Annotated in this window: 48 protein-coding genes, 1 tRNA gene and 3 pseudogenes (2 of these 52 running past the window's edge); 12 read left to right on the top strand and 40 right to left on the bottom strand. The window is 38.2% G+C overall.

Annotated elements, in window-relative coordinates; translation table 11 throughout:
• Positions 1-104, top strand: partial view of a DUF2987 domain-containing protein gene (locus L2672_RS07675; RefSeq protein ID WP_248995242.1) — the end only. It extends 538 nt beyond the left edge of the window; 104 of the gene's 642 nt are visible here — the last part of the coding sequence; the start codon falls outside the window, past its left edge; it ends in the stop codon at positions 102-104.
• A 78-nt stretch (positions 105-182) separates the two neighbouring features.
• Here the strand turns inward: L2672_RS07675 and ttcA are convergent, their stop codons facing one another.
• From ttcA to ccoN, 11 genes are all read right to left on the bottom strand, one after another.
• Entirely contained in the window at positions 183-1,127 is a 945-nt protein-coding gene (gene ttcA / locus L2672_RS07670; RefSeq protein WP_248995241.1) for a tRNA 2-thiocytidine(32) synthetase TtcA, read from the bottom strand.
• A 90-nt stretch (positions 1,128-1,217) separates the two neighbouring features.
• On the bottom strand, positions 1,218-2,147 hold the full coding sequence (gene uspE / locus L2672_RS07665; RefSeq protein ID WP_248995240.1) for a universal stress protein UspE: 930 nt from the start codon (positions 2,145-2,147) through the stop codon (positions 1,218-1,220).
• Between the two features lie 110 nt (positions 2,148-2,257).
• Complete coding sequence (etrA, locus tag L2672_RS07660; RefSeq protein WP_248995239.1) at positions 2,258-3,007, bottom strand: electron transport transcriptional regulator EtrA; 750 nt, start codon at positions 3,005-3,007, stop codon at positions 2,258-2,260.
• A gap of 58 nt (positions 3,008-3,065) precedes the next feature.
• Positions 3,066-3,752: a sulfite exporter TauE/SafE family protein gene (locus L2672_RS07655; RefSeq protein WP_248995238.1), complete on the bottom strand. Its 687-nt coding sequence runs from the start codon at positions 3,750-3,752 to the stop codon at positions 3,066-3,068.
• Complete coding sequence (gene ccoS / locus L2672_RS07650) at positions 3,749-3,991, bottom strand: cbb3-type cytochrome oxidase assembly protein CcoS (protein ID WP_248995237.1); 243 nt, start codon at positions 3,989-3,991, stop codon at positions 3,749-3,751. The genes L2672_RS07655 and ccoS overlap by 4 nt, the downstream gene beginning before the upstream one ends.
• Positions 3,988-6,393 (bottom strand): heavy metal translocating P-type ATPase, encoded by a 2,406-nt coding sequence (locus L2672_RS07645; protein ID WP_248995358.1) that lies wholly within the window; start codon positions 6,391-6,393, stop codon positions 3,988-3,990. Before L2672_RS07645 ends, ccoS begins: the two co-directional genes overlap by 4 nt.
• A 9-nt stretch (positions 6,394-6,402) precedes the next feature.
• Entirely contained in the window at positions 6,403-6,882 is a 480-nt protein-coding gene (locus tag L2672_RS07640) for a FixH family protein (protein WP_248995236.1), read from the bottom strand.
• A 118-nt stretch (positions 6,883-7,000) separates the two neighbouring features.
• Positions 7,001-7,957 carry a cytochrome-c oxidase, cbb3-type subunit III gene (gene ccoP / locus L2672_RS07635; protein ID WP_248995357.1) on the bottom strand — a complete coding sequence of 319 codons (957 nt, stop codon included), beginning with the start codon at positions 7,955-7,957 and terminating at the stop codon, positions 7,001-7,003.
• 5 nt (positions 7,958-7,962) lie between these two features.
• Positions 7,963-8,139 carry a cbb3-type cytochrome oxidase subunit 3 gene (locus L2672_RS07630; RefSeq protein WP_248995235.1) on the bottom strand — a complete coding sequence of 59 codons (177 nt, stop codon included), beginning with the start codon at positions 8,137-8,139 and terminating at the stop codon, positions 7,963-7,965.
• A gap of 9 nt (positions 8,140-8,148) precedes the next feature.
• Positions 8,149-8,763 (bottom strand): cytochrome-c oxidase, cbb3-type subunit II, encoded by a 615-nt coding sequence (ccoO, locus tag L2672_RS07625; protein ID WP_248995234.1) that lies wholly within the window; start codon positions 8,761-8,763, stop codon positions 8,149-8,151.
• A gap of 12 nt (positions 8,764-8,775) precedes the next feature.
• On the bottom strand, positions 8,776-10,209 hold the full coding sequence (gene ccoN / locus L2672_RS07620; protein WP_248995233.1) for a cytochrome-c oxidase, cbb3-type subunit I: 1,434 nt from the start codon (positions 10,207-10,209) through the stop codon (positions 8,776-8,778).
• 269 nt (positions 10,210-10,478) lie between these two features.
• On the opposite strand from ccoN, the gene L2672_RS07615 reads away from it, so the two are divergent.
• The gene (locus L2672_RS07615; RefSeq protein WP_248995232.1) at positions 10,479-10,928 is read left to right on the top strand and encodes a hypothetical protein; all 450 of its coding nucleotides are present in this window, start codon (positions 10,479-10,481) and stop codon (positions 10,926-10,928) included.
• Positions 10,929-10,959: 31 nt separating this feature from the next.
• Here L2672_RS07615 and L2672_RS07610 read toward each other — a convergent pair whose 3' ends face one another.
• Positions 10,960-12,528, bottom strand: a complete 1,569-nt coding sequence (locus tag L2672_RS07610; protein WP_248995231.1) for a DUF3369 domain-containing protein — start codon at positions 12,526-12,528, stop codon at positions 10,960-10,962.
• Positions 12,529-12,701: 173 nt separating this feature from the next.
• On the opposite strand from L2672_RS07610, the gene L2672_RS07605 reads away from it, so the two are divergent.
• On the top strand, positions 12,702-12,908 hold the full coding sequence (locus tag L2672_RS07605) for a hypothetical protein (protein ID WP_248995230.1): 207 nt from the start codon (positions 12,702-12,704) through the stop codon (positions 12,906-12,908).
• Between the two features lie 1,168 nt (positions 12,909-14,076).
• Here L2672_RS07605 and L2672_RS07600 read toward each other — a convergent pair.
• The gene (locus L2672_RS07600) at positions 14,077-14,376 is read right to left on the bottom strand and encodes a hypothetical protein (RefSeq protein WP_248995229.1); all 300 of its coding nucleotides are present in this window, start codon (positions 14,374-14,376) and stop codon (positions 14,077-14,079) included.
• Positions 14,377-14,740: 364 nt separating this feature from the next.
• Between L2672_RS07600 and L2672_RS07595 the strand changes: the two genes are divergently transcribed.
• A complete protein-coding gene (locus L2672_RS07595; RefSeq protein ID WP_248995228.1) occupies positions 14,741-14,998 on the top strand; it encodes a hypothetical protein in 258 nt (85 codons plus the stop codon).
• A gap of 256 nt (positions 14,999-15,254) precedes the next feature.
• Here the strand turns inward: L2672_RS07595 and L2672_RS07590 are convergent.
• The 8 genes and pseudogenes from L2672_RS07590 to L2672_RS07560 form a co-directional block, all read right to left on the bottom strand.
• Positions 15,255-15,666, bottom strand: a pseudogene (locus L2672_RS07590) (DDE-type integrase/transposase/recombinase).
• A 454-nt stretch (positions 15,667-16,120) separates the two neighbouring features.
• On the bottom strand, positions 16,121-16,633 hold the full coding sequence (locus tag L2672_RS07585) for a hypothetical protein (RefSeq protein ID WP_248995227.1): 513 nt from the start codon (positions 16,631-16,633) through the stop codon (positions 16,121-16,123).
• Between the two features lie 109 nt (positions 16,634-16,742).
• A pseudogene (locus tag L2672_RS17385) lies at positions 16,743-17,006 on the bottom strand (DDE-type integrase/transposase/recombinase); the annotation flags it as partial.
• 87 nt (positions 17,007-17,093) lie between these two features.
• A complete protein-coding gene (locus L2672_RS07580) occupies positions 17,094-17,477 on the bottom strand; it encodes a hypothetical protein (RefSeq protein WP_248995226.1) in 384 nt (127 codons plus the stop codon).
• The gene (locus tag L2672_RS07575) at positions 17,477-17,665 is read right to left on the bottom strand and encodes a hypothetical protein (protein WP_248995225.1); all 189 of its coding nucleotides are present in this window, start codon (positions 17,663-17,665) and stop codon (positions 17,477-17,479) included. The genes L2672_RS07580 and L2672_RS07575 overlap by 1 nt, the downstream gene beginning before the upstream one ends.
• Before the next feature lie 683 nt (positions 17,666-18,348).
• Positions 18,349-18,927, bottom strand: a pseudogene (locus L2672_RS07570) (IS6 family transposase).
• Between the two features lie 64 nt (positions 18,928-18,991).
• On the bottom strand, positions 18,992-19,612 hold the full coding sequence (locus L2672_RS07565) for a hypothetical protein (RefSeq protein ID WP_248995223.1): 621 nt from the start codon (positions 19,610-19,612) through the stop codon (positions 18,992-18,994).
• 163 nt (positions 19,613-19,775) lie between these two features.
• Positions 19,776-20,087 carry a hypothetical protein gene (locus L2672_RS07560; protein ID WP_248995222.1) on the bottom strand — a complete coding sequence of 104 codons (312 nt, stop codon included), beginning with the start codon at positions 20,085-20,087 and terminating at the stop codon, positions 19,776-19,778.
• Positions 20,088-20,257: 170 nt separating this feature from the next.
• On the opposite strand from L2672_RS07560, the gene yfbR reads away from it, so the two are divergent.
• Both yfbR and L2672_RS07550 read left to right on the top strand, forming a co-directional pair.
• Positions 20,258-20,857, top strand: coding sequence for a 5'-deoxynucleotidase (gene yfbR, locus L2672_RS07555; RefSeq protein ID WP_248995221.1), 600 nt, complete (start codon positions 20,258-20,260; stop codon positions 20,855-20,857).
• Between the two features lie 173 nt (positions 20,858-21,030).
• Entirely contained in the window at positions 21,031-22,449 is a 1,419-nt protein-coding gene (locus L2672_RS07550; protein WP_248995220.1) for a TonB-dependent receptor, read from the top strand.
• A 71-nt stretch (positions 22,450-22,520) separates the two neighbouring features.
• On the opposite strand, the gene L2672_RS07545 is transcribed toward L2672_RS07550, so the two are convergent.
• The 6 genes from L2672_RS07545 to malQ form a co-directional block, all read right to left on the bottom strand.
• Complete coding sequence (locus L2672_RS07545; protein ID WP_248995219.1) at positions 22,521-24,194, bottom strand: glycogen synthase; 1,674 nt, start codon at positions 24,192-24,194, stop codon at positions 22,521-22,523.
• Between the two features lie 12 nt (positions 24,195-24,206).
• Positions 24,207-25,472 carry a glucose-1-phosphate adenylyltransferase gene (gene glgC / locus L2672_RS07540; RefSeq protein ID WP_248995218.1) on the bottom strand — a complete coding sequence of 422 codons (1,266 nt, stop codon included), beginning with the start codon at positions 25,470-25,472 and terminating at the stop codon, positions 24,207-24,209.
• Between the two features lie 91 nt (positions 25,473-25,563).
• On the bottom strand, positions 25,564-28,074 hold the full coding sequence (locus L2672_RS07535; RefSeq protein ID WP_248995217.1) for a glycogen/starch/alpha-glucan phosphorylase: 2,511 nt from the start codon (positions 28,072-28,074) through the stop codon (positions 25,564-25,566).
• Positions 28,067-30,238 carry a glycogen debranching protein GlgX gene (gene glgX, locus L2672_RS07530; RefSeq protein WP_420833138.1) on the bottom strand — a complete coding sequence of 724 codons (2,172 nt, stop codon included), beginning with the start codon at positions 30,236-30,238 and terminating at the stop codon, positions 28,067-28,069. Before glgX ends, L2672_RS07535 begins: the two co-directional genes overlap by 8 nt.
• A 96-nt stretch (positions 30,239-30,334) precedes the next feature.
• Positions 30,335-32,602 carry a 1,4-alpha-glucan branching protein GlgB gene (gene glgB / locus L2672_RS07525; RefSeq protein WP_248995216.1) on the bottom strand — a complete coding sequence of 756 codons (2,268 nt, stop codon included), beginning with the start codon at positions 32,600-32,602 and terminating at the stop codon, positions 30,335-30,337.
• A 64-nt stretch (positions 32,603-32,666) separates the two neighbouring features.
• Positions 32,667-34,877, bottom strand: coding sequence for a 4-alpha-glucanotransferase (gene malQ, locus L2672_RS07520; protein ID WP_248995215.1), 2,211 nt, complete (start codon positions 34,875-34,877; stop codon positions 32,667-32,669).
• 415 nt (positions 34,878-35,292) lie between these two features.
• On the opposite strand from malQ, the gene L2672_RS07515 reads away from it, so the two are divergent.
• Positions 35,293-36,168, top strand: a complete 876-nt coding sequence (locus L2672_RS07515; protein WP_248995214.1) for a polysaccharide lyase family 7 protein — start codon at positions 35,293-35,295, stop codon at positions 36,166-36,168.
• 99 nt (positions 36,169-36,267) lie between these two features.
• On the opposite strand, the gene L2672_RS07510 is transcribed toward L2672_RS07515, so the two are convergent.
• Positions 36,268-38,283 carry an NADPH-dependent 2,4-dienoyl-CoA reductase gene (locus L2672_RS07510; RefSeq protein ID WP_248995213.1) on the bottom strand — a complete coding sequence of 672 codons (2,016 nt, stop codon included), beginning with the start codon at positions 38,281-38,283 and terminating at the stop codon, positions 36,268-36,270.
• A 163-nt stretch (positions 38,284-38,446) separates the two neighbouring features.
• Here L2672_RS07510 and sppA point away from each other — a divergent pair, with 163 nt between their 5' ends.
• The 3 genes from sppA (at position 38,447) to L2672_RS07495 (ending at position 42,584) form a co-directional block, all read left to right on the top strand.
• The gene (sppA, locus tag L2672_RS07505) at positions 38,447-40,291 is read left to right on the top strand and encodes a signal peptide peptidase SppA (protein WP_248995212.1); all 1,845 of its coding nucleotides are present in this window, start codon (positions 38,447-38,449) and stop codon (positions 40,289-40,291) included.
• Between the two features lie 111 nt (positions 40,292-40,402).
• The gene (gene ansA / locus L2672_RS07500) at positions 40,403-41,416 is read left to right on the top strand and encodes an asparaginase (RefSeq protein WP_248995211.1); all 1,014 of its coding nucleotides are present in this window, start codon (positions 40,403-40,405) and stop codon (positions 41,414-41,416) included.
• 331 nt (positions 41,417-41,747) lie between these two features.
• A complete protein-coding gene (locus L2672_RS07495; protein ID WP_248995210.1) occupies positions 41,748-42,584 on the top strand; it encodes a CPBP family intramembrane glutamic endopeptidase in 837 nt (278 codons plus the stop codon).
• Positions 42,585-43,181: 597 nt separating this feature from the next.
• Here the strand turns inward: L2672_RS07495 and L2672_RS07485 are convergent.
• The 6 genes from L2672_RS07485 to L2672_RS07460 all read right to left on the bottom strand — a co-directional run bounded on the left by L2672_RS07485 (position 43,182) and on the right by L2672_RS07460 (position 48,733).
• On the bottom strand, positions 43,182-44,024 hold the full coding sequence (locus tag L2672_RS07485) for a prohibitin family protein (RefSeq protein ID WP_420833142.1): 843 nt from the start codon (positions 44,022-44,024) through the stop codon (positions 43,182-43,184).
• Between the two features lie 227 nt (positions 44,025-44,251).
• Complete coding sequence (locus L2672_RS07480; protein WP_248995208.1) at positions 44,252-44,533, bottom strand: YeaC family protein; 282 nt, start codon at positions 44,531-44,533, stop codon at positions 44,252-44,254.
• Positions 44,530-44,847: a zinc ribbon domain-containing protein gene (locus L2672_RS07475; RefSeq protein WP_248995207.1), complete on the bottom strand. Its 318-nt coding sequence runs from the start codon at positions 44,845-44,847 to the stop codon at positions 44,530-44,532. Before L2672_RS07475 ends, L2672_RS07480 begins: the two co-directional genes overlap by 4 nt.
• Positions 44,848-44,878: 31 nt before the next feature.
• Positions 44,879-46,003 carry a M14 family metallopeptidase gene (locus tag L2672_RS07470; protein ID WP_248995206.1) on the bottom strand — a complete coding sequence of 375 codons (1,125 nt, stop codon included), beginning with the start codon at positions 46,001-46,003 and terminating at the stop codon, positions 44,879-44,881.
• Between the two features lie 153 nt (positions 46,004-46,156).
• Positions 46,157-46,819: a response regulator transcription factor gene (locus L2672_RS07465; RefSeq protein ID WP_248995205.1), complete on the bottom strand. Its 663-nt coding sequence runs from the start codon at positions 46,817-46,819 to the stop codon at positions 46,157-46,159.
• Positions 46,820-46,960: 141 nt separating this feature from the next.
• Positions 46,961-48,733 (bottom strand): DUF885 domain-containing protein, encoded by a 1,773-nt coding sequence (locus L2672_RS07460; RefSeq protein ID WP_248995204.1) that lies wholly within the window; start codon positions 48,731-48,733, stop codon positions 46,961-46,963.
• Positions 48,734-49,005: 272 nt separating this feature from the next.
• Between L2672_RS07460 and L2672_RS07455 the strand changes: the two genes are divergently transcribed.
• A complete protein-coding gene (locus tag L2672_RS07455) occupies positions 49,006-49,236 on the top strand; it encodes a hypothetical protein (protein WP_248995203.1) in 231 nt (76 codons plus the stop codon).
• Between the two features lie 72 nt (positions 49,237-49,308).
• Here L2672_RS07455 and L2672_RS07450 read toward each other — a convergent pair whose 3' ends face one another.
• From L2672_RS07450 to L2672_RS07430, 5 genes are all read right to left on the bottom strand, one after another.
• A complete protein-coding gene (locus tag L2672_RS07450; protein ID WP_248995202.1) occupies positions 49,309-50,643 on the bottom strand; it encodes a DEAD/DEAH box helicase in 1,335 nt (444 codons plus the stop codon).
• 81 nt (positions 50,644-50,724) lie between these two features.
• Positions 50,725-50,812, bottom strand: a tRNA-Ser gene (locus tag L2672_RS07445).
• A 130-nt stretch (positions 50,813-50,942) separates the two neighbouring features.
• Positions 50,943-51,572, bottom strand: coding sequence for a YchE family NAAT transporter (locus L2672_RS07440; RefSeq protein WP_248995201.1), 630 nt, complete (start codon positions 51,570-51,572; stop codon positions 50,943-50,945).
• A gap of 617 nt (positions 51,573-52,189) precedes the next feature.
• Positions 52,190-54,235: a dipeptidyl-peptidase 5 gene (locus L2672_RS07435; protein ID WP_248995200.1), complete on the bottom strand. Its 2,046-nt coding sequence runs from the start codon at positions 54,233-54,235 to the stop codon at positions 52,190-52,192.
• 169 nt (positions 54,236-54,404) lie between these two features.
• Positions 54,405-55,952, bottom strand: coding sequence for a fumarate hydratase (locus L2672_RS07430; protein ID WP_248995199.1), 1,548 nt, complete (start codon positions 55,950-55,952; stop codon positions 54,405-54,407).
• A 154-nt stretch (positions 55,953-56,106) separates the two neighbouring features.
• Here L2672_RS07430 and pabB point away from each other — a divergent pair, with 154 nt between their 5' ends.
• Entirely contained in the window at positions 56,107-57,543 is a 1,437-nt protein-coding gene (gene pabB / locus L2672_RS07425; protein WP_248995198.1) for an aminodeoxychorismate synthase component I, read from the top strand.
• Positions 57,544-57,606: 63 nt separating this feature from the next.
• On the opposite strand, the gene L2672_RS07420 is transcribed toward pabB, so the two are convergent.
• Positions 57,607-57,671, bottom strand: partial view of a bifunctional 4-hydroxy-2-oxoglutarate aldolase/2-dehydro-3-deoxy-phosphogluconate aldolase gene (locus tag L2672_RS07420; RefSeq protein WP_248995197.1) — the 3' portion only. 577 nt of this gene lie beyond the right edge of the window; 65 of the gene's 642 nt are visible here — the last part of the coding sequence; its start codon lies off the right edge, out of view — the gene reads right to left on this strand; the stop codon is at positions 57,607-57,609.

Raw genomic sequence — 57,671 nt, 5'->3', positions numbered from 1 at the left:
AAACCATTGAAAACAATTTCACTTTATCGGAACAAAAAATTGAGCAATTAACTGAATTATCATTTTCTATTCAGCCTCAAATAGTGAGCCCATGGGTAGAGTAGTGTAATACTCAAAAATAAAAAAGCCTTAATATACTGAATGTAAATTAAGGCTTTTTTATATAAGTGCTTTTAAGCTTGTTATGGCTTAAACGTGGCGACAACATCTATTCGTTTGGCGGCATCAAGGTCAATATGGCCATTATTACTGATGTCTAAAAAATCAAATGCGGGCAAGTTTGATTCTGCTACATCACCTTTTAACGGTGCGTCCGGGTTGCGCTGCAAATTAACAAAATCAAAATGCTCTCTATCAACACCTTGTGAAGGAGCGGTATTTTGCATTGCAGTAAAAATAGTTTCTAATCTACCCGGGTGGATTTTATCCCACATTTTAAGCATCTCTTTTAACTCTGCTCGTTTAAGGTTTTCTTGCGATCCACATAAATTACACGGAATAATAGGAAACTGTTTAAGCTGCGCATATTCTTCAATGTCTTTTTCACGACTATACGCCAATGGACGAATGACCATATTAGCGCCGTCATCAGATAAAAGTTTGGGCGGCATAGCTTTCATTTTGCCGCCATAAAACATATTCAAAAATAATGTTTCAATAATATCGTCACGATGATGGCCTAAAGCAATTTTAGTTGCACCTATACGTTGCGCAAAACCGTACAGGGTTCCACGACGTAAGCGTGAACATAATGAACAGGTGGTTTTACCTTCAGGAATTTTATCTTTAACGATAGAGTAGGTGTCTTTTTCGAGGATATGATAGGCAATGCCTAAGGTATCAAGGTATGCCGGTAAAATATGTTCTGGAAAGCCTGGTTGCTTTTGATCAAGATTCACCGCAACGATATCGAACTTAATAGGGGCTCGTTGTTGTAAGTTAATTAAGATATCAAGCATTGCATAGCTGTCTTTGCCGCCAGATAAGCAACACATGACCAAGTCGCCATCTTCAATCATATTGTAATCTGCAATAGCACTGCCCACTTCACGGCGTAAACGCTTTTGAAGTTTATTCATGCGAGTGATATTTTTTTTAACTTGGTCTTGCTGTGTTTGTTCTGACATAAAAATGCGCCCAGTAACCTTACGTTTCAGGGCGCGTATTATTCCAGCATTCGGTGACAGGGTAAAGCCTAAGACGGTAAATAAACGGGCTTATTCTGCTAAGGGTGATTTAAACCCATCAGGTTTTAATGCAAGAAGGTCACAACTTAAACTATCAATGACATGTTCCGCAGTATTACCAATTAATGCTGCTGAAAACCCTGTTCTGCCTACCGTACCTAAAATGACTAATTCAGCATCGAGTGATGTCGCTAAATCAGGGATAACATCTTCAGGTAAGCCTTCTTGTACATGGCAATTGTTAAGTGGAATATCATAAGTTTCGGCCAGATATTGAACTCTTTGTTCATGCTGCATTCTTAAATTGTCATTGTAGGCATTGGCATCGAAATCAGGTAATTCAATCGCCAAATTTACCGGTGTACCTGGGTAACCATTGACTAAATGTATTTCGGCGGAAAAATTTTCTGCAAGGCCTTTAGCATGTTGAATGATTTTACCATTTAAATTCTGCTGGTTTTCGTCTTCAGCAGCAACATTAACCGCACAGAGTATTTTACCCTTAACCGGCCAATCGTGTTCTTTAACTAATAATACTGGCATAGGGGCTTTACGCATTAAATGCCAATCAGTTGGAGTGAAAATGACCGCTTTTAATTTGTCGTGGTTATGAGTGCTTTTTACGATAAGGTCGCAGTGTTCAGATATCGCATAATTTATGACAGATTCGAAGGGTCTATTATGCCAAATAACTTCAATATTGATGGTGAGACCTGAATGGTTAGTTTGCTGAATTAAATTTTTAAGCCATTCAGTGCGTTGGTCTATCACGCCTTGACGCATGGCTTCTCTTTCATGTGAAGATAAAATGGATGTCATTTCATATGAAAAATCAAAAATTGACAAGAATGCAGTAATTTCAGCATTATTTTTTGCTGCTAAATCAATGGCTCTATCGAGCGCCGCTTGGTGGTCTGTAGTCGGGTTAATGACAACCAATATTTTGTTATATTCCTTCATAAATCCTCCAAAATTTGTATTTTTAATTAATCATTTGGCTATTCATAGTATGGTATTTAATTGACGGAAAGAACTTGAAGTTGCTCAAGAGTTAGACATAAAACAGCAAATTAAGTCGCAATTCTTGCATGACCGGCCAATACACCCAAAGCGTCATGATCAACAATTGAAATATACTTTCCGTTAACCTCGATTAAGTTAGATTTTTGAAAACGTCCTAAAAGTCGACTAATAGTTTCTACCGTTAAGCCTAAATAATTACCAATGTCACCACGGGTCATGGTTAGTCTGAATTCTTTTGGAGAAAATCCGCGATCACCGAAACGGTTAGCAAGATTGAAAATAAATGCTGCTAATCTTTCTTCTGCGTTTTTCTTCGAAAGTAGCAAGATCATCTCTTGATCACTCATGATTTCATTACTCATCAAACGCATTATTTGCTGACGTAATTTAGGCATTGTGCCTGAAAGTTCATCTAGTGTTTCGTAAGGGATTTCACATACCATTGATGTTTCAAGGGCTTGAGCAAAGCTTTGATGCATTTGAGAGTGAATACCGTCAAAACCGATAACGTCACCTGCAAGATGAAATCCGGTAATTTGTTCGTCACCTTGTTCGGTAATCGTGTAACTTTTTATAGTACCTGAACGAATGGCGTATAACGCACGAAGGCTGTCGCCCGACTTAAAAATTTGGTCACCTTTTTGAACAGGCTTTTTTCGCTCAATAATATTATCGAGCTTATCTAGCTCTGTATTATCCAGTGTGAAAGGGATACACAGTGCTCCCATGCTACAGTCATGGCAATGGATTGCACATCCACCGGTATTTGGACGACGAATTTTTAAATCGTTTGGCATATTAAATCCTAAATCATAAATACACTAACATGGTAAACCAAATCGATTTATCCAGCTACTAAAGTTGATTAAAAGCAACGAAGATCGTATGTAAACCAAAGCATATCAATAACAATCCACTGAATAATTTAACGGCTTTATGCTGAACCCAATTCGCTAATGTCTTTGCCGCTAGGCCCGCTGTGACAAGAGCCGGAAGCGTTCCAGCACCAAAAGCGAGCATAATTAAACCACCTTGAATTGCACTTCCAGACGCTACTGACCAAGTGAGTGTACTGTACACTAAACCACAGGGAAGCCATCCCCATATTAACCCGGCAATGACAGCTTGGCTTGGATGTTTAATCGGTAAAACCTTTTTTGATAACGGTTGTAATATCAACCAAATCCCTTTACCCAGTTTTTCAATATAGACGATTCCGAACCATAACTGGGCTATATATAAGCCCGTTAATATCATCATAAAACCGGCAAAAAAACGTAAATATAAAATATAGTCATCAATTAAAAATAACTTGCCAAGCGCAGCACTACTGGCCCCAACAATACAACCCGCAAGGGTATAACTGGTGATCCGACCAAAGTTATAACTTAATAAAAATTTAAGTTGATTAGCTAATTGGTTTCCGGGTTGATTAGGTAAATTAGTTGAGAAAGCCCCAATTAAGCCGCCACACATACCAAAACAATGTGCGGCCCCCATTAAACCCACTAAAAAAGCACCTAATATATCAAACTGAATCACTTGATTGACTCAGTTGAGGGGGGGAATGAGTTGATGGTGTCTGCCTTTTTATGCTCTGTAGGGAGGGGAGTTTTATTGGTTGAATTAGTAGCCGGTTGAGTATCTTCATCAAATAAAATAGACACACTTTGTCTGTCTAAATCGTCGAATTGCTCTGTTTTTACCGCCCAGAAAAATATAGCCACAGCAATTAATACAAAAAGCATAGCAATGGGAATTAACACGTAAATAATGCTCATATTTTTAACCTAAGTAGTCTCAAACTGTTGCTGACGACTATGATTGAACTTAAAGACATACCAATTGCGGCAATGTAAGGTACGACATAACCTGTCACGGCAAGTGGTAGAATAATGACATTATAACCAAATGCCCAAGCTAAATTTTGTTTAATAATACGATTTGTTTGTTTTGCAACCACTATCGCATCATTAAAACGGGATAAATGATCACCCAATAAAATGAGATCTGCACTATTTTTAGCAATAGCACTGCCACTCCCCATTGCGATAGAGATATTAGCACCCGCTAAAACAGGGGCGTCGTTTATCCCATCGCCAAACATAGCGACATAATGATTCTGCTGTAAGTTATTAATTAAGTTGAGTTTTGATTGAGGAGTCATTCCGCTGTGAACATTATCAATATTAAGCTGTTGGGCTAAATAGCTCACATGAGATGAGTTATCTCCTGTTGCCATACTCACATTAATTGAGCGAGATTTTAGCGCATTAATGGCCTGCAAACTGTCTGTACGAATCTCATCAATTAATTCAAAGCTAGCCACTAATTCATCATTTAGAGACAAATATATTTGCTGATTTTTTCCCTGCGTAGGTGCGTTGTACTTGGTCTGTTCTGATTGAATAGCAAACTCTAACGAGCCTAATTTAACGGATTGACCTTCAAAAACACCCGCTACACCTTGACCAACATAGTGATGAATATCGACAATATTTATTTCTGAATTAAAAAATGGAACAAAAACTTGCGCAATCGGGTGTAAAGAACCTTGTTCTAAATTCGCCGCAAGAGTTAATGCCAACTCGGTTTTAATGTTTTGGTGTAATTGAATTTCACCTAACGACAACTTACCACAGGTTAGGGTGCCTGTTTTGTCAAAAACAACATGGTCAATTTGTGGTAGTTTTTCAAATACACCGGATTTACGAGTGATAATACCTAAACGGGTAAAAATAGCTGTTGCGCAAGTTACTGCTGTAGGTGTTGCCAACGCGAGAGCACAAGGGCAGGTGGCAACAAGCACAGACAGGGTTACCCAAAAGGCATCGTCCGGAGAAATCTGTAGCCAAACAACATAAGTGATAAGAGCAATAGTTAAAATAGTTGCTGAGAAATATCGTGCTAATCTGTCAGCAACTAAAGCAATTTGTGGTTTGTTATTTGATGCAAACTCTTGTAATCTAATGATTTCAGCGACTAATTGATCTTGACCCAATGCCGTCACACGTACTTGTAAAGGTTGCTCAATATTAATGGTACCCGCAAACACTTTTTGGCATTGTTGTTTGGCCACGGGCATTTGTTCACCCGTTAGCATTGACTCATTAATGCTGGAGATTCCGTCAATAATAACGCCGTCAGCGGCAATGATGTCACCGGGACGAACTAAAATTACATCGTCAACTTTTAACTTTTTTGCTGCAACTTCAGTGGCTTTCCCATCAAGAATTAGATGAGCTGTGACAGGCACCAATTTATGTAAGTTACTAGAGCTAACAGACGCTTTTTGTTTAGCCTGTTGTTCAAAATAGCGGCCTAACAATAAGAAGAATGTGAACATGGTGACTGATTCAAAATAAACTTCACCGGTTTCATTTACTGTGGCAATACAACTAGCAATATAAGCACCTGCAATGGCGATAGACACAGACAAGTCCATGTTTAATTTGCCAGAGAGTAAACTTCTTATGGCACTAAAATAAAATGGCTGAGCAGAATAAAACACCACTGGGGCAGCAAAAATCATACTGACCCAACGGAAGTAATCTCGTAGTTCAACATCTAAATCAGTGAAATAACCAGAATATAAGGCGAGGGCGAACATCATAACTTGCATGGTCGCAAAACCGGCCAAACCTAAACGCAGTAAAAATTTACGGCTTTCAGCTTTGCTGTGTTTTTCTTGATCGTCGACTTGATAAGGTGCAGCCTGATATCCAATATCACTTATCTGTTTAAGAATTTTACTCAGCTCAATTTCACTGCTCGCCCATGTGACCACCGCGCGCTGTGTCGTAGAGTTCACCGCGATCTGTTTTACACCGGCTAAGGCTTTTACTTTATGTTCAATTAGCCAAGCACATGCCGCACACGTTATGCCGTCAATGGACAACGAAATAGAGTCTAATTCACCTTCACGATGAACCAAATCTTGTTGTACTTCCGGTAGGTCATAGGCACTAAATTGATTCAGTTCGTTAGGTACAAGCGCTGTTTGCTTATTGCCTGGCTCACTTCTAAAACGATAATAATTTGATAAACCAGAATCAATAATGGCTTGTGATACAGCTTGACAGCCGGGACAGCACATCGGTTCAGCGTTACCTTCAATTACTGTGGTAAATTTATCTGCTGTCAGTACTGGCTCATTACAATGAAAACAAGATGTCATCGTTATTGCTCTATATTAATTAAGCCAATACTCAACATCATCTGTGATATCAATTCGCTGTTGAATTCGCCATTGGCTATCAAATCCTTCAATACGAATCTCCCATGGGCCTTTCATAGTTTCAGTGAGAGGAATTCGATAAACACCAGAACCGTCTGCAGTGACCTTCAACTCAATATCGTGTTCTTCTATGGTTCTATGATATAAATGAATATTCAATGCAGCGGTATAAGCTGGGCCGCCGTGTTGGGTAATTTCAACAGTATTATCATCAATAACAGCTAAATATTGCATACCTATTTGTTTAGCGTAATTTACTTTCTGCAAATCCATATTAATGGCTTTGCCTTCTTTGTAATAATCTTCAGCAACTAGCGAGTCAGAATTATTTAATGCGGTAAATAATAAATTAAAACTGGCGATAACAGCACAAAGCGGTAAAAGAATTAAAAACCAAGGCCAAAACTGCTTATACCAGGGTTGAATATCCGACATGTAAACTTCCTAAAATGTATTTATTTTTTATGGGGTCATTTTACAGGGTAAAAGCTTAATAATCACTTAAAAAAAAGGCCTCGCTTTAAACGAGGCCTTTAGTGTTAATTTTATGTAACTATTTGTTTGATAAGCTATAAACGTAAGCAGTGATTACGTGAACTTTTTCTTCACCTAATATGTCTTTCCACGCTGGCATAACACCAGAGCGACCATATTGAATAGATTCAATAATTGCGCCACGACTACCACCATATACCCATGCGTCATCGGTTAAATTTGGTGCGCCCATAAACTTGTTACCTGTGCCGTCCATACCGTGACAAGCAAAACAGCCTTTCATAAATGAGCCTTGGCCTTGTGCTGCCAAAGCAGCATCATGTTCACCACCAGATAATTTAACTACATACTCAGCTAAGCCTTCTAGTTCGCTGTCTTCAATAGGTAAACCACCTTTAGGCGGCATCATTCCGTTACGACCATTCATCAATGTTGTTTTGATATCAGCCAGCTCACCACCATATAACCAAGCACCGTCGGTGAGGTTAGGGAAGCCTTTTGAACCACGAGCATCAGAGCCATGACATTGAGCACAGTTTTGTAAGAATAAACGACCACCGACTTTTAATGCTTCTTCATTTTTAACTAACTCCTCTAAAGGCGTTGCTAAATAAGCATCAAAAATTGGACCGTACTGTTCTTCTGCATGTGCGACTTCGCGGTCATACTGCGATAAACGATTTTCAGCTTTTGCCGCTTCAACGGCTGCTTTTGACTCTTCAATAGAGCGTACGCTTTGGTTTGAACTTGTCCAACCAAATAGGCCTTTGTAATTACCTAGACCTGGGTACATCACTAAATAAACAATGCCAAAAACAATGGTAATGTAGAACATATAAGACCACCACTTTGGGAGTGGGTTATTAAGTTCTTCAATACCATCGAAGCTGTGCCCCATCGATTCACCTTCATCAATGCCTGTATTGTTTTTAGACATTTTGTAAAGGATGAAAGCACAACCAGCAATAACGATAATCGTTAATACTGAAATCCAAATACTCCAGAAGTTACTCATAATCATTACTTCTGTTCTCCTGAGTCTTGAGACGTAGTAGGTTTGTCATCATCTGCGAATATTAAGTTAGCTGCTTCATCAAATTTTGACTTGCTGTGCTTACTATATGCCCAGTAAAAAATACCTATAAACGTCACCATTACAATAATGGTTAAGATGCCTTGAAAAGTGCCATAATCCATCATTACCTCCTATTTGAGTGCGTGACCCAAAGATTGTAAGTAAGCGATTAATGCTTCCAATTCAGTTTTACCTTCAACCGCCTTTTGCGCACCAGCCAGTTCTTCTTCTGTATAGAGATTATGTTCTGGATGGAAGTTGCTTAAAATTTCCATTTTTTGACGGGTTAATTTGCCATCTAAGGTATTTTCCGCAAGCCATGGATAAGCAGGCATATTTGATTGAGGTACAACAGCGCGTGGGTCGATTAAATGCACTTCATGCCATTTATCACTATAGCGACCTCCAACACGAGCTAGGTCAGGACCAGTACGTTTTGAACCCCATTGGAATGGGTGATCCCATACTGATTCACCCGCTACAGAATAATGACCATAACGCTCAGTTTCTGCACGTAAAGGACGGATCATTTGGCTGTGACAGTTATAACAACCTTCACGAACATAAATATCACGCCCTTCAATTTGCAATGCATTGTAAGGCTTTAAACCTTCAACCGGCTCAGTAGTATCTTTCTGGAACAAAAGTGGGGTAATTTGCACTAAACCACCAAAACTAATGGCGATAACAGTGAAAATACCCAACAGACCGATGTTCTTTTCAATTAACTCATGACTAAATTTCATCGAATCTGCTCCTTATGCTTTTGCTTCAGCTAATGCTGGCAAGGTGTCTTTAGGTGCTTTAACAGTACGAATAACGTTGTATGCCATAATAAACATACCTGTTAAGAAGAACACACCACCGATAAAGCGAACAAAATAGAAAGGATATGAAGCTTCTAAACTTTCTACAAAGCTGTAGGTTAACGTACCGTCAGAGTTCACTGCACGCCACATAAGACCTTGCATAACACCAGAAATCCACATAGATACGATATATAGCACAGTACCAATAGTTGCTAACCAGAAATGAACGTTGACTAGGTTAGTGCTATACATACGTCCGTGACCGAATAACACAGGAATCAAATGGTATAAAGAACCAATAGACACCATAGCAACCCAACCTAATGCGCCAGAGTGAACATGGCCAACAGTCCAGTCAGTGTAATGGGATAGTGCATTTACGGTTTTAATTGCCATCATTGGGCCTTCAAAGGTAGACATACCATAGAAAGATAATGAAACAACAAGGAAACGTAATACAGGGTCTGTACGTAATTTATGCCATGCACCAGATAACGTCATAATACCGTTAATCATGCCACCCCAAGATGGAGCAAATAAGATTAACGACATCACCATACCTAAAGACTGAGTCCAGTCAGGTAAAGCCGTGTAATGTAAATGGTGAGGACCTGCCCAAATATATAACGCAATTAATGCCCAGAAATGAACAATAGATAAACGATAAGAATATACTGGACGACCCGCTTGCTTAGGAACGAAATAATACATCATGCCTAAGAAACCTGCGGTAAGTAAGAAGCCTACTGCATTATGGCCATACCACCATTGCACCATAGCATCTACAGCGCCGGAGTATATTGAATAAGACTTAGTTAGGCTTACAGGTACTGCCATTGAGTTAACAATGTGAAGTACTGCGACAGTGATAATGAATGCACCAAAGAACCAGTTAGCTACATAAATGTGCGAAGTTGTTCTTTTAATGATCGTACCAAAAAAGACTATCGCGTAACATACCCAAACAATGGTAATCGCGATATCAATTGGCCATTCTAATTCAGCATATTCTTTACCTGAGGTAATACCTAGTGGTAATGAAATTGCTGCCGAAAGGATGATTGCCTGCCAACCCCAAAAAGTAAATGCAGCGATTTTCGGTGCAAATAAACGAGTTTGACAAGTACGTTGTACAACATAATAGGATGTAGCGAAAAGAGCTGAAGTACCGAACGCGAAAATCACAGCATTGGTGTGTAATGGTCTTAGACGACTATACGTTAACCAAGGTGTTTCAAAGTTCAGTTGCGGCCAGATTAACTGAGCAGCAATCAATACACCAACTGCCATACCAACAATACCCCATAACACAGTGGTTAGGGCAAATTGGCGGACAACAGTGTAATTGTAATCAGCGCCTGTAGACTGGGAATGGTTCATCATAATGCTTCCACGGCTTATTACTTTTACTTATATTATTAGTAAAGTTAGAAACTCTACCTGTTTATATGACTTAAAATGACTTGACAGTTTTACTGGCAACTTTATCAATTTATGTCAATGTTTTACCTCTACAATTTGAGATTAATGTTGAGGCCGACTAATGATACTTGAGCTAGATCAAAAAAGAAACTGAACTGATGATTAGAAACTTGATCTAGATCAATGTACGAAAGATAATGTTATCGAAATGAATATTGAGGTTAAAAATTGTGCAGAAAAAGTGGTGTGTGGTAAATTTATTGATTTTGCTACTGTTATTAACAGCATGCGATAACCAACAAGCAGAATCTGATCTATTAACCATTCAAGATCCTTCTTTGTGTAATTTCCATGCATCACCTTGTAAGCAAAGTGTTGCAAATGTAACAGTGGAGCTTGATTTGGATGACCCCTTCGCAACAAGTGAAGAGAACATAAATATTACTATGAAATTTTCTCAAGACGTAGAAAATGTACAAATGACTGTTGCTGGAAGAGATATGTTTATGGGGGTGATTCCAGTAGCGCTAAAGCAGCAGGGCAGAACATTAACAGGGCAGTTGATATACGGGTCTTGTAGTAGTAATTATATGGTCTGGCGTGCAACAGTGACCTTCGATTATCAGGATGTTGCACGACAAGTTTGGTTTGATTTTTTGGCTGATTCAACACCTTCTTAAGCTGAAGATGTAAACTTTCAAAATGTAAATACTAAGCATCTAACCAATTGGTTTTAATTCTTTCGAAAACTTCAATGTTTTCAATGAAAAGCTTTAACAGTTTTGGGTCAAAGTGCGTTCCTGAACACTCTTTTAATGTTTCTAAGACTTTTTCTTTTGGCCAAGCTTCTTTATAACAACGCTTGTGTGTTAATGCATCGTAAACATCAGTTATCGCAACAATTCTAGCGAAAATATGAATATCTTCTCCAGCGGTACCTAACGGGTAGCCTGAGCCATCGTATTTTTCATGATGTTGCAAAGCAATAACGCCCGCAGCTTTAAGAATAGGGCGCTCAGAGTTAGCCATAATTTGATGGCCTATGACTGGATGTTGCTTCATGACATTCCATTCATTTTCGTCCAATTTACCTGGTTTGAGTAATACTGCATCAGGTGTAGCAATTTTACCAACATCATGCATAGGTGAAGCGCGCTTAATCAATTCTGCATCACTTTCTGGAAGACCAGCTAATATCGCAAGTTCATAACTGTATTCTGCAATGCGTTTTACATGGTTAGCCGCTTCCTTAGAACGGCTTTCAACCACATCACCAAGTCTTAAAATGAGCTCAGATTGTGTGTCTTCAACTTCTTGGTTTAAAAGTAAATTCTCAAATGCTACTCCCACATTAATAGCAAATATATCAATTAATTTTTTATCTAAATCTGAAATTTGATCTAAACCATCAATATAGAGGATATTTATCCACCGGCTAGTTTTAGTGGGAAAGTAGCCGATAAAACAATTGTTTTCGTACAAGCAACGTTTTTCGTCAATGGCTTTATTCAGTAAAAGAAGGATGTCGTTTGGTATTGATTTACCGTCACAATTTTCGAAGCGACCTGTACCAGCGAGTACTTCAATATCATCATTTTCAACCGTACCACTAATGGCATCAATCGCATTACAAGTTAATAGCAAGGTTTCATTATTTAAATTGAGCAAACAAGCAATTTGACTTAATAAACCATCGGCAAAACGATGCAATGTACGCAACTCAAATAAGCCAGAGGTTGCATCTAGTACTCGTTCTAAACCTTGTCTATGCAAAATTTGGGAAACTCTTGCTTGTTCAATTTCCATAATGTCGCGATAAGAGCGTAGGGTAGAGTAGACACTTGTCATCAGTTTTCTAGAATCTAATTCAGCTTTAGCCTTATAATCATTTATATCATAGTTAACAATGACATCTTCTTCAGGAGCTTGCCCTGGTTGACCTGTTCTTAAAATTATTCTTATAGTGCGATTGCTTAAATCTTCTCTAATCCATTTAATTAACTCTAAACCAGCATGTTCGCTCTCCATAACAACATCAATAAATGCGACAGCGATATCCGTTTCATTTTGCAGAATTTCTTTTGCTTCAGCACCGCTATAAGCATTCAAAAACTCTAGAGAACGCCCCTCTAATTTAAACCTAGATAATGCCAATTTTGTAACAGAGTGAATATCTGGTTCATCGTCTACAATTAACACTCTCCACGCAGGTAAAACCTTAGTATCATTGTTTTTTTTATCAGAAAAAAGTGGCTTCTTTTTAGCTTTGTCGAATAACATTGCTACCTCGCTCTAAGGCAATATACAGTACAAATAATCCTACATAGAATAAGTGTAGACCACTAAATGAAAAAACAACTCTATTCTACTTAATTTATCTGCAATCCAGAGTAAATGCACTTGATAATTATTATCATTTAGAGTGTAATGATAATGACTCATTGGAGATAGTTATGAATAAAGTTAATATTAGTATTAGTGAACGAAAGTTAGCGCAACTTATTCAAAGCGGTAATTTATGTGCTGCCGATATCAATTGTTTAGATAAAACCAGTAAACAACTGATTTGGAAGTTATGTTTATGGTGCTGTAAGAAACGAATAGATTGTCATGAGGTTTTTTTCGATTCAGTAAACGGAGTTGAGCAATCAATTTCTTGAATAATCTGAAAAGCCAGATGGTTAAAGTACAGCAGTTATAGGTACTACTATATAGTGAATAGTGAAGCAAACATGTCACTATGATTTATCGCTAATTTATTTTTTGTACCGGCTGATTAATGTCATCAAACAACTGAGTATTGAGCGATACAGTTCAACAATTTTATCAAGCAAATATTTCTAAAACATCTGAGGACATAACTCACAGATATGACACAACAAACTCACCACAAAAATATAGACATGCATAGCGAACAATCACTGCCCAAGGTTGTTCAACAACCTCTATTATTTAAAAGGTTTCATACAACAAATAAATGCTCAAGCTATACAATTTACTTAGTAATATAATGTTTGAAATCAATTAAACACATAGTCTGGAGTTCAGGCTCGAAGTTGATGATTCTAGCAATATCTAGTTAACCGTTGTAGAAGATAAAACCCAAATAAGATAAAGACCTTATATTGCTTATTGAAGCAGAGTACCTACTAATCATAACAACACACATAAGTTCGCACAATGTATATTATGTTAAATGAGGTGTAATATTAATAACTCTGCTTCACCTAATGTGGTGTGAATTATTTTTTAACTCTGGATCGATCCAGTTTCAAGTGTAAAAATTTACACTAATATTCAAACGTTTATATATCCATTAGATTTAGTTAATTTAATTTTTAACATTCTAACACTGGATCACTTACTTTAGCTTGTGGTTGAAAATTTACGATTTGATACTGAAAGAAATTTTAATTATTTTGTTATCCATGTGACGTTACGTGAATTCTATCGATTAATTCTGTACTAACTACTGCATTATTCACGTAGCGTCATCAGGTTTCATTTTTATTGCTTCAGTTGTGTCTGCCTGTATAGTTTCTCCATCTGAATATTTGTTTTAAGCGATTCGCTTATGGTGCTATGGACTGCGTTCATCAAATACTGCTACGTAACTGATAGCTTATGTGCGATGAAGCTCTTTGTCGTTGAAGTTTATGAATGCATATGATGTTTGTAGTGGATAAGCAAATTTGGCCATATGACTAGAGTTTCGTCATAAGGAAAAGTAAGTCATTTATGAGTTAAAGCCATAACTCTAACCTGTCGGTTTCGAATAAAAATTGTTATGGGATAACGCCCCATCATAATTGCTTTGTTATAAAGCATTTACCCGCCAATTGCATTAATTGACTGTTGCACAAATCCAACAATAAGCAAAGCAACGACTAATAATATTAAAACTATAGGTACACCCAAAATAATACGACTAAAACTAGACCTGCTTTTAAAGAACTGTGAGCTTAAGACTACCTCACTTAACCACTCTAGAAATAAATATGAAGGAATACCTATTATGATAAGTGCCCCCCAACCTAAAACACTAGAAGGTAACTCTGGGTAAAAAGTCCAAACTAGGAAAGCAGAGAAGAAAACGATAACACCTAATAAACTCAGTATTTGGTTCATACAAGCTCCTTTGATGCTTTATAAGATCCAGTCAACTTATTGGATTTATGTGGAAAAAGCTAGTTTATTAACCAATAATTCAAATTTTAGATATAACTCGTCCTTTCCCATTCAGCAAGAAAGGCAGGTCTTTAAACATTACTAAAATTTGGTCAAATTTTGGGTGCAAATGTAAATGGGTATGGAGGCCGAAATTCATTTTGGGGCAATTTCGAGTTGACCACTTGGTTGATAAGCAATGGTAAGAATAGAAAGTTTTCATACTGCTATGATGCCACATTAAGGAAGCTGCTGCTTAACTTGACAGTACCCTTGGAGGTATGTGCAACGTCTTTTTTAGAGTTATTCGATAAAATATAATTAAATGAATCACAAATTATTTAGTATTAACCAAAAAACAAATAAAATTGCCCAAGCTGATAACGTCAGTGCAGATATCAATATGTACTCAAAAAGTAGATGGTTATTAGTACCTTCAAATAGTGCATTTTTTTTAGCTAATAAGATTAACTTGATAGCTAAATTTAGTGATGGCAGTAAGCAAAGTAATGCTATCGAAAATAGAGCAGTTATTATTATCGATATCATGGGAACCCAAGGTTCATCACCAGAGAAGAATTGAAAATCTACTATTAAAGAATATTCTATAACTCCGTGTAAATAATATACGGAAAGACAAATAACGAATATTTCGAATCCATACTTTTTAAAAATTTTCATATTAGAGCCTACTCCTTTAGAAACTCTGCACTTGCTTAAAAATATTATCTCCTACCATCCTACATACAGCTCGAGATACTGTCAACTTATTGAATTAATGTGTAAAAAGCTAGTTTATTAACCACTAATTCAAATTTTGGATATAGAACTGCCCTTTCCTATTCGGTAAATGAACGCGATTTTAATAATTGATAATTTGCGGCTTTCAATGCATGGCGACCTAGCCTAAACAGATTGTTAATTAGGCCATGGACAGATAGAAAACGTTGCACTTGCCCCTGAGATTTGAACCTTATCATCTGATATTCCTGCTGCCTTGTAGGATGATGAGACTTCTCGCAGAGGTTATTTTCATATTGCTTAATTGTGTGACCTACACTAGGCATAACCAACCTTTTGGCTGCGCCATAACTCGGCAACTTATCAATATGTTACGTTGATAACTCGATAAGCGAGGATCTCTTCGATATCTCGTAGGCTCAGTGTAAAACGATGATAAATATAAACTGCATGACTAATGATTTGGGCCGGATATCTGTGGCCAGGATAAATGGTTTTTAATACTGCCATGATGCCATATTAAAGAAGATACTGCTTAATTTGACAGTACCTAAACAACTATTCCCTTTTATGTAAACCAAGCCTCGCCATTCTTGCCGCCTGCTGAAAAGCTATACTGTATTGTTGTTGCCAACTTACAAGAAGGACAGTAAAAATATATAAATGACAACCCACCTTTAGCCCCAACAAAATCACCTTTATTGAGGTTATATTAATTACTTTTATGTGCTTCTCTAAATCTTCAAATTTAAGCCCAACTTTACTACCACATTCACACAGATATTACGTTGGATACTGTCAACTTATTGGATTTATATGAAAAATTCTAGTTTATTAACCACTAATTCAAATTTTGAATATAACTTGCCCTTACCCACATTAAGGAAACGGCTGCTTAACTTGACAGTACCAAAAAACCACATCATTGACCTTGATGTGGTTCTATTTAGAAAGATGTTAGTTATTATTGGTACGCAATATAACTATCATAATCAAGTGGAATTGAAAAATAACCTCCCAATTTTGCATCATAGAATATTGTCTGGCCATTGATTTTAAGCACACTACCATTGAGTAGTTCTCGATAAATCGCATCAGTCTCTTTCTGACATAAAGATAAGTATTCCACACAAGTTGAGTAAACAAAACTTTGCTTAGAGACAATTATTGAGAATGTCATTCCTGATTCAGTTATCTCAGCCTCTATCACATCTGAGTGATTGAATACCCACCACTTAATTTGATGAAAAGATCTAAAAGGCTCCCTAGAGAATCTTTTCTTTACATCGTTATGCACAACAAAAAATGGGGCGTTAATCCTGCTCTGTAAATATTCATAATCAAAATATTCAGATTGGAACAAAAGAGGCTGAAGCTGTCTTTTAATAAATGGTGATATTAATAAAAGAACAGCTAAAGCAAATATGCCTGAAACAGTGAATACCCACCGCCAAAACATCAATTTCACTTTTTTCATCTAAACAAATCCCTACACGCAGCCGCTGTAATGCTCACTGCAAGCGCAGCCGATTGAACGATACTGTCAACTTATTGGATTTATATGAAAAATGCTAGTTTATTAACCACTAATTCAAATTTTGAATATAACTTGCCCTTTCCCATTCGGCAAATGAACGCGTTCTTAATAACCGATAATTTGCAGCTTTCAGAGTATGACGACCGAGTCTAAATAGATTGTTAATTACGCCATGGACAGATAAAAACCGTTGCGCTTGTCCATGTGATTTGAATCTTCGCATTTGATACTCCTACTGCCTTGTAGGTTGATGAGACTTTTCGCAGAGGTTATTTTCATATTGCTTAATTGTGTGACCTACACTAGGCAATAACCGATGCGTATGATATTCATGATGATACTACCATTCACACCGGTTACTGCCGTGATGATGCCTTAGCCGACACTGTGAGAGTGTCGGTTATGGTTGTTGGTTAAATAAACGCCTGAACAACCCTTTGAAATCTAACGAGAGTAAATCACCAACTAGACCAGTCACAAAAGGTGGCTTATAAAGCCTGAACAAGTTGAAAATTTCAACAATATTATCGTCGTATTCATCCCTGTCAGGCCCTAACCAGAACCTGCTATTATCACCATAAGGCTCCCAAACAATATAATCGATTCCATTGAACTTGAATCGAATATGAATTTCATCCTGAGAAGAAAACATCTTTCTATTTCTTATTTGGGAAACACCTTCAATTTTTTCAAGTGTGTTAGCAATTTGAGATAATGGCATATAAACACTCTCTATCTCGAATGCGAAAAGCTCGCCATTATCATTAAGTAGCTCATAAATCATTAGTTACACCCGCAACTTTGGCTGCCATCGCCACCAGTAGCTCCTGCCGCAGCAACACCCGCACCGTATGCATTTACGCCCTTATTGGTTCGACCCGCAGCAGACCGAAGCGCCGCATCACTATTGTATTTCGATAAGTTTGGTTTTCTAAAGTTCTTGGTTGCACCAAAACTAAACATGCTTTTCATGTTTGACCTAAACATTGAAGCAGCAGTTCCTGATGACGCCTGTTAATTTGCACGCTAACTTGATCCTGCAATTGCATTTAAAACTGCCCCACTGTTATTGCCTTACGCAACTAAATTTATAGCTCATTTTAGATTTTTAGTGGACTAATTCTAAATGCAATTTTAAGCAATATTTGGATCACTTTGGGATGCAAATTAACAGCCAGCCTTTTGCTGGCAATATTGAACTTATTTAACTATTTCCCTATTTTCAATAACACTCTTAACTTTATATAGAAATGGCAAAATAAGGAGGTTAATTAACAAAAACACTCCAACTGCATAATCTTTACTATATGAAGTCCCATATTTATAGAGCGCAAACAATACTCCTGCTGCATAACATCCCCAAAAATAGTAAATGAAGTTTGGCACTTCATTTTTTAAATATTTAAAGAGGCTCAGCTTCATAAAAGCTAAAGTACCTAATACAGATATAAATATTGCAAACCATAAATCACCTTTTAGAAATACACCTAGTGGGAACTCCAACACACACAGAAAAATGTACAGTTGCAGGTTCGTTTTCTTGATTTATCTTCTCTCAACGTAATTTTCAATTAATGGCTCAGTAGTTGAAATGATACTGTCAACTTATTGAATTAATGTGTAAAAAGCAAGTTTATTAACCACTAATTCAAATTTTAAATATAACTCGCCCTTTCCCATTCCGCGAATGAACGTGTTCTTAATACCGATAATTTGATACATAAATAGCATGTCTGCCTAGTCTAAACCGATTATTAATTATAAAGCTTCACTGTGTAACCAACACTAGTCATGACCACCCTTTTAGCAGCCCGATAGCTCGGCAGTTTATCAGTAACAATCAAGCCTGGAATACAATGTTGACCTTTGAGTAACTTCCTGAAAAAACCTATGACAGCGCGTTTAGCATTGCGTTTCTGCACGAGAATATCTATTTCGTCACCATTGCTGTCGACTTCACGCCACAAATAATGAAGTCGACCATTTATCTTGATGAACACTTCATCGAGGTACCAGGATGAATTAAATAGACCTCGTTTTGTACGAATGTTATGACTGAATTTATTACCAAATTTCAGGCACCAATGGCTGATAGTTTCATATGTTACGTTGATACCACGATAAGCGAGGATCTCTTCGATATCTCGTAGGCTCAGTGTAAAACGATGATACAGATAAACTGCGTGGCTGATGATTTGGGCCGGATATCTGTGGCCAGGATAAATGGTTTTCATACTGCTATGATGCCATATTAAAGAAGATACTGCTTAAATTGACAGTACCATCCAAAGCACTCAATCATTGATTCGTTAAGTTATTGCTTATACTCTCAGTTTTCAAACGTAGGCTTTTTTTCAAAATATCTATTCGATTAACTAATTGTTCTTCAGTTATTTTGTCCTCTTGAAATGCCAACTCTAACTCAAGCAGCTTTTTTGTTTGTTCAAGAACGTATAGATATAACTGAACATCATATGCATGACTTCTTTCTAAATTAATTAAGTATTCGTTTAATTTGTTTAATGTTGAACCAGATAAATTCTTGCTGACAATATTTTGCATCAAAAAATTACCTAAATAATCTGGATAAGGAGGAGGATTATTCTCAAAGAAGTGGTTTCTTAGCTCATCACCTTGTGGAATATTATCAAAGTATTCAATCAGTTCTTCGCTGTAGTCATAGCAAATATTGACAGATGTAATAGCCGAGTTAATTAGTTTTATGACATCATGTCTTTCTTTTTGTTCATTTTCATAATTAGTGACAGAAATGGCTAAAAGTACACCAACTGAAGTTGCGATTAAAGTCAGAAAAAAATTGATACCTATACTATTACGCTCAATGACCCCCTTAAATTGAGGTAAAAATGTAAAAGCCCCCAGCAGGGTCAAAATAAGCGGCAGTACTATGTATATCATTTTATTCCTTTAAATGTTTCCCAAGAATGTAATTATGATAATCTAGTCATATAAGATGTAAGCTACTGACTTAATTAATAATATTTAGACTAAACATACCAAGGATTACTCCTGCAAATTTTGGGCTAAACGAATTTAGCCATTAATATACATTGTCACTTAACTATTTATTTCGACGAATGATATCAACAATTTCTCTTGTATTTTCAATCACCTTAAATATTTCACCTTCTATACTAATGGTGGCAAAATCACCGTCACGAGAGATGACTTTTCGATGGTCATAAATATTTTGCTCTAGAACATGACCAACAGCGACTTTTTTCTGCCAACCAGGAGGTAAAGGTTGCCCTTTTTGTAGTTTCTTTTGTAAGCCTGGAGGTAACTCTTTCGCTTTATCATTTTTAGCAATGGCGATATTACTCATACCTAAAGATAAGATGGCCACCGACATTAGTATGTTGATCGTTTTCATGATGTTCCTTTTCAGTTAATCAAACATATCAGCAGATATAGTCATCGTCTGTTAAAATAATATCTGCAGGTTAAGTAAGCTAAGTATAAGCTTGTTTATAACAATTAAGAAACATCATATATTAAGCTATTGATTTTATGAGTCAAGAAACTGGATTAAAAGGACATAGTATGACAATTGAGCAATCAAATTTTCTTGCTCTTTGGAAGCGTGCGGCAAACATTAAGCGCTGGCCATTGCAAACCAACTTAACAGAAAATAATGACGCTACTCATAGTTTTGAAGTGGCTGTTATCGCGCACTTACTGGGAACAATTGAAAAAGATGTCTTTAATTTAGATACTGATCCAGACAAATTAGCTGCAATGGCGATTTTTCATGAGGCATCAGAAGTAGCAGGTTTGGGCGATATTAATTCAAATGCTAAAAACATGAGTGCTGAAGTTCATGCGTCTATCAAGCAAATTGAAAAAATGTTTGAGCTTAAAATGCTTGACGGTCTTCCTCCTGAACTTAAACCTCGTTATGAAACGCTAATCATTCAACCTAAAGACACTCGAGATGCAAAGTTAGTTAAAGTGGCTGATGATATAGCGTGTTATTTAGAAGCTGAGAAAGAATACAAGCTTGGTAATTTTGAATATCGAGATGCAGTTTCTCACTGCCGTGTGAAGTTAAACCAATGGCGTGACGAGTTTGATTCAGTAGATTGGTTTTTAACCCGTTTTATGTCTGAAGTTAATCAAACCATTGACCATACCCTTGGTTAACAGCAAGCAGATTAAAGCTTCACAATGAATAAGTTTTAAGCAGTTGAGCTGATTTTTAACCATTATTTTTATTAACTTCAGCTTAATTTAAGCAACACCTATTCTAACCATTTAAAAAACGTTTAATTTACACTATTATCACCCTGCATTTTATTATTCAGATCGGAAGTAATATGGACAAGCAAGTAAGCTCTCGTAGCACCAAAGAAAAAGCGCTTAGACTCAATTTGGATGACAAAAAGTACGGCACAATTGTTGAGATTGGAGCGGGCCAAGAAGTGGCTCGTAACTTTTTTGTTGCTGGTGCAGCGGCAGGTACCATAGCAAAAACCATGTCCGCCTATGACATGAAGTTTTCAGATGCTATTTATGGCGTTCAACAAAATGGCCGTTATGTCAGTAAAGCACGAGTCCTTGCCATGATGGAGCAAGAGTACGACCTTGTTGTTGAACGTGTTGGTGATGTTCGCTCACGTTCATCCAGATATTTCAGTTATGCGGCTACAGTTGCAGCTAAAAGTTTTAATAAAGATAACGAATGTCATGCTTGGTGTGGTGTTAGAGTACAAATGTACCCTGGAGCTGAGCCATCAAATATTGTGGTCCATGTTAGAATGTTTGATGACAATGCCGAAGCGCAGCAGCAGGCACTGGGCATTCTTGGTGTGAATTTAATTTATGCCAGCTATTATTATTTCGAAAATCCAAAGACCATTATCGACTCACTTACCGATAACATGAAAGCTAATCGAATCGAAATTGACTCAATTGAGTTCCAAGGCCCCTACTTTGAAGATATCGATAATAAAGCCAAAAATATCCATCTGATCCGTAGTTGGAAAACTCGTGCAGTGATGTTTAAGCCTGATGGAACCGTTGGTGTTCCTGCAGAGATGTTATACAAAAAGAACGTACTTACCATTCGCGGTTCGTTTAAGCCGGTAACCAAACTTAATGTAGACATGATTGAGCAAGGTCAAAAAGCCTTTTCTGAGCTTGAAGGTGTTGATATTGATAACACTGTTGTCATTGCCGAAATTTCATTGAATGATCTTCAAGGGCATGATGCCAATATGTCTGAAAAAGACATTTTAGAGCGAGTGAAGTTGCTTAACCTACTCGGCTATAATGTCCTTATTTCTGACTATACTCGTTACTTCTCATTACGAGCGTACTTTAGACAATTTACCAATCATCAAATTGGTATTGTGGTTGGCATGATCAACATCAGGCAAATTTTTGATGTTGATTTTTATCGTGGCCTCGAGGGTGGTATTTTGGAAGGCTTTGGTAAGTTATTTCCTGATCATACTCGTTTATTTGTCTACCCAGAGCTTGATGAAAAAGGTGATGTTCACGACTTATCCAATGTAACTGTTCCTGCAAACTTGCGTTATTTATATCGTCACTTGCTTGAAAATGGTTTTATAAAAAGTATCGAAAACAGTAATGTAGAGCTACTAAATCTTTATTCGCGTGAGATTTTAACTCAGTTAACTCGCGGTGATGATGAGTGGAAGAATGCCCTGCCAGAAAAAGTGGTTGATGCCATCATTGAGCAAAAACTCTTTGGTTTCCGTCCTAAGAAGTAATATACAACTATAAAAAAGCCGCGTTAATAACCTATATTAACGCGGCTTTTACTCAGTTCAGGTTACTTATCTCAACTTGGTGAATAAAGCTTGCTAGCATACTCACTAGCAATTGACTGCCAATCGAACCGCGCTTGAGCAGCATTATCACAAACTTGATGCCAATCTTGTGTATTAAACAAGTCTAAACACGTTGAAAATTGTTGAATAAATGCTTGAGCCTGCTGATCTAAATTAGCTCCGCTAAATTGCCAGCCATTTCTATCATGAACCACAGTATCTTTAAGACCACCAACACCATGGACTAAACAAGGTTGTCCTTGTTTCATTGCTAGCATTTGGCTTATGCCGCAAGGTTCAAATGAGCTTGGCATTAAAAACAAATCACCTTGCTGATAAAGCGTTTGTGCCACATTATCGGCATAGCCATTTAAATAAATAAAATTATTAAAATGTGCGGCTATGCTTTTAAATTGTTTAGCTAATACTGCGTCTCCACTGCCTAATAAAATAAATCTAGCGTCGTTATTATAACGATGCAATGAATCTAATAACTCACTTAGCACATTTTTACCAGATTGAGTTTTGTGTAAGAACAACAACACTTTTTGCTCAGTTAAACGGCCAACAGAAGTAATTAACATAGGTGCACTGGCATTTTTTCGGCTTGACTCAAGCTGTTGTTGGTACTGGGTTAATTTAATAGATGCAATAAAATCTTCACTGCTTACCACATCTTTATTGGCTTGCCATTTGCTCAACGCTTGTTGAGCCTGATTAATTAACATTAAACGTTGTTTTACGTTTTGTGACGGTTTAGATTCTGTTGTTGATGAATATTCACAGCCATTAATGATGCCAATTAACTGCCCTGCTTTTGCTTTATGAATTAAATCTGCTTCTAACCCTTCTGCGCCATAAAAGCCCATTGCCGGATTTGAGGGTCGTAAAATTTCTTGTGCATAACTTGGCGAAACAACATGCACCACATCACTCATTACAATTCCCATTCTCATGGGGTTTACACATGAACTATAACGAGGATCGGCTATTCCTTCAGGTAAGTCATTAACGCTGTCATGTTGATTAAACCAATAACCAAACCAACTAATAAATGACGAGCTATCGTGGTGATAAGGCCTTATCCCTTGAAGGGCTAAATTGTGAATGGTGTAAACACATTTTAAAGGCTTTAAACCGCTAAATTCATCAACACATTGCCTAAGCATAGCTATCATTGCAGTATGCCAATCATGTAGATGCAAAACGTCATATTCAGCTAATTTACCTTCGCAAATCGCTTTAGCAACGGCTAATGAAAATAACGCAAATTTACTGGCATCGTCTGCAAAAGGTCTATCGGAACTACCTTGTGCGTATATGGATTGATCAGCTTGATTAAATAGTGGATGGGAAAACAAATACACCCAAGAGTTAACCTCTGTTGAATCAGTTTCTGCAACTGCATGATATGACGATTTAGCAAGATTTTGCTTATGCTCAGGTCTGGGCATTTTGTAAATATCAATTGTGTGTATTTGACCACAAAAAGGCACAGTAACCTGTGCCAACTTAAGCGCATTATAACTGCGGATTAAAAATCCATAGTCCGGCATGGCAACATCTGCTTGTATCGATGCGCTTAATAATGCAGGCGGCAAATCGCGTATTACGTCGCCCATACCACCTACTTTGGCGTTAACCAATGCATCATTTTCGGCAGCAACCATTAACACTTTTTTCATCAATAACCGCCCTTATTCGTAACCCACAGCTAAACCCAACATTTTACGGGTCACTAAAGTGATGCCCTTTTCTGAGACTCTAAACCCTTTAGCGCGATCATGGTCATGGTTATAACCAATTTGCATACCTTCCGGAATAATGCAGCCTCTATCAATAATGGCATTTTGAATTTTACAATTTTTCATCACGACAACATCAGGTAAAAGAACAGAGTCTTTCACCGATGAATAAGAACAAACTCTAACTTCGTCAAACAACACACTGCGTTTGACTTTCGCCCCAGAGATAATACAACCTCCTGAAACGATAGAATCTACAGCCATACCCCGCCTATCCTCATCGTCAAAGACAAACTTTGCTGGAGGTAACTGTTCCTGATAAGTCCAAATAGGCCATTTTGCATCATATAAATTTAAAGCTGGTGTTGGCGACAATAGTTCCATATTGGCCTGAAAGAAGGAATCTAGTGTTCCTACATCTCGCCAATAAGCCGGTTCATTTTCTATGGCGCTGGTAAATGGAAACGCAAAAACATTATGTTCTTTAATGATGTTAGGAATGATGTCTTTACCAAAATCTCGTTCAGAACGCTCATTGATGGCATCTTTCTTCAATTGATCAAATAGAAACTTAGTATTAAATACATAGTTACCCATTGAAGCTAAACATTTATCTGGTTTACCAGGGATGGGTTTAGGATTTTCTGGTTTCTCCTCGAAACCAATAATTCGATTGTTTTCATCAACCTCCATGACACCAAACGCACCTGCGGCTTCTTCTAATGGTACTTCTAAACAACATACTGTCATATCAGCTTCAGATTCAGCATGGTCTGCTAATAAGCCTGCATAGTCCATACGATAAATATGATCGCCTGATAAAATCATCACATACTTTGGAATTTCATGGCGAATAATGTCAATGTTCTGAAATACAGCATCGGCAGTACCCTCATACCAGTTACCAAAAGTCTGCTGTGACGCTGGTAAAATTTCTACTGATTCACCCAATTCCTTTTTAAAATGACCCCAACCTCGAGATACATGGCGTATTAAAGAGTGTGACTTATATTGAGTCACTACCCCTACTCGCCTAATGCCTGAGTTAATACAGTTAGATAATGGAAAATCAATAATTCTGAATTTGCCTCCAAAATATAACGCAGGTTTAGCACGCCAATCGGTTAGTTCATGTAATCTAGAGCCGCGGCCGCCAGCTAATATAATTGCATAAGTATCACGAGTTAAATTACTAATATAACGCACATTTTTGTTCATGAAGTCACTCCGGTAAATACGATTTAAATTGTATAAAAAACATCCCTGTTGGGTGCGAACTGATTAAACAAGGTCAACTATTAGCTATTTATTAACTTTTCCAAATATCATCTCGGTAGCCAGCTATGGTTTTGTCACTAGAAAAACGACCGCTAGCAGCACAATTGCGGATACTGGTTTTATGCCATTTAGCTTGATTAGCGTATAAACGCGCGACATCTTCTTGTGCTCTACAATAATCATCAAAGTCTGCAGCAAGCATCCACTGATCATGTGGGTCGCAAATTGCTTGAATAATTGAGTCAAAAATATTGGGTTCAACAAGATTGAAATGACCACCTTTTAGCATGGCTAGTACTTGTTGTAGTGCGGGTGATTGTTCAATGAATGCTTGAGGGTTATACGCGTGTTTTTGTTGCTCAACCTCTTGAGCGTTTAAGCCGAATAAGAAGAAGTTTTCACTGCCTACTTCTTCTATCATTTCAACGTTAGCGCCATCTAAAGTGCCTATAGTTAACGCCCCATTCATCATAAACTTCATATTACCGGTTCCAGATGCTTCTTTACCTGCGGTAGATATTTGTTCTGACAAATCAGTACCTGGGCAAATTTTTTCCATTGCACTGACGTTATAGTTTGGTAGAAATGCTACTCGTAAATACGGTGTGACTAAGGGATCGTCATTAACCATATGGGCAACATTATTAATCAGTTTAATAATTTGCTTAGCCATGGCGTAACCCGGTGCGGCCTTACCACCAATAAGTACACACCTTGGCACCATGTTTTCTGTGTCACCCTTTAATATGCGTTGATATAAATGGATTACATGCATGATATTCAGTAGCTGACGTTTATATTCATGTATTCGTTTAACTTGCACATCAAATAACATTGAGGGGTCAAACTCTACGCCGCTTTCTTTTTTGACAAAATCGGCAAGAATCTGCTTATTGTGTAATTTAACTTGCGCCCACTTTTTCACAAATGCGGCTTCAGATGTAAACGCATTAAGTGCGGTTAGATTTGATAAGTCTTTAATCCAATCTTCACCTAATTTTTTAGTAATAAGGCTTGTTAGCTCAGGATTACAATTGATCAACCAGCGCCTTGGGGTAACACCGTTAGTGCGGTTATTAAACTTATTAGGCCATAATTGGTAAAAGTGATTAAATAACCCAGCTTTTAATAATTGAGTATGTAACCCTGCTACACCATTAACGGAAAAACTGCCTACTATAGCTAAATAGGCCATGCGAATATGCTGTTCAGGCCCTTCTTCAATAATTGACATTGTGGTTAATTTTTCAGTGTCACCAGGCCATTTGTGGGCAACTTGCTCAAGAAAACGAGCATTAATTTCAAAGATGATTTCTAACACTCTCGGTAGCATGTAACGCATTAACGATACAGGCCATTTTTCGAGTGCTTCAGGCAATAAAGTATGGTTTGTGTAAGCCATGGTTGCAGTAGTGATTTGCCACGCTTTTTCCCAAGACAGTCCGTAGGTATCTAACAATAGCCGCATTAACTCAGGTACCGCGATACTTGGGTGAGTGTCATTAAGTTGAATGGCATTTTTAACAGCAAATTGGCTGAAGTCGTCGCCATATACCGCGACATAACGAGCGAGTAAGTCTTGCAAACTCGCCGAGCTTAAAAAGTATTGCTGACGCAAACGAAGCTCTTTACCGTTTTGGCTGGCATCATTGGGATATAACACCATGGTTATTTGCTCAGCCAAGTTTTTATCTGCTACAGCCTCCGCATAATCACCATCATTAAACTCAGCTAGGTCAAAGTCGTCATTGGCCTCGGCTTTCCACAAACGTAATGTGTTAATTCGGCCATTTCGATACCCCGGAACAGGCATATCATAAGGTACAGCTAATACATATTGGCAATCTCGCCATACATGTTGGGTATTGCCCTGTTTGTCTTGATACACCTCGGTATGGCCGAAAAACGGCACAGATACAATTCTGTGTGCCATTCTAACTTCCCAAGGATTACCTAAACGCAACCATCTATCAGGTTTTTCAATTTGATAGCCATCTACTATTTTTTGCGCAAACATACCGTATTGATAGCGAATGCCATAACCTGTTACGGCTAAATCTAAACTTGCACAGCTATCTAAAAAACAAGCTGCAAGACGCCCTAAACCACCATTACCTAGTCCAGCGTCATGCTCTAATTCAGCCACATCTTCCAATTGTGTTGCGTAATCAGTTAATAAGGTTTTGGTTTGGTCTGTTAAATCTAGATTAAGCAATGCGTTACCTAAAGCACGCCCCATTAAAAACTCTAAAGACAAATAGGCAACTTGCTTTTGTTCAAAAGTATTGTCGTGCAGACGAGTGTTGCGCCATTGATCTAACATTTGCTCTTTAACACCATTTGCTAAAGCATCAAATATTGAGGTTGCTTGGTGCTCAGTATGGCATAAGCCATATCTTATTTGGCGCGCAACTGAAGCTGGCAAGGTATCGCAAGGTTCACACGTTACTGGTTTACTAGGTGAACTTGCTTTAATATTTTTTGCTGGAGATGCTTTTTTGCTACTTTTACGTTTAGGCACAGTGGCTTTAGGTTCAGACATGTTCTACTCCTTGAAAATGGCTATGAAATATCATTAAACTTCTAGGTTGCAGATAGAATTTTTGTTCAGCTTGTACAGCTGAATCAGAAGGTGAAATAGCTGAATGCGTTTGGGAGTGAATGACACAACTCCAATGCGCAAAATGGGGCAGTTTTGGTAAATTAAAAGCTTGCTCTATTGAATCGGCATTAATAAAAATCAGCAATGCTTGGGTATTTTCAGGAACAGCTCCAACCTCATCTTCTAATAAATTACCGGTCACAATAACGCTTAAGGTTTTGCAAAGGTGTTCACTCCACAACGCCTTAGTCATTGGCTCACCTAAACGGTTGAACCAAGCTATACCGTTATCAAATAATGCTTCGGGTTTATGAATAAATGCTTTGTGACATAGCAATGGATATTGCTTACGTAAGCTAATTAACTCGCGGGTAAATTTAACCAGTTGCCAATCAATTTTACGCCAGTTAAACCAACTATTTGGGTTGTCTTGGCAATAAGCATTATTGTTACCATGTTGGCTGTGTCCTGCCTCATCGCCAGATAACAACATGGGCACACCTTGAGACAGCATTAACGTGGCAATAAAATTACGCTTTTGGCGGTTTCTTATTTGATTAATGCTTTCATCTAGAGTTTCTCCCTCTACACCGTAATGACAACTGAAGTTTTCTGAATGACCATCGCGATTATCTTCACCATTTGCTTCATTATGTTTTTGTTTATAAGTCACTAAATCGTGTAAAGAAAAACCATCGTGACTAGTTATAAAATTTATACTGGCAGACGGTCCTCTACCATTGTGTTCAAATAAGTCACTAGAACCATGAAATCGTTTGGCAAACTCAGATAGCATTGCACTATCACCACGCCAAAATCGACGCATGGCATCACGGTATTTATCATTCCACTCACTAAATACAACGGGATAATTGCCCAATTGGTATCCACCTGGGCCAATATCCCAAGGTTCAGCAATAAGTTTAACTTGGCACAAAATAGGGTCTTGCATTAAGGCGTCAAAAAAGCCGCTGGCAGGGTCAAAACCATAGGTTTCTCGGCCTAAACAACTGGCTAGGTCGAATCTAAAACCATCTACCCCCATGACTTCTACCCAATACCTTAATGAGTCCATCACTAACATAAGCACTTGTGGATGATTGATATTTAAGGTGTTGCCACATCCGGTATCGTTAATATAAAACCTTGGCTCATTGGGCATAAGACGGTAATAACTCAAGTTATCAATGCCCCTGAAATGATAACTTGGTCCTAACTGATTGCCTTCAGCGGTGTGGTTATATACAACATCTAGAATCACCTCTATACCGGCTTGATGTAAGGTGGAGACCATGCTCCTAAATTCGCCAATATCGTCAGACGACAGGTAGTGAGGCTGTAATGCAAAAAAACCAACGCTGTTATATCCCCAATAATTATTAAGATTTTTTTCAGCTAAAAAGGGTTCATCAAAAAATGCATGTACAGGCAATAGCTCTAATGCTGTAACCCCTAATTGAGACAGATATTGCACTACAGCTGGATTGGCTAATGCAGCAAAAGTGCCTTTAACATTTGGTGCAAGATCGGGGTGCAGTTTGGTGAAGCCTTTAACGTGAGTTTCGTAAATAATGCTTTTAGATAAGTCACGGTTAATTGGCTTTATTGGAATAGACTTTATCTGCTCTACGTCGACTACTTCACACTTAGGAATAAAGGCCGCATTATCGGTGGTACTAAATGACAAGTCACCAAGCTCGTCGTCTACATCGTAAGCATACAAGGCTTTGTTTTGATGTAACTCGCCTACTAACTTTTTAGCATAGGGATCAAGTAACAATTTATGATGGTTAAATCTGTGGCCAAGTTCTGGTTGATAAGGACCAAAAACTCGGTAACCATAAAGTAAGCCCGCCTTAGCACCAATTAACTCACCATGCCAAATGTGATGTGTTTTTTGATCAAGAATATACTGTGCAACTTCTATATGGTTTTGTGAATCAAACAAACACAACACAACTTTAGTTGCGTGAGCTGAAAAAATGGAAAAATTAACACCATCTTCAGTCAGGTTTGCGCCTAATGGAAAAGGCTTGCCTGCGGTCAAAAGCAAAGACGAGTGCTCGCAACTTTCATCTTTTACACTTGCTTTATTCATACTCATTCCAAGCCCCTTGTTCGCATTAGCTATGGCTGTAACCTTCAACGAAATAATTGTTTTAATACAGATGTTTAAGTTTTAACCCATTTATCCAATAACTTATTTAGCCAATAACTTAGTCTGCTTGTGTTGTTGTGAATTTTTAGGGCTAATGAAAACCGTCGCTAATGGCGGCATTGAAATTAAACCGCTAAAAGGTAACCCTTGCCATGGGAGAGATTCAGCAATAATCGGCTTTGTGTTGCACACGTTCGAACCGCCAAATTCAGCTGCATCGCTATTTAATGCTTCATAGTATTGGCAATCTTTGGCTAAACCCACTCGGAAACCGTGGTGAACATTAGGGGTCATATTGACGATCACGATGACATGTTCATCTTCAGTTTGCCCATAGCGGGCAAACACAAGAACACTATCGTCTTCGTTATGACAATCTAACCAGCGAAAGCCAGTATGGTGATTATCAAGTGAAAATAACGCGCTCGTTTGATGGTAGAAATGGTTAAGGGACTTAACCCAATTTTGAATGCCTTGATGTGGTAAATAATCTAATAAATGCCAATCAAGACTTTGGTTATGATTCCACTCATTACGTTGAGCAAATTCATTACCCATAAACAATAGTTTTTTACCTGGGTGAGCCCACATAAAGCCAAAATAAGCTCGCAAAGTGGCAAATTTTTGCCAATCATCTCCAGGAATTTTGGCTATTAAAGAACCTTTACCATGAACCACTTCATCATGGCTTAAAGACAAAATGAACTGCTCAGTAAACGCATAAACCAAGCCGAAGGTCATTTCATTATGATGATAGCGTCTATAAAGCGGGTCACGGCGTAAATAACTTAAAGTGTCATTCATCCAACCCATATTCCATTTAAAGCCAAAACCTAAACCATGTTGCTCGGTACTTTGGGTAACACCGCCCCAAGCGGTCGACTCTTCTGCAATCATATCGATACCTGGGAATGCTTGATACATATCGATATTCAGTCGCTTTAAGAAACTGATTGCCGCTAAGTTTTCACGGCCACCATGTTCATTAGGTACCCATTGGTCGTGTTCTCTGGAATAATCTAAATACAACATTGATGACACGGCATCGAGGCGTAAACCGTCGAAATGAAATTCACTTAACCAGTAATAAGCGTTACTTAATAGAAAGCTAGTGACTTCAGCGCGATCATAGTTATAAATCAGCGTATCCCAATCTGGGTGCTCGCCTAATCTGGGATCTTGATGTTCATACAAACAAGTACCATCAAATCTGGCTAAACCATGCGGGTCTTTGGGAAAATGTGCCGGAACCCAATCTAATAACACCGCAATCCCCTGTTGATGGCAGGCATCAATAAAAGCCTTTAATCCTTCGGCGTCACCAAAACGATAACTAGGCGCAAATAACCCAACAGGTTGATAACCCCACGAGCCATCAAATGGGTATTCACTAATGGGCATTAGCTGTAAATGGCTAAAGCCCATATCTACAACGTAGGGAATAAGCTGTTCAATTAAGTCTTTGTAATCAAAGTAATGCTCGCCGCTATCGCCTTTTCGTCGCCAAGAGGCTAATTGCACTTCATAAATTGACATTGGTTGAGCATGGCTAGCTAGTGTTGGTTTTTGGCTGTTGGCCTTTCTTGTTGATAACCAATTTTGATCATGCCAACAATAGTGAGTGTTTTTAGCTACAATTGCTGCATTGCCCGGTGCAGCTTGCATTGCTTTCGCGTAAGGATCAGATTTCTCAACACGATTACCATGGGCGTCTAAAATACTAAATTTGTAATACATGCCCTCAGGTACATCTGGAATAAATATATCCCACAAGCCGCTAGCAATATGTTTTCTTAAAATGTGTTTTTTGGGATCCCAATGATTAAGATCGCCAATTAATGAAACTTGAGTTGCATTAGGTGCCCAAACACAAAAATGCACGCCGGTTATACCTTGCTGTTTTACCCAATTAGCCCCTTGAAAGTGATAACTTTGTAATTGGCTTCCTTCATTAAACAAATAGACATCTTTTTCGTCTAGCACACTGTCATATTGATAAGGGTCGTTGATTACAATAACCGTTAATGGATATGTCACTTTTAACAGATAGTTGAATCGATTTTTTCTTCTAGGAATTTTGCCACTAAAAAAACCTCGTTGGTCAAGACAATCTAAAGTGGCGACTTTACGATTATTTTTAGCATCTAATACTTCAACCTGAGTCGCTTCTGGTAAAAAGCAACTAACCATTAACCCATTTTGTTCAGGGGATGTGTGCATACCGAGTACCGAAAAGATATCGTTGAATTGGCCTAAACAAATAGCATTCACTACCGTGTCGTTAAGAAATGGTGCATTCTTTGTCATCATTTTAGCTTCCATAATTTATAAACTTTCAATTCAACTAGACTCAGGCTAAAACTCACCAAGCCAATTACGATGGTTTGGGAAATTTTCTTCTTACATCATTAATTAATTCACAACGGGTTCTGACTGTGCTTCTGTGTTTAATCTCATTGGTGCTTAGGGGTAATCTACGCTGCCAATTAGGGTATTCTTTCCATGTGCCGGGAATATTAACCCCATGAACCTCTTCAATAAGATCTGCTAATTGCACACAAAAAAGTGTCGAATGACTCATTGAAGCAACAAATAACCACACGGTTAGCAATGATTCAAAGTGCAATTGTTGTAAGGTTTCAGCATTGGCAGATTGAAGATTTAATTCAGCCAACGCCAAGTTAATTGCCTGCGGTATGGGCTTATTAGATTGTTGCGCTTGGGTGATACCCGCATGTAACCATTGCACTAATTGATATCGTTGGTGCTGACGTTCGGCAACGGCTTGAGTATATTCTTGCTCAGATTCAAATAGGGATAATGAATAACGAGTGTAGAGATCTTGTTGAGTCCACCACCCTTTGAGAGTCGGCACATCATGATTGGCTAACATCATCAAACTATGTTGCTTATGGTGTGCGCATGGGGCGAATCCATGATAGTTATGGGTAAAATAGAATAACTCATTAGAAAATAACTTTTTATCATGCATCGCGCCTATTATCTCAGGTGGCACAATGCCAAGATCTTCACCTATTACCACACATTTTGCGCGATGACTTTCAATAGTAATTATGGCAAGTAAGGTTTCAACGGGATAATAAACATATGCACCATTGCCCAAGTTTTTGTCGAGAGGCCACCACCATAACCGCAGCATTCCCATCACATGGTCAATTCTTAAACCACCGTATAAGCTCATGTTTGAGCGAATTAACTGGATGAAATGACTAAAGTCATGTTGTTTTAATTTAACCGGATCTAATGGTGTTAATCCCCAGTTTTGCCCTGTGGTAGAAAAAGGATCTGGTGGAGCACCAATACTTGCTCGCGAACAAAATTGGTCCATTTCGCTTTGTACTTCATTACCGTGTAACAATGCACCAATTGCTAAATCGCCAATTAAGCCAATTTTCATACCCAAATTTTTACATTGGCTCTGACATTCAATAAGTTGCTGAGTTGCCACAAATTGCAAAAATGCATAAAAGTCAGCTGGCATAGTTAGCCATTCAGGTGCGTGGGCCAATTCATGTTCAATGAATAACAATAATTTTTGTCCCTGTTGCCGCTTAAAAGTATTAAAAGCTTCAATAAAAGAGTCATTTACCTTGAGGCTTTTGCAGCTAATAAATTCATACATGAATTTAAGGGCGCCATACTTAAACCTAGAAACCTCTTGATAATCTATATTGGTATCATCAAATAAATTCACTCCACACTCAGGCTTTTGGTGATCACAACCTATTTGTTCAGCAAGTGCTTCAATATCAATATATAAGGGGTTAAGACGGCGTCTGTCACTGGGGCTATAGGAGCTAGCATTTTCAGGATAAGTAATATCTAACGCATGTAACGGGTTTAGCATGACAAAATCAGCCCCAAGATCAGCCGACATTTCTATCACTTCTTTTAGCGACTTAAAGTCGCCGATACCAGCATAGTGCTCTTCATGACGAACACTGTACAACTGAATACTGATGCCCCAAGGTCTGTAGCCAATTTCTTTCTGAGGTTCTTTTAATTGATACGTCACATCAGGTGCAATTAATAACGTTGCCGATGACTTACCAATGTTGCGTTGTTCAGTATTAATGCATTCAATGGTAATGCTGTGATAACCACAAGGAATGGTAAGGCTCACATATTCATCAAGTGCTATTTGATAACGGCAGTAGTGAATATTGTCATAATGATATTCACCAATAATTGTCAGTTGCTGGGTGTTACATTGAAACTGAACCGCATCAATATTTGAGTCATCAAACTTAATAGTTATCTTGACTTGAGCCCCTTGTTTAGGAAGATGAAAATGTAGACAAGGTTCACTTAAATAACTGAATTGAAATGACGGTAATAGTTCACACCATTGTTCAACATCTAGTTGATATATCTTTTGTTCAATATTAATGGTCGAGAGTTGATGTTGTATATCAACATGTGCGTCGCTCTTCGCAAGTTTGTTAGCCAACATAGCCGTTAAAATACCCGCCCTATCCTGTTGCGGAATTTGAATGAGCTGTCCATCACAATCGATAAACTCAGCACCAACACCTTGCAAATATAGCAACTTCTCCAGCCCCATATTTGTCTCCATTAATTAACTTAATTTGATATGAGCAGTTAACATGCCAGTTTTAAATAACAGCAATAAGACAAAATGATTACAAGAATATGACAAGAAATTAAAGCTATATAACAATGGCTTAAGATAAGAGGGACTACACTTTATTCTTTGTACTTTATTTATCGCAGCTGTTTAAATTAATTAACGTTGCACACAAAATGTTCAGCTCAATTAATTCAACGAACTAAAATAGTGCAGCAAGTTGTGATAGCTATTTTATTTATGAATAAAATGCAATGAGAACACCACAATAGAAATAAAATAGTGATATAGATCAAAATTGATTTGTCTTATTATATTTCAAATGTATTTAACACGATATATTGTGTAGCGAACATCATCAAACACAAAAGAAATTAAGGTGTTACTTTAAATGAAAAAATTAGCTGTTTTACCGTTAAGTCTTCTTATCACTGGCCTGTTAGCGGGTTGTGCCTCAACTTCAGAACCTGCTGTTAACCCTTACCCTGCAAGTACGGGTGAACGAATAGAACCTGCCAGCGTTGCAAAATTTAGTAATATCTTAGCGGCTTCCAAGTTACAAATTTCTACTCCAAATGATAAACCTGGCAGTAAATATGAATTAGCCAGAGACAGTAACTTTACTGGCGTAATGAATGAACACTTTTACGTTGATGCAGGCTCACAAGCGCTTGTGATGAATATGGAAGGTTACAAACTTAGAAACGAATTACGTGTTCATGAAAACTTTAAAACAGATAAAGCGGATACTTTTTATAAGTTATCAGCAGAGTTGATGCCTATTAATCCACGCGAATCAGTTAAAGACAGCCCGTCAAAAAATGACGCAATGACCTTTTTACAGGTACACAACAAAGGCACATTCGACGATGGTAAGCACGGTGTTGGATATATTCCTCACCCATTATTGCGTTTAGTGTATGAAGCCGACCGTAAAGGCATTAAAGACAATTACTGGGCAATCATTAAAAATAACAACGTCAACTGTAGCGATGCCAGTGGCAATAAACAAACAGCTGATTGTAAGAATGCTTATATTCGTTTGAACTTAGGTGAGTTTGAAGAAAATGTCCCGACTAAGTTTGACATTATTGTAGGTGATTCGAAATTAGTGATCACGCGTGATGGTAAAGAGATGGTAAACCACGACATCACTTACTGGAAAGACATGCTGAGCTACTTTAAAGCGGGCGTATATAACCAGTTTGAAAATGGTAAAAGTGAAGCACATTTTTATCAATTAGATTACCAAATTATTAATAAGTAATAGCGTAGCTAACCTGATTTGTTGATCAGGTTAAAACAAAGCCAGCTAGATTAACTAGCTGGCTTTTAATTTTATTAATGACAATTGCGATAGAATAGCTTAAATATTCATAGCCAATTCAGCACCCTGTCTAATGGCTCGTTTAGCATCTAATTCCGCAGCAACATCTACACCACCAATGAGGTGAACCGGTAAGCCTGTTGCTTTCATTTCATCTAATAAGGTGCGATTAGATTCTTGACCTGCACACAACACGACATTATCAACAGCCAATACTTGTGATTTACCATCAACATTAATGTGTAAACCTGTATCATCAAACTTGTCGTATGAAACGCCAGTTAGCATGTTAACTTTATGCTGTTTTAACACACTGCGATGGATCCAACCGGTCGTTTTACCTAGGCCTTTACCCATTTTAGTGGTTTTTCGCTGCAACAAGAAAATCTCACGGCTAGGTTGATGTTCAGGTTCTTCAGTTAAACCGCCACGATGTTGGTATTGTTTATCAATACCCCACTGTTTTAGCCACTTTTCAGGTTGTAGTGTCGATGACTCTTTTTCACACAGGTAATGTGCCATATCAAAGCCAATACCACCTGCGCCTATTAGCGCGACTTTTTGGCCTACCTCGACTTCACCATTTAACACTTGTTGATAGGTCACGACCTTGTCAGAGTCAAACCCTTCAAGTTTCAGTTGTCTTGGTACAACGCCAGATGAAATAACCACTTCATCAAATTTTTCTTGTTTTAATAGTTGTGCATCAAGCTTGGTATTTAATCGTAAATCGATGTTGTGCGCATTAATTTGATTAATAAAGTAACGTATGGTTTCGTTAAACTCTTCTTTCCCAGGGATTTTACGTGCTAAATTAAATTGACCGCCAACTTCTGATTTGGCTTCAAACAGCACCACTTCATGACCACGGCTTGCAGCATAAACAGAAAACGCCATACCCGCTGGCCCTGCTCCCATAACTGCAATCCGTTTTTTATTTGCTGTTGTTGGAAAGTTAAGCTCTGTTTCGTAGCACGCTCTTGGGTTAACTAAGCACGTAGCGCGCTTCATTGAGAAAGTATGATCCAAACAAGCCTGGTTACAGCCAATACAAGTGTTAATCATATCGCTTTGGTTTGCCGCTGCTTTATTAACAAACTCAGCATCAGCCAAAAATGGACGTGCCATTGACACCATATCGGCTTGACCAGAAGCAATAATATGTTCACCAATTTCTGGGGTATTAATTCGGTTAGTAGCAATAAGTGGCACGTTAACTTCTGACTTTAGCTTTTCAGTAACCCAAGCAAATGCTCCTCTAGGAACACTTGTTGCAATAGTGGGTACGCGAGCCTCATGCCAACCAATACCGGTATTAATAATGCTCACACCGGCTTGTTCTAATGACTTGGCAAGTTGAACAACTTCTTCCCATGTAGAACCATTATCCACTAGATCTAGCATCGATAAACGGAAAACAATGATAAATTTTTTGCCGACTCGTTCACGAATGGCTTTAACAATTTCTAATGGAAACTTGACGCGATTTTCATAGCTTCCGCCCCATTCGTCAGACCGTTTATTGGTTCGAGCGCAGATAAACTGATTAATTAAATAGCCTTCAGACCCCATAACTTCAACGCCATCGTAACCCGCTTTGTGAGCAAGCAATGCACTAGAAGCATAATCTTTAATGGTATTTCTGACTTGTCTTGCTGACATTTCAGAAGGAGTAAACGGGGTAATGGGCGATTTAATTTTACTGGGTGCTAAACTGAATGGATGATAACTGTAACGCCCTGCGTGTAAAATCTGCATACAAATTTTACCACCGGCTTGATGCACAGCATCTGTAACGATTTTATGCTTGCTAACTTGCCACGGAAAACTTAATTGACACGCATGCGGTGCCAATCGGCCACGCATATTAGGTGCGATTCCTCCGGTAACAATTAAACCAACTCCCCCAGCGGCTCGTTCTTTATAAAACGCTGCCAGTTTCTCAAATCCGCCTTTTTCTTCTTCTAAGCCTGTGTGCATTGAGCCCATTAACACACGGTTTTTCAACTGTGTGAAGCCTAAATCTAAAGGTTCTAGTAAGTGTGGAAACGACATTCAAACATCCTTTTTAAACAAGTGATTGAAACTAGCATACCCCTTCATCCATTAAAGCTCAATCATTGAAGATTAAGATTGTCAAAATCGTTTACAATTCAATTTACCATTTATTGGCATTTTCAGTTACGATGTGTTTAAGAAAAAGCTAAAGGAGTGGTAAATGTCCGCTAAACCCCCGTTTTTAAATAGGTTGTTTAAACTGTTATGGAATACGGTAAACACCATACGTAAAATTATCGTTAATCTATTTTTCTTTGGTTTTTTAGCCATCATCATTGTTGCTATTGCAACTTCAGATGAAGAAATAACTATCGAAAATCAAACAGCATTAGTATTAGATCTTTCTGGTCACATTGTTGATCAAAAAAGATATGTCGATCCGTTTGAAGCCATATTATCCCAAAATAGCCAAGATAATCCTGATGCAGAAATCCTGTTATCTGACGTGCTGTATGTTATTGAAAATGCGGCGCAAGATACCCGAATAAATGCACTTATTCTGAACTTAAGTAATTTACGCTCGGCTGGAATCAGCAAAATGACTGCCATTGGTGACGCGTTAAATATGTTTAAGCAGACGGGTAAACAAGTTATTGCCATGGAAAATAGCTATAACCAAAACCAATACTTCCTTGCTAGCTATGCTGATCAAATCTATTTGAATAACCAAGGTATGGTGAGTCTAGATGGACTTAGCCGTTATAGATTATTTTATAAATCAGCGCTAGAAAAACTTAAAATCAATACCCACGTGTTCCGCGTAGGCACTTTTAAGTCAGCTGTAGAGCCTTTCATTCGTGACGATATGTCTGAAGAAGATAAAGCGGCCAGCAATCAATTACTCGCTGATTTATGGCAAAGCTATTCCACAATTGTTGCTGATAACAGAAGTATTCAGCCAAACCAATTAGTGTTAGATACCGATACTTATTTAGCTGAATTAAATAAAGCCGATGGCGACAGCGCAAAAATGGCCATGAACCTAAATTGGGTAGATGAATTATTATCTGCTGAACAATTCCGCTTAGCCATGATTGATTTAGTTGGCCAAGATAAAGACGGTAAAAGCTTTAAGAAAATTCATTTTGCAGATTATCTAGCCCTGAGCGCACCTTTACCCACCTTTGTTGAAACAGAAACGATTGGAATCGTTGTCGCCAAAGGCAACATTCTTAATGGTACACAACCTGCTGGACAGATTGGTGGCGAGACGACATCTGAATATCTTCGTAGAGCACGTTTAAATGACAATATCAAGGCGGTGGTATTACGCGTTGATAGCCCCGGAGGAAGTGCTTTTGCGTCAGAACAGATTCGCCAAGAAGTGTTAGCACTCAAAGAAGCGGGTAAACCTGTTGTGGTCAGTATGGGAAGCTTAGCTGCATCAGGCGGTTACTGGATTTCTGCTAGTGCAAATCATATCTATGCCACCCCTACAACCTTAACGGGATCAATTGGTATATTCGGCATGTTTGCCACATTTGAAGATGCCCTAACCCATTTGGGAATTAACTCTGACGGTGTTGCGACTTCAGATTGGGCTGGCTTATCTGTTACTCGTAGTTTAAGCCCAAATGTTAAAGCGGTAATCCAACGTCATATTGAACGCGGTTACCACGAGTTTATCTCGTTAGTAGCAACAGAACGAGGCATGACACTAGAGCAAGTCGACAGTATTGCTCAAGGTCGTGTTTGGACCGGTTCACGAGCTTTAGAGCTTGGTTTAGTAGATGAGTTAGGTGATATGGATGAAGCGATTTCAAAAGCAGCTGAATTAGCTAATTTGGACAAGTTTGATACCAAAATCATAGAACAAGAATTATCCACTGAGCAGCTATTTATACAACAAATGATGGGAGCTACTGCCGCTTATATCCCTACTTCAATGAAACAATCAACCATACTTGAACAAATGTTGTCGCAATGGAGTAGCGTGATTGAAGATTTATCAAAATTTGATGATCCTAAAGGCATGTACTTGTATTGTGAGCAATGTGATTTCTAATCGCTAAATTATACAATTCGTAAAAAAGCCTGCTAAAAGCAGGCTTTTTATTTTGAGTTGGCAAATAAAGCCGTATAATTTGCATATTCTGCAATTTTTAATGAGTAATCTATGAACAAGCGTACAATTTATGTTGCCTATACAGGCGGTACTATTGGTATGCAAAAAACAGCGCAAGGATTCGCACCTGTTGCGGGATTTTTAACTAATTGCGTGCAGTCTATGCCCGAGTTTTATCATGATGACATGCCCAATTTTGTTATTCATGAATACTGCCCTTTAATTGACTCATCTAATATGGCACCCACTGACTGGCAAATGATAGCTAACGATATTAAAGCCAATTACGAAAAATATGATGGGTTTGTTATTCTGCATGGCACAGATACTATGGCTTACACGGCTTCGGCATTATCATTTATGCTACAAGGTTTATCTAAACCGGTCATTGTTACTGGCTCTCAAATCCCTTTAGCTCAGTTGCGCTCTGACGGCCAAACCAATTTACTTAACTCTTTATATTTAGCCGCTAAATACCCTGTGGCAGAAGTATGTTTGTTTTTTAATAACAAGTTGTTTAGAGGCAATCGTTCTACTAAAGCCCATGCTGACGGATTTGACGCTTTTGCTTCTCCAAACTTTCCACTATTGTTGGAAGCAGGCATAAAAATTAATATTAAAGCGGGTAAAATATCTGAGCCAAGTGACTTCCCGCTTGAAGTGACCACTATTCAACCGCAGCCTATTGGTGTGGTCACTTTGTATCCGGGTATTTCAACTGAGATTTTTCAGAATATTCTTCAGCAACCTGTTAAAGCACTTATTCTATTAACTTTTGGTGTAGGTAATGCTCCACAAGACCCTGAATTATTAGCCGCACTCAAACAGGCTGATGAACGCGGAATTGTGCTGGTTAATTTAACCCAGTGTTTTCAAGGAAAAGTGAATATGGGTGGCTATGCCACAGGTAATGCTTTAGCGCGTGCGGGAGTCATTAGCGGGCTAGATATGACGGTTGAAGCTGCATTGGCTAAGTTACACTACTTGCTATCAAAAAATTTGACCTCAGATGAAGTTAAAAGAATGATGGGAATCAATTTGAATGGCGAGCTTTCGGTAGATTAAGTTTAGATTACCAACAATATCATATATTACCCCTAAAAACGCTCGCATTAATCGAGCGTTTTTATTTGAAAATAATTCACACAAAATGCATGTGATTGTGATTCTGGATATGATTTTTCATAAATCATTATTACTAACCCTTGGCGGAATCGTTTAGGTAAAATAATGCCAGCTGAATTAAGTAAACAATTTTCTACATATTGAAATTGAAAATTAGCACACAATAAAGCACTGTAAACTTAAGAGTTTAAGCCACATTAATCATGATGGCTAAATGATATTTATTAATGAGTAAGGCAACTCATTATCAGCATGGAGCTAAGTCGTCGCAATGGTTATAGATTATTCAATATGGGTTTGGTTACCTCTTCTGTTAGCTACTATCCTTGCCTTTACACAACAACATAAATCTAGTTTGGTACTACTCGGTATCTACTTAATCGGAGCGTTAATTGCGCAAAAAATTAATATTCTTGGTATCAGCATAATAATACTTGGGCTTGCTATCGCTTATAAAACCCCAACACTCAAACGCAATTGGCAGATAGTAAGTTATGCATTTATTTTTCTGTGGTGTGTCGCTCTTTTTCTTCACTTAGCGCCAGGGTTCAATAATGTCAAAGTTTTAGATCAAGTAATCACTGGGCCACATAGTATTCCTTTTACTATGTACTTAAATATCGATAAGCCGTTAATATTTTTTGGGTTATTACTGAGTTACCCTGCCATTTTAGGAAGTAAGCTTACGCTTAATAGAAAAGCAATTTTGTTTACAGCAATCCCGTTATTTAGCTTGTTGCTCATTGCTTGGGCAGTGGGCATTTTACGACTTGAGCTAACAATACCTTATTGGTGGTGGCTATTTTTATTAAATAATTTATTCATTACCTGCGTTGCAGAAGAGGCTTTCTTTCGAGGTTTTATACAACAATCATTGACTAAGCACTTTGGTTGGTTAGTTGGTATTACTATAGCCAGCCTACTATTTGGTTTCGCACATATTGGAGGTGGATTATTACTGGTTACTTTTGCCACATTAGCTGGTATTGGTTATGGTTTAGTTTACCATTACAGCTCACGTTTATGGGTAGCGGTACTACTACATTTCTTATTTAATTTTAGCCATTTACTATTTTTTACCTATCCATTAATGAACCATTATAGATAGAAAAAACAAGCTGCCGCTTAACACCATTCATTTTAACAGTATCTTCTCTTAACTGAATTGCAATTGTGCGCCACATCAACTCACCCTGTATATAACGTACCGCCTTTACAAAGCTAATCCGTAATGGTGGCATCTCTGCCTCATTATCTATTTGGCTTATTTAAACTCTTATCAAGTTGATATTGCTTGATTTATCCATAGCCATTTTAAATTTCCCAACGTTCGAAATAAACATCTGATAAATCTTAAGAAGAATATTTATTTGCATTAGTTAGTCAACTCAGCACACCTGTTATTTGCTTGCTCTGTTAGTTTGCTCCGATACTTGTTTAATCCATTCCAGCGGTAATTCTTTTTAGAAGATCGCTCGTTTTCGGGGCGGCAAGTAGTACAGTATCTAAAAACCAGTGAGAGAGCATAAAAAATGACCCCGTTCAAAAAAAGGAGTCATTTCGTAGGTTCATTCTTGATGTTAACCGATCAATTCGTTAATTGTTAAGTTTACGCAATTGGCGAGCGCTTTTTTGGTTGTATTATTTCACATTTAAAGCAATTTTCTCGATTACAGTTTACCGATTATGCTAATTGTGTGATCAGTTAATTGCTACGATTGTTATTTTCTCTTAAATCAATAATCGGCATATTACCCTGTCCCATAATCGTACTAGGTAATTTACCATCCCAATTTTGAGCTTCTGTCAATTTAACTATCAACGGATTATCCCGTAACGCTTTTGCTTTTGCTTCAATAGCCTCAGCCTCTGCTTTACCTTTCAGAATAATTGATTTTGCTTCGGCTTCAGCCACTTTTAATATGCCTTTTGCTTTAGCATCTGCCGTATTCACCGCGCGTAATGCTTCTAAGCGTTGACGCTCTAATTTATGCTCTTCGGCAGCTGCAAGGTTTTTTTCGGTTTGCTTTATTTCAATTGAATTGATGTACTTTTGCGGCAGGACAATGTTTTCAATTTGAATGTTATCTACCACTACAGGAAAACCTGCCATTTCATCTGATAATCTCCGCTCAATACCGTTAATCGCACTGGCGCGATCTTGAATTAATTGCTCAGCTTCAAATTGTGGAATGGTATCTTTAGTAGCAGAGCGAAAGCGTGGGTCCAGAATTCGTTGTTCAAATTGGTCTAAGCCGCCATAACGCTTGAATAAATCTAGTGCAGCTTCTTTGTTTACTGTCCAGTTTACCGACACTTCGACTGTTACTGGCATTTGTTCTTTAGTGCTTGAGGCCATTTTTTCGGCATTTTTACGGGTTCGAACTTCAATATTTTCCACCGTCTCAATAAATGGAATTTTAAAATGTAGCCCCGGATTTTGTTGATCTTTCGCTTCTCCAAAACGTTTAACCACTCCTACATGGCCTTCTATGACAATAAAATAGGAATTATATACCGTGACGACTAATGCCAATATCGGCAACATTTTAAACGCACTAAATCCTTTAAAATTATTTATTTTTTGTTTTAACAAGATGAAATCCTTTTTTGTTATCCATAACCAGCAGGCATATTAACAAAAAACAAACCTCAGTTAAACAATGACATAAATCAGGTTAAGCCGTTACCAAATGAAAAAAGCGAGCTGTCGCTCGCTTTTTTAGATTCAGCAGTAGCCGATAAATGTTATGCAAATTTATATTGCTATTAGTATTAAATATCAGACTCTTTGAATTCAGCAATAGGTTGCCCTTTAAATTGCTTCTTCAATTCAGACTTAGATAACTCATTAATTTTACCATCGGCTGCAATGGTAAAGTGGTCTGTTTGTTTGAGCTTTCTGGCTTGATATAACATCACAACCTGAAGCGTTGATTCTCGTTGCGCTTCAGATAATACTGTACCATCTTCCCATTTACCTAATTCAGTGGCAGTCACTAACCTTTGGTAAACTTCTTCAGGCATTTCATCAATCACTTTATTGATATCATTCATACTGATTTTCGCTTATGTATTACCAGCCTTACACGGGTAATTAAATACCCGACAAAACCGATGATAAAACAGAATACTGAAGCAATAGCTTGATAACCCTGAGCTTGCTCACCGCCCCAAAACCAAGCTACTGCACCGCCAATAAATAATGTTAGAAATATTAGACTGTGATTCATCAGCTTATTGGACTGTTGAATATGACTAATTTTTGCCAAACTTTCAGTGTTACCAGATAAACTGACTTTACAATGTGAACACTGTTTTGCTTGGCTTGAAATACGTTTTTGACACTTAGGACATTCAACCAATGCCATAATCGAAAACCCTTCTTCCAGTTAATTCTTATTACAGTTCATCTACTACAGCAAGCATGGCGACTAATGAAGCTTCACCTAAGTAAATTGAACGCTCTGGAGACCAACCTACAAATGGGTCTGATAAGTTAGCGTTATCTTTAAAAGGCATTTCAAGTGTATTAGATAAACACTTAAAGGTATTAGCAACCCAATTAGAACCCACGGTTAAGTTAGCTTTACCAGGCTCATCTTTGTCGTAACCAAATTCGGTTTGAAAATCTGCACTGGCTAATGTTAATGCCGACACAAACTTGTTTTGCAGTTGCGCCATTTTATCAGTGTAATTGGGAACACCTTCACAGCCTGCTAAGAATACGTATGGTAAACCTTCGTCACCATGCACATCATAAAATAAGTCTACTCCAACTTCATGCATCTTGTTGACGACATAATAAACCTCTGGGCTTTTTTCTAAGCTCGGGGTTTGCCATTCACGGTTTAAGTTTGTGCCAACAGCATTGGTACGTAAATGTCCGCGAGCGCTTCCATCTGGATTCATGTTAGGGACAATGTAAAAGTTTGCTTTATCAAGCAAGGCTTTTGAATTTGGATTATCACCATCTAGCAGTTGGTTAAGTAAACCTTCAATTAACCATTCTGCCATGGTTTCACCTGGGTGCTGTCTTGCGGTAATCCAGATGTTTTTCTTATCTTGGTCATCGTCACCAATTTTTAGTAAGGTCATATCACGACCATCTAAGGTTAAACCTAAATGCTCTAAACTCACAGATGGATGAAGCTGAACTTCGCTGATTAGGTCTAAATGACGCTCATAACTATAGGGTGCAAAATAGGCAATTTGAATGGCTTCACAATCTAACTCAGCTTCAATGGTTAATACCCCGTCTTTGTAAGACGTTGGTAGTCGGAACCATTGCTGTCTGTCATAACTTGCTACGGCTTGATAATCTTCCCAGCCTTTAGGGTATGATGCGCTACCTGCATTTTGAATATTCAGTGTATAGGTTTGACCGACACTGCCTTCTAAACGAAAGTTGAACCACTGGTAAAACTCACCGCCTTCATCAGGTCTAATAGCCAGTTGAATATCATCATGTTTGTCGATATTGATGACGTTGATATTTCCACCATCAAAGTTTGCACTGATCCGCATAGGATTTCCTTGTTTTGTTGCTTGCAGTTTCACTTCACTTATATTGATAAATAGCCTCTAGTAAACAAGTTGTTATCCAGAGCTTAGGTTAATTATTATGGGTGAAGTTTTATTGCTGCATAGCTTAGCAAATTGCCGATCTAGTGTGAACCGTTAAAAGTTAAAGCTATAGCCTTGTCCCCTTACGGTATTAATCAAATCTCTTGGTAAATTCTGTTGGGTTAGTTTGCGTCTAGTGTTACTGATATGCATGTCTAAATTTCGGTCAAACTTGCCTAGCTTTTTATGAAGAACACGTTGTTGCAATTCATCTTTAGTGACAACTTTGCCTTTACGTTCAAACAAATACCTGAATAACTTATATTCAGTATTGGTTAATTGAATATTGCTGCCAGCGCAGGTAATAGATGAATCGTTGTCATTGAAACGGATGTCATATGTTGGCGCAGAAAAATCACTAGGGTGTGAACGTCTTTTTAATACATCTAATCTTAGTTGTAGTTCACGCAAATTAAACGGTTTGGCCAAATAGTCATCAGCCCCCATTTCTAATGCAGAGATTTTTTCTAATGTTGAATTGTTTGCTGCTAATGCTATTACTGTTGTGGTGAGTTTTCTGGTTGCCAATAGCCAAAACGACTCTAAACGTTCTAGTGACAGATCAACTAAGGCGACTTCATAGTTATTGCTTTCTAGCTTAACTAGCGCCTGTAAGGCATTGTTTACTACAGTAACTTTAAAACCTAAATTATTTAATTGTTGTTCAAAATTGAATTCACCAACTTGGGATTGTTGAATTAATAGAATATTTCTCATAACCTAACCGAATGATAATCATTTGCATTAAGATTAGCATGAGCATATATGGTGTTCCACTGTTTATGTTAAAAATGCGATATTTGTTACATAAAAAAGCCTACAAATTTCAGTTTGTAGGCTTCATTTTATCCAGTTAACTTACTTCATTAGTTGTCGTATGTATTTAACCGGTGCGCTGCCGTAACTTAAAAATTGCTCATGAAATGCTTTAAGATCAAAGTCATCTCCCTGTTGCTGTTTCAGTTCTTCCCTAAAATCATATATTTCACGATAGCCAGAGTAATAACTAGTTAGCTGTACTTGGCTTAGGGTTGCCCTTCTCCATTTACCTTCAGCTTCCGCACGTTGTTGAAATGCTTCGTTTTCCATTAACGCTATCGCTTGTTGTTCATCCATTCCATTAACTTGAATGCTATAATCCAAAATGGTGTTGGCAATTACGCGTAAGTTCCACTTGTAGTACATTAACCACATTTCAGGCTCAAAATTGCCATAGCCCTCTTCTAACATCATTCTTTCAGTGTAAACTGCCCAGCCTTCAACCATAGCACCGTTGCCAAACAAGCTTTTGACCAAGCTTTTTGATTCATTTGAATAAACCAATTGAGTGTAATGACCTGGAATAGCTTCATGAATATTTAATACCTGCAAAATCCAGTGGTTATATTCACGTAAATAGCTGGTGGCCGACTCATCGCTCATGCCATCCAAAGGGGTAACGTTGTAATAAGTATTGCTATTCTTTTCATACGGGCCTGGTGCACTAATTGAAGCTCCTGCAAAACCACGCATATACTCGGGCGTTTCACGGACAACTAAAGGCTTTTTAGGATCTAAAGTGATCAATTGCTTATCGTTGACAAACTTAACTAATTCAGGGATTTGTTTGCGTACTTCATCAACAAACTCATCTCGTTTAACGTGTTTGTCTGATAACACATCAATCAATTGTCTGATGGCTAACTTGTCGTCTTGGGGCTTGGGAGTGTCTATATATTTCGACCAAATATCATTGGTTATTTTGGCCATTTCACCTTGTACCCGCTGTTTATCCGCTAAGGCTTTTTGATAAAGTTCTTTGGCAGTCATTCCGGCTTGAATATCTAAAGCAAATTTTTGCTCATATAATTCTTCACCAATTCTAAAATCACGCGAGCCGTTTTTTTCTAAATCAGCAGCAAGCGCGTTAAGCCAAGTTATATGCTCGTTAATAGCGGCTTTAGCGAGCTCAAAGCGTTCAGTAAACAATTGTTTTTGAGTATCAGATAAGCTAGAACTGTCAACTTTGTCTGCTAAATCATCGCTAAGAACAGAAAACGCGCCTTGGTTTTGCTGAATCGCAAGCTTGGTGTGAGTTAAGGTTGGATTTTCAATGTTCGATCTAGCTGCACTATAGTAAGCCGGTACATTTTCTAATCGTTCAATCACTAAAGATAAACGATCATCCAGCGGTGCAAAATCTTCATTAATAATTTGCGCAAAACCGCCTGCAACATTATAACTGGCAGGGTTCCATTGCCATGACTTAAACGTGTTTATTTCCCATGCAAACTTTTTAAGCAGATTTTCAATCAGCTTGTAATCGATTAATTCATTTGGGCTGAGTTTGTCTTGATTGAATGCGCTTAGTTTTTGTTGTTGGGTTTTGACAAAGGCTAAGGTTTTATCGCGGCTAGCTTGATTGGGGATTTCTAAATATCCATCATTCACATGTTTACCATTATACATGGCCCAAGTTGGCGCGAGTTGCCACAATTCGTCGATAAATTGTTGGCTAAATTGCTCAAAAGCAACCTGTTTAGCTGATAGTTCAACTGCACTAGCACTTTGTTCTGTAACTGACGTCTGCCCAGAGCCACATGCTGACATTAAGGCCAATGAAATTGAGAGTGTAAGAATCGCCTTTTTCATATTTTTCCCTATAAATGCTTTGTTATTATTGGTTGTTAAAAGCTAAAATTTCGTTGAGTTTAGTTAATCATTTTATGCCGACTAATGCATTAGCTTTACCGCTGCAGCAACATTTGTTTACACATAGATTTAAGGTTTAGTGCGAGTCATTTGTTAAGTTAAACCAAGTTGGTAAATGCAAATATTCTACACAAATGACATTTGTCACTAGCGAAATCAGTCTAGTTGTTTAGACTTCTACTCAATGATGACATCAAATTAAGGAAGATATTATGAACCCTGCAACACTTGCTTTACTCATCCCCATTTTAGCCATTGTAGGCGGATTTATAATTAGCATCATGAAGTTAAGAGATAGTCAGGGTAAAGCACAGGCTGAATATGATAAACACACTCAAGTGTTGCAAAAAGAATTAGACGGATTAAGGCAGCGGGTAGAAACCCTAGAGCGATTAGTAACAGACGATGCTTATGATATAAAACGCAACATTGAAAATGCGTAAAGAAAGTAAAGCCTATTGGCTGCAATCAATCTGCAGCCAATAGGCTGTTAGCATACTTTAGCTAAATTAAGATTACTTAGATTTAGCGTTTGCCCAAGGGTCAATTGACCCTTTGCTTTTACTGGGGGCTTTAGCCGCTGTTACAGAAGATGTGGCTTTTGCTGAGCCCCTAGCCTGCTGTTTCCCCTGACTTAAAGTCGGCTTAGGTGCAGATGAACTGTCTTTATGTCGTCTTGCTTTAGGAACAAAATTTAACACCGAAATTGGCACAGGCTTTTTAGGCTCAAACCCATCTATTACACGACGCTCTAACAAGTGCCCCAGCCTCGATTCAATCATACACAGATTTTTAAAATCATCTTTTGACACTAATGAGATGGCTTCACCTGCAGCACCAGCACGTCCAGTTCGTCCAATTCGGTGAATATAATCGTCCGCCGGAAATGGTAAGTCATAATTAATTACAACAGGTAATTCATCAATATCTAACCCACGGGCAGCAACACCTGTTGCAATTAAATATTGGATTTTGTTGGCTTTAAAGTCAGCCAATAATTGTTCCCGTGTTGCTTGGCTTCGACCACCGTGAATACATTCTGCAATAATGTCTCGTTTAGCAAGCTGACTTACCAGTTTTGCTGCACCTTGCTTGGTTTCGATAAATATTAATGCTTGAGGCCAATTATTTTCATTAATAAGTTGGCTTAATAGTGCTGACTTTTTATCTTTATCAATGGTGGTTAGCCATTGGGTAATTTTAGGCTTATGCTCAGGCTGCTTGTTTAGGGTGATCTCAATTGCATTTTTTACAGCAGTTTTAGCCAGCATTCTAACTTGGTTGGATAAAGTAGCGGAAAATAACAAGTTTTGTCTTTGCTCTGGCAGCTTTTCTAGTACCTTATTTATGTCTTCAATAAAGCCCATATCTAACATACGGTCAGCTTCATCTAGTACTAAAATATCTAACTCATCAAAATGCAAAGCACGCTGAGTATATAAATCTAATAACCTTCCGGGAGTCGCAACTACAATATCAACACCCTCTATAAGTTGCTGTTTTTGCTTTTTATCATCTACGCCACCATACATTGGCATCGACTGAATGTCTAAGCCTTGTGCATAAGCGGTAATATTGTCATGTACTTGCGAAACTAGCTCTCGTGTAGGCGCTAGAATCAGCGCACGCATACGCTTTTTACGACACTTTTCTGAAGCTAATAATAAGTTCAATATAGGTAGCACAAAGCTTGCGGTTTTACCGGTACCAGTTTGCGCTGCGGCAATGACGTTTTTGCCCTTGAGGATTTCTGGAATAGCACTGATTTGAATTGCGGTGGGCTGTTGATAGCCTAATTGCTGAATGTTAGCAACAATGATCGGATTAAGCGCAAAAGATTGAAAAGACATAAATAGCTGCTTCAACTTGGATAAGACATGATGGTGTGATTATAAAGCAAAAAGACGTCCGAAGACGTCTTTTTTATAATTTGGCGGTGACGGAGAGATTCGAACTCTCGATACGTTGCCGTATACACACTTTCCAGGCGTGCTCCTTCAGCCACTCGGACACGTCACCTTATGTTAATTCTTAGCAGAATCAGGGCGCTACTTTACGCAAATGCCATAAGGTGGTCAAGGGAAAAAACCACAATTAGCATCATTTGCGCAATTGCTATGCAAATCCCCATATCAGGCCTTTAGACTGGTTATATTAAGCTTGGAAACAGCCCTTTTACACCTTGACTAATAATTTCAATTGCCAGCGATAACATCAGTAGCCCCATAATACGCGTGATCACGTTAATCCCTGTTACACCAAGCAATTTGTATATAACAGGTGCCATTTTGAATAAGCCCCAGCTACATAAACCAAATAGCACGACAGTGAAAAACATACCTAACATATTAGCAATGCCATTATGCTCTGCTGCATAAACAATAACAGAACTAATTGCACCAGGGCCTGCCATTAAAGGCAATGCTAGCGGGACGACTGCAACAGAATCCATGCCAGATGATTCACGATCTTCTTCTTTGTTACGTTTAACTTCACTAATTTTACCTTGAAGCATCGACATAGCGATAATACAAATCAAAGTACCACCGGCGATTCTAAAAGCAGATAAAGAAATACTGAACATATTTAGAATATGCTGCCCTACTAACATGGTGATAGTTAAGATCACCACCACAGCAAAGTTAGCGACTTTATTGGTATGCTCACGTTCTAAGTCAGTTTGATGACTGGTCAAACTCACAAAAACCGGTAATAAGCCAACAGGATTGATGATGGCTACCAATCCTAAAAAAAACTTGATAAAAAGCATGTAATCCAATGACGTATCCTCTAAATACTGCTGTTGAATTGATTTCTCAAAAAGGTGCGCTACTTTAATGCAAGTTGCCCCGTTTATGAAGTGAGATTTTTTATAAAACTAACCTAAATCGCATTAGTTTAATTTATATCAAGTTTTAACTTAGAACATCTTAAGCCTTAGGGCAAAAAGAAACTTAATAACATAAAAATTAACAGTCGATCATTTGTGGCTTAGATTAATACTAAGGTGATGATTATTTGACCTATTATAGCCTTTTTCTGAAAGCCAAATAAAAATCATGTTGTTACCCCTGAATTTAGTGTGGAATTGCGATACAATAAAACTCTAAATTTTTAGCTGACTATGTGTCAGTGTTCCAAGGATACTTATGCCTCTTCGCAATAAGGTTTGCCAAAAGAATAATAGCCGTAAATTTAGCAGCTCTCGTAGACGAATGACTTACTATTTATGGATTACAAAGCCAAACCACTCTTCTAGTCATCCAACCTTGCCTGAGAAAGATCAAGACTTGCCAAAATCATCATAAAAAAATGTGATGCCTGTTAAAGACATCACATTTTGTTTATGTCGAATAAAGATAACGGCTAGCTCATTAAACTAGCCGTTAATTTCATTTATTTAGCTGTCCAACGTCCCATCCAACGGAATACATTTTCGTACCATTGTTGTAAATTGTCTTGATTCAAAATCCAATGATTTTCATCTGGGAACATTAACAGTTCTGATGGAATGCCTTTACGTTGCATAAAGCTAAATGCCGCTAGGCCTTGGCCATAAGGGACTCGAAAATCCTTTTCGCCATGGATTACCAACATTGGTGTTTGCCAGTTTTCTACATAGTTAACAGGGTTAAACTTTTCAAATAGCTCTTTGTTATCTGCATATGTACCACCAAACTCGTATTCAGGGAACCACAACTCCTCGGTTACATAATACATTGAGCGCATATCAAAAAGGCCTGCGTGGTTCACTAAACATTTGAATCCATCATTCCAATGTCCTTGGAACCAATTCATCATGTAACCACCGTATGATCCACCTAATGCACATGCGTTGTTGGCATCTAACCAAGGTTGTTGTTCAGTAACCGCTGCCATACCTTTTTTAAGATCTTCTAAAGGTTTACCGCCCCAATCTTTACTGATTGAATCTGTAAATGCTTGGCCATATCCGGTTGAACCATGGAAGTCGACCATAACAACTCCGTAGCCTGCACCCGCCCATAACTGAGCGTTCCAACGACCACTAAATGAATTACCAAATGAGCCTTGTGGACCACCATGTACTAAATAAGCAATCGGGTATTTTTCACCTTCTTTAAAATTAGCGGGTTTTATCCAGTAACCGTGAACGGTTTCATCATTCCAACCTTTAAAATTGAACTGTTCAAACTCACCAAACTTAACTTTGGCTAATTTTTCTTTGTTCACTTCGGTTAAACGCTGTAAATTTTCGCCTTCTAAACTAATGGTATATAAGTCACCCGGCTCAACTAATGAGGCATGTTTGAACACTAATTTGTCTTGTGCCACCGCAATTAAGCTATTGCTGCCATCATTGTAAATTGGGCGCACATCGCCAAACTGTGGGTTAACTTCAAATATTGTTACTTGCCCTACATCCTGAGCGGTCACATAAATATTACGGCCATCAGGGCTAAATGTGATGGAGTGCGGGCTACGATCCCATAAAGGAGCGACTTCTTTTTCTTGGCCAGTGACAGTATCTAATAACATGATGCGATATCTGTCAGCTTCAAAACCTGGCTTAGTCATTGCTAAATAAGCCATGTAACGACCGTCTGGTGAAAACGTTGGGTGTGAATCCCAAGCTTTGTTATCTTCAGTTAAATTAATCGTTTCGCCACCACTAACGGGTACTTTCCATAAATCGTAGTTAGTGGTCCAAGCTTGATCTTTACTCGGCGCTTTTGCACTGTAAACAATATGCTTTCCATCTGGAGTGAACGTCACCTCCTCCATGCCTGAAAACGGCTTAGGGGGTGTTTCAGTATCACGACCTTGCGTGACATTTACGGCATCAACAATTTTTTTACCATCAACGTTAGCAACAAATAAATGGTTTCTTGCATGGTCTTCCCATGTGTCCCAATGACGAACCATTAGCTGTTTGTATTCGCGGCCGGTAGTTTTGCTGTCAGCAAGTTGCTGCTTCTTTTCAACGGTACAAGTTAGAGTTTCGCATTCCGGAAATACCCGCATGGTCATCACAACTTGCTTACCATCTGGCGATAATTTGTAGCCATTAACATCTAATGGTAAATCTGAAACTTGCTTCGCCTCGCCACCGCTAAGTGCAAGGTTGAATAATTGACTACTACCAGAACGATTAGCTAAAAAGTAAATGCTTTTATTGTCTGGTGCAAACACAACATCATGCTCTGTACCTGCTGCTGAGGTAAGTTGCTGAGGTTTTGCATCTTTTTTAGTTAAATCTAATGAGTAAAGGTCTGAGCTTGCTTCACCTGCATCGTCAATGACTTTGACACCATAAACAAGCGTTGAGGCATCTGGAGACACTGCATAAGAATGCACTTTATTCATGCTAACAAGATCTTGAACAGTAAAAGGTTCTGCACTGTGCACTGAAGAAGCCATTCCTGCGGCAACCATTGCAAATAAAATAGAAGAGGTTTTCATGAGCTAGATTTCTCTTTTGTGATGTTTTGTTGATTGTTATATTGATCGTTTTGTTGATTGTTTTATCGAGTTAGTTTGTTTGAACAATACCTAATCTCAAACGCTCAAACAACCGTTATACCAAGATAAAGATTATTTAAGCGTTTGATAATACTGAACTACAATTTAATTATTTTTTTGACTCAGCAATATTGATTTTCCAAATTGCTGGCCCAGTTTCATGGGCGTTATCACCATTTGAATCCACGGCAACAGTAACAGGCATATCTTTAACTTCAAATTCGTATATCGCTTCCATACCTAAATCTTCAAAAGCAACGACACGAGATTTTTTAATCGCTTTAGATACCAAATAAGCTGCACCACCCACGGCCATTAAATAAACCGCTTTATGTTTTTTGATTGATTCAACCGTTTGTGGTCCACGCTCAGATTTACCAATCATGCCCATTAAACCGGTTTTTTCCAACATCATGTCGGTGAACTTATCCATACGAGTGGCGGTAGTTGGGCCAGCTGGGCCAACAACTTCATCACCCACTGGATCAACTGGACCTACGTAGTAAATAAACTTACCCGTAAAGTCGACGCCTTCAGGTAAACCTTCACCAGAATCAAGTAATGTTTGAATACGTTTATGGGCAGCATCGCGGCCAGTCAACATTTTACCGTTAAGTAATAAAGTATCACCGCTTTTCCAGGTTTCAATTTCGGCTTGGGTAACCGTGTCTAAATTAACGCGGTGAGTGTTTTCACCGGCTTCGCGAGTAATTTCAGGCCAATCATCTAATGATGGCGGGGTTAATTCTGCTGGACCATTTCCGTCTAAATGAAAGTGTACATGACGAGTCGCTGCACAGTTAGGGATCATCACAACAGGTTTTGAGGCGGCATGAGTTGGGGCTGATTTAATTTTAATATCTAAAACTGTGGTTAAGCCACCTAACCCTTGAGCACCAATACCTAAATCATTAGCACGATTAAAGATATCTAAACGCAGTTTTTCTTCTGCTGTTTCAGCACCTTTTTCAATAAGTTCGTGAATATCAACCGGGTCCATTAATGACTCTTTGGCCATCACAGCGGCTTTTTCAGCCGTACCACCAATACCTATACCTAGCATTCCTGGAGGACACCAGCCTGCACCCATTGTCGGTAACGTTTTTTCTACCCAAGCTGCAATATCATCAGACGGATTTAACATCGCCATTTTAGATTTGTTTTCTGAACCACCACCTTTTGCAGCAATCATCACTTCAACTTGGTTGCCTGCCACCATATCAATATGAACAACTGAAGGCGTGTTATCACGAGTGTTTTTTCGTGCTCCAGCAGGGTCAGCAACAATTGAGGCACGTAATGGATTATCTGGATTGGTGTAAGCTCTTCTTACGCCTTCATCAACCATTTGTTGCACTGTCATATCGGTTTTATCCCAAGACACATTCATACCCACTTTAACAAAAGTGGTGACAATGCCCGTGTCTTGACATAACGGGCGTTTACCCTCAGCAGACATACGTGAATTTATCAAAATTTGAGCGATCGCATCTTTTGCAGCAGCGCTTTCTTCACGTTGATAAGCTTGGTACATTGCATCAACAAAATCTTTAGGATGATAGTAAGAAATATACTGCAAAGAATCTGCAATACTTTCAATAAAATCAGCTTGTTTGATGACAACAGGTGTTGAGGAAGTCTGAGTGTTTATAGACATATAGGGGCGCTCCAGCAGCCATTCGGCCTAACTTAATTATCGTTTTTATCATCAGTTGAAAATCAACTGAATTTAGGTATTAATCCTTTGGTGGCCAATATGATACTCTTTCCATCCTTTTTGGGCTACCGCACTTTTAAGATAAGGTTAATCGATGATGCAACGTGGTGAACAAGCGTTAACAATTACACCATTAAATTGGACAAATTCGACACACGAAATTTTCGAGTTAGTCTGCCTTGAACCATGGGCAATGTTGTTAGATTCCGCTGGCGCAGAACACCAAGATGCGGCATTCGACATTATTGTATTTAACCCTATTGCTACGCTTACCAGTGATAATGGTCAGATTAACTTTAAGCCAACGACTCAGTTAGAAGCACAATTTGATAATAGTGTAAAAGCCATTAATCAGGCGCTTAAACAGCCAGACATCAAACCATTAGATGCGCTTAATATCTGTAAACAACAGCTCTATCCTATAAAAAAACAATCTAAACTGCCTTTTAGTGGCGGTGCACTGGGCGCCTTTAGTTACGATCTTGGGCGTACAATTGAACAGCTTCCGACAACTGCGGTTAGAGATATAGTTACAAGCGAGTTAAGTATTGGTTTTTATGATCAGTGCTTAATTTATAGTTATCACGATAAAACATGGTATTACGTGTGTTACCAGCAAGATGTTGAACCATCTATTGTCAACATAATCAATTCATTATTAGTTGATAAGCAGAGCCAAAATGCCCTTACTGAGCAATTTAAGTTAACAACCGCTTGGCATAATCAAACTACTAAAGCGCAGTATTATCACCGCTTTGATCAAGTTCAACAGTACTTATTAAGCGGTGATTGTTATCAAATCAACTTAACGCAACGATTTGAAGCTGAGTATCAAGGTGATGAATGGCAAGCTTATAAAGCGCTAACGCAAGCTAACAAAGCGCCCTTTTCTGCTTTTATTAGATTAAAAAATTACGCTATTTTATCGATATCACCTGAGCGTTTTATACAACTTCACGAAAACCAAATAGAAACAAAACCGATTAAAGGTACCCTACCAAGGCACTCAGATCCGTTATTAGACCTACAACAAGCAAACAAGCTAAAACAGTCTGAAAAGGACCGAGCAGAAAACGTGATGATTGTTGATTTGCTCCGTAACGATATAGGCAAAGTAGCAGCACCTGGCAGTGTGAGTGTGCCTAAATTGTTTGAGATTGAAAGTTTTCCTGCGGTACATCATTTAGTGAGTACAATTACTGCTAAATTATCACCTAATTACAGCGCTATAGATTTATTGAAGTCGAGTTTTCCTGGTGGCTCAATCACTGGTGCCCCAAAAATTAGAGCCATGGAAATAATAGAAGAGCTTGAACCTTCTAGACGCAACATTTATTGCGGCAGTATTGGTTACATCAGCCAAGACGATACTATGGACACTAGCATCACTATTCGAACATTAATCACTGATGCGAATAAAATATACTGTTGGGCAGGTGGTGGTGTTGTTGCTGACTCCAATGTTGATGCTGAATATCAAGAATGTTTTGATAAAGTCAGTAAGATTCTTCCGATACTTTCAGCAATTTAAGTAAAATTTTGAAAACAAAAAAGCCAGTGAAAACACTGGCTTTTTAATAACAAACTTAGCAACTTATAGACCGTTCAACGCATCTTTACACAGTTGAGTTATTGTTTGCCAATCCTCGGCATCAACCG

The organism is Shewanella gaetbuli, from assembly GCF_023284065.1.
GTDB classification, from domain to species: Bacteria; Pseudomonadota; Gammaproteobacteria; order Enterobacterales; family Shewanellaceae; genus Shewanella; species Shewanella gaetbuli.
Note: the sequence above shows the minus strand (reverse complement) of the source record. Positions and strands in the feature narration are given on the sequence as shown.

Excerpts from the sequence above, each read along its gene's own strand:
- ttcA (WP_248995241.1), bottom strand. The coding sequence starts at position 1,127 with ATGTCAGAACAAACACAGCAAGACCAAGTTAAAAAAAATATCACTCGC.
- uspE (WP_248995240.1), bottom strand. The coding sequence starts at position 2,147 with ATGAAGGAATATAACAAAATATTGGTTGTCATTAACCCGACTACAGAC.
- etrA (WP_248995239.1), bottom strand. The coding sequence starts at position 3,007 with ATGCCAAACGATTTAAAAATTCGTCGTCCAAATACCGGTGGATGTGCA.
- ccoS (WP_248995237.1), bottom strand. The coding sequence starts at position 3,991 with ATGAGCATTATTTACGTGTTAATTCCCATTGCTATGCTTTTTGTATTA.
- L2672_RS07640 (WP_248995236.1), bottom strand. The coding sequence starts at position 6,882 with ATGTCGGATATTCAACCCTGGTATAAGCAGTTTTGGCCTTGGTTTTTA.
- ccoP (WP_248995357.1), bottom strand. The coding sequence starts at position 7,957 with ATGAGTAACTTCTGGAGTATTTGGATTTCAGTATTAACGATTATCGTT.
- L2672_RS07630 (WP_248995235.1), bottom strand. The coding sequence starts at position 8,139 with ATGGATTATGGCACTTTTCAAGGCATCTTAACCATTATTGTAATGGTG.
- ccoO (WP_248995234.1), bottom strand. The coding sequence starts at position 8,763 with ATGAAATTTAGTCATGAGTTAATTGAAAAGAACATCGGTCTGTTGGGT.
- ccoN (WP_248995233.1), bottom strand. The coding sequence starts at position 10,209 with ATGATGAACCATTCCCAGTCTACAGGCGCTGATTACAATTACACTGTT.
- L2672_RS07610 (WP_248995231.1), bottom strand. The coding sequence starts at position 12,528 with ATGTTATTCGACAAAGCTAAAAAGAAGCCACTTTTTTCTGATAAAAAA.
- L2672_RS07605 (WP_248995230.1), top strand. The coding sequence starts at position 12,702 with ATGAATAAAGTTAATATTAGTATTAGTGAACGAAAGTTAGCGCAACTT.
- L2672_RS07600 (WP_248995229.1), bottom strand. The coding sequence starts at position 14,376 with ATGAACCAAATACTGAGTTTATTAGGTGTTATCGTTTTCTTCTCTGCT.
- L2672_RS07595 (WP_248995228.1), top strand. The coding sequence starts at position 14,741 with ATGAATCACAAATTATTTAGTATTAACCAAAAAACAAATAAAATTGCC.
- L2672_RS07585 (WP_248995227.1), bottom strand. The coding sequence starts at position 16,633 with ATGAAAAAAGTGAAATTGATGTTTTGGCGGTGGGTATTCACTGTTTCA.
- L2672_RS07580 (WP_248995226.1), bottom strand. The coding sequence starts at position 17,477 with ATGATTTATGAGCTACTTAATGATAATGGCGAGCTTTTCGCATTCGAG.
- L2672_RS07575 (WP_248995225.1), bottom strand. The coding sequence starts at position 17,665 with ATGAAAAGCATGTTTAGTTTTGGTGCAACCAAGAACTTTAGAAAACCA.
- L2672_RS07565 (WP_248995223.1), bottom strand. The coding sequence starts at position 19,612 with ATGATATACATAGTACTGCCGCTTATTTTGACCCTGCTGGGGGCTTTT.
- L2672_RS07560 (WP_248995222.1), bottom strand. The coding sequence starts at position 20,087 with ATGAAAACGATCAACATACTAATGTCGGTGGCCATCTTATCTTTAGGT.
- yfbR (WP_248995221.1), top strand. The coding sequence starts at position 20,258 with ATGACAATTGAGCAATCAAATTTTCTTGCTCTTTGGAAGCGTGCGGCA.
- L2672_RS07550 (WP_248995220.1), top strand. The coding sequence starts at position 21,031 with ATGGACAAGCAAGTAAGCTCTCGTAGCACCAAAGAAAAAGCGCTTAGA.
- L2672_RS07545 (WP_248995219.1), bottom strand. The coding sequence starts at position 24,194 with ATGAAAAAAGTGTTAATGGTTGCTGCCGAAAATGATGCATTGGTTAAC.
- glgC (WP_248995218.1), bottom strand. The coding sequence starts at position 25,472 with ATGAACAAAAATGTGCGTTATATTAGTAATTTAACTCGTGATACTTAT.
- L2672_RS07535 (WP_248995217.1), bottom strand. The coding sequence starts at position 28,074 with ATGTCTGAACCTAAAGCCACTGTGCCTAAACGTAAAAGTAGCAAAAAA.
- glgX (WP_420833138.1), bottom strand. The coding sequence starts at position 30,238 with ATGAGTATGAATAAAGCAAGTGTAAAAGATGAAAGTTGCGAGCACTCG.
- glgB (WP_248995216.1), bottom strand. The coding sequence starts at position 32,602 with ATGATGACAAAGAATGCACCATTTCTTAACGACACGGTAGTGAATGCT.
- malQ (WP_248995215.1), bottom strand. The coding sequence starts at position 34,877 with ATGGGGCTGGAGAAGTTGCTATATTTGCAAGGTGTTGGTGCTGAGTTT.
- L2672_RS07515 (WP_248995214.1), top strand. The coding sequence starts at position 35,293 with ATGAAAAAATTAGCTGTTTTACCGTTAAGTCTTCTTATCACTGGCCTG.
- L2672_RS07510 (WP_248995213.1), bottom strand. The coding sequence starts at position 38,283 with ATGTCGTTTCCACACTTACTAGAACCTTTAGATTTAGGCTTCACACAG.
- sppA (WP_248995212.1), top strand. The coding sequence starts at position 38,447 with ATGTCCGCTAAACCCCCGTTTTTAAATAGGTTGTTTAAACTGTTATGG.
- ansA (WP_248995211.1), top strand. The coding sequence starts at position 40,403 with ATGAACAAGCGTACAATTTATGTTGCCTATACAGGCGGTACTATTGGT.
- L2672_RS07495 (WP_248995210.1), top strand. The coding sequence starts at position 41,748 with ATGGTTATAGATTATTCAATATGGGTTTGGTTACCTCTTCTGTTAGCT.
- L2672_RS07485 (WP_420833142.1), bottom strand. The coding sequence starts at position 44,024 with ATGTTGCCGATATTGGCATTAGTCGTCACGGTATATAATTCCTATTTT.
- L2672_RS07480 (WP_248995208.1), bottom strand. The coding sequence starts at position 44,533 with ATGAATGATATCAATAAAGTGATTGATGAAATGCCTGAAGAAGTTTAC.
- L2672_RS07475 (WP_248995207.1), bottom strand. The coding sequence starts at position 44,847 with ATGGCATTGGTTGAATGTCCTAAGTGTCAAAAACGTATTTCAAGCCAA.
- L2672_RS07470 (WP_248995206.1), bottom strand. The coding sequence starts at position 46,003 with ATGCGGATCAGTGCAAACTTTGATGGTGGAAATATCAACGTCATCAAT.
- L2672_RS07465 (WP_248995205.1), bottom strand. The coding sequence starts at position 46,819 with ATGAGAAATATTCTATTAATTCAACAATCCCAAGTTGGTGAATTCAAT.
- L2672_RS07460 (WP_248995204.1), bottom strand. The coding sequence starts at position 48,733 with ATGAAAAAGGCGATTCTTACACTCTCAATTTCATTGGCCTTAATGTCA.
- L2672_RS07455 (WP_248995203.1), top strand. The coding sequence starts at position 49,006 with ATGAACCCTGCAACACTTGCTTTACTCATCCCCATTTTAGCCATTGTA.
- L2672_RS07450 (WP_248995202.1), bottom strand. The coding sequence starts at position 50,643 with ATGTCTTTTCAATCTTTTGCGCTTAATCCGATCATTGTTGCTAACATT.
- L2672_RS07435 (WP_248995200.1), bottom strand. The coding sequence starts at position 54,235 with ATGAAAACCTCTTCTATTTTATTTGCAATGGTTGCCGCAGGAATGGCT.
- L2672_RS07430 (WP_248995199.1), bottom strand. The coding sequence starts at position 55,952 with ATGTCTATAAACACTCAGACTTCCTCAACACCTGTTGTCATCAAACAA.
- pabB (WP_248995198.1), top strand. The coding sequence starts at position 56,107 with ATGATGCAACGTGGTGAACAAGCGTTAACAATTACACCATTAAATTGG.